Origin of the sequence: Paraburkholderia sp. J11-2, assembly GCF_905220185.1 — a bacterium.
Classification (GTDB): Bacteria; Pseudomonadota; Gammaproteobacteria; order Burkholderiales; family Burkholderiaceae; genus Paraburkholderia.
On record NZ_CAJMYY010000002.1, the window covers coordinates 403,701 to 458,810 of the forward strand.

The 55,110-nt window shown below is 64.7% G+C and carries 55 protein-coding genes and 1 riboswitch (2 of these 56 running past the window's edge); of the genes, 39 read left to right on the forward strand and 16 right to left on the reverse strand.

The genetic code is table 11. The features are described 5' to 3' along the window. On the forward strand, positions 1-119 hold the 3' portion of the coding sequence (locus tag U5A57_RS04015; RefSeq protein ID WP_321908385.1) for an adenylosuccinate synthase. The gene continues 1,165 nt to the left of window position 1, outside the view; 119 of the gene's 1,284 nt are visible here — the last part of the coding sequence; its start codon lies off the left edge, out of view; its stop codon occupies positions 117-119. Here U5A57_RS04015 and U5A57_RS04020 read toward each other — a convergent pair. After that, complete coding sequence (locus U5A57_RS04020; RefSeq protein ID WP_321908387.1) at positions 116-526, reverse strand: VOC family protein; 411 nt, start codon at positions 524-526, stop codon at positions 116-118. The genes U5A57_RS04015 and U5A57_RS04020 overlap by 4 nt on opposite strands. Before the next feature lie 58 nt (positions 527-584). Further along, complete coding sequence (locus U5A57_RS04025) at positions 585-800, reverse strand: DUF3820 family protein (RefSeq protein WP_158761255.1); 216 nt, start codon at positions 798-800, stop codon at positions 585-587. Between U5A57_RS04025 and U5A57_RS04030 the strand changes: the two genes are divergently transcribed. Together U5A57_RS04030 and U5A57_RS04035 are read left to right on the forward strand one after the other, a co-directional pair. Continuing rightward, positions 799-957 carry a helix-turn-helix domain-containing protein gene (locus tag U5A57_RS04030; protein ID WP_321908391.1) on the forward strand — a complete coding sequence of 53 codons (159 nt, stop codon included), beginning with the start codon at positions 799-801 and terminating at the stop codon, positions 955-957. The two genes, U5A57_RS04025 and U5A57_RS04030, sit on opposite strands and share 2 nt — an antisense overlap. 135 nt (positions 958-1,092) lie before the next feature. Further along, entirely contained in the window at positions 1,093-1,776 is a 684-nt protein-coding gene (locus U5A57_RS04035; RefSeq protein ID WP_321908394.1) for a type 1 glutamine amidotransferase domain-containing protein, read from the forward strand. Positions 1,777-1,809: 33 nt separating this feature from the next. Here U5A57_RS04035 and U5A57_RS04040 read toward each other — a convergent pair whose 3' ends face one another. From U5A57_RS04040 to U5A57_RS04050, 3 genes are all read right to left on the reverse strand, one after another. After that, on the reverse strand, positions 1,810-2,292 hold the full coding sequence (locus U5A57_RS04040) for a MerR family transcriptional regulator (RefSeq protein WP_321908396.1): 483 nt from the start codon (positions 2,290-2,292) through the stop codon (positions 1,810-1,812). Positions 2,293-2,373: 81 nt separating this feature from the next. After that, positions 2,374-3,618 (reverse strand): saccharopine dehydrogenase family protein, encoded by a 1,245-nt coding sequence (locus tag U5A57_RS04045; protein ID WP_321908398.1) that lies wholly within the window; start codon positions 3,616-3,618, stop codon positions 2,374-2,376. 61 nt (positions 3,619-3,679) lie between these two features. Then, entirely contained in the window at positions 3,680-4,585 is a 906-nt protein-coding gene (locus tag U5A57_RS04050; RefSeq protein WP_321908586.1) for an acetoacetate decarboxylase, read from the reverse strand. Between the two features lie 213 nt (positions 4,586-4,798). Here U5A57_RS04050 and U5A57_RS04055 point away from each other — a divergent pair, with 213 nt between their 5' ends. Then, positions 4,799-6,043 carry an NADH:flavin oxidoreductase/NADH oxidase family protein gene (locus U5A57_RS04055; RefSeq protein ID WP_321908400.1) on the forward strand — a complete coding sequence of 415 codons (1,245 nt, stop codon included), beginning with the start codon at positions 4,799-4,801 and terminating at the stop codon, positions 6,041-6,043. 33 nt (positions 6,044-6,076) lie between these two features. Here U5A57_RS04055 and U5A57_RS04060 read toward each other — a convergent pair whose 3' ends face one another. Continuing rightward, a complete protein-coding gene (locus U5A57_RS04060; protein WP_321908402.1) occupies positions 6,077-6,700 on the reverse strand; it encodes a glutathione S-transferase in 624 nt (207 codons plus the stop codon). Between the two features lie 176 nt (positions 6,701-6,876). On the opposite strand from U5A57_RS04060, the gene U5A57_RS04065 reads away from it, so the two are divergent. Further along, on the forward strand, positions 6,877-7,536 hold the full coding sequence (locus U5A57_RS04065; RefSeq protein WP_321908404.1) for a glutathione S-transferase family protein: 660 nt from the start codon (positions 6,877-6,879) through the stop codon (positions 7,534-7,536). A gap of 74 nt (positions 7,537-7,610) precedes the next feature. Here U5A57_RS04065 and U5A57_RS04070 read toward each other — a convergent pair whose 3' ends face one another. Then, positions 7,611-8,243, reverse strand: coding sequence for a CGNR zinc finger domain-containing protein (locus U5A57_RS04070; protein WP_321908407.1), 633 nt, complete (start codon positions 8,241-8,243; stop codon positions 7,611-7,613). A 172-nt stretch (positions 8,244-8,415) separates the two neighbouring features. Here U5A57_RS04070 and U5A57_RS04075 point away from each other — a divergent pair, with 172 nt between their 5' ends. The 15 genes from U5A57_RS04075 (at position 8,416) to U5A57_RS04145 (ending at position 21,960) form a co-directional block, all read left to right on the forward strand. Then, the gene (locus U5A57_RS04075) at positions 8,416-9,111 is read left to right on the forward strand and encodes an alpha/beta hydrolase (protein ID WP_321908409.1); all 696 of its coding nucleotides are present in this window, start codon (positions 8,416-8,418) and stop codon (positions 9,109-9,111) included. Between the two features lie 47 nt (positions 9,112-9,158). Then, a complete protein-coding gene (locus U5A57_RS04080; protein WP_321908411.1) occupies positions 9,159-10,010 on the forward strand; it encodes an alpha/beta hydrolase in 852 nt (283 codons plus the stop codon). Positions 10,011-10,045: 35 nt separating this feature from the next. After that, on the forward strand, positions 10,046-10,834 hold the full coding sequence (locus U5A57_RS04085; protein ID WP_321908412.1) for an SDR family oxidoreductase: 789 nt from the start codon (positions 10,046-10,048) through the stop codon (positions 10,832-10,834). A 356-nt stretch (positions 10,835-11,190) separates the two neighbouring features. Continuing rightward, positions 11,191-11,535 carry a DUF3649 domain-containing protein gene (locus tag U5A57_RS04090; RefSeq protein ID WP_321908414.1) on the forward strand — a complete coding sequence of 115 codons (345 nt, stop codon included), beginning with the start codon at positions 11,191-11,193 and terminating at the stop codon, positions 11,533-11,535. Beyond that, positions 11,532-13,145, forward strand: coding sequence for a PepSY-associated TM helix domain-containing protein (locus U5A57_RS04095; RefSeq protein ID WP_321908416.1), 1,614 nt, complete (start codon positions 11,532-11,534; stop codon positions 13,143-13,145). Before U5A57_RS04090 ends, U5A57_RS04095 begins: the two co-directional genes overlap by 4 nt. Beyond that, complete coding sequence (locus U5A57_RS04100; RefSeq protein WP_321908417.1) at positions 13,145-13,426, forward strand: DUF3325 domain-containing protein; 282 nt, start codon at positions 13,145-13,147, stop codon at positions 13,424-13,426. Before U5A57_RS04095 ends, U5A57_RS04100 begins: the two co-directional genes overlap by 1 nt. A gap of 197 nt (positions 13,427-13,623) precedes the next feature. Further along, a complete protein-coding gene (locus U5A57_RS04105; protein WP_321908418.1) occupies positions 13,624-14,790 on the forward strand; it encodes a porin in 1,167 nt (388 codons plus the stop codon). Between the two features lie 314 nt (positions 14,791-15,104). Then, a complete protein-coding gene (locus tag U5A57_RS04110; protein ID WP_321908419.1) occupies positions 15,105-15,578 on the forward strand; it encodes a glycine zipper family protein in 474 nt (157 codons plus the stop codon). Between the two features lie 190 nt (positions 15,579-15,768). Continuing rightward, positions 15,769-16,347, forward strand: coding sequence for a YSC84-related protein (locus U5A57_RS04115; RefSeq protein ID WP_321908421.1), 579 nt, complete (start codon positions 15,769-15,771; stop codon positions 16,345-16,347). 12 nt (positions 16,348-16,359) lie between these two features. Continuing rightward, positions 16,360-16,947, forward strand: a complete 588-nt coding sequence (locus U5A57_RS04120) for a copper-binding protein (RefSeq protein WP_321908423.1) — start codon at positions 16,360-16,362, stop codon at positions 16,945-16,947. A 96-nt stretch (positions 16,948-17,043) separates the two neighbouring features. Beyond that, positions 17,044-17,430, forward strand: a complete 387-nt coding sequence (locus U5A57_RS04125; RefSeq protein WP_321908425.1) for a response regulator transcription factor — start codon at positions 17,044-17,046, stop codon at positions 17,428-17,430. A gap of 83 nt (positions 17,431-17,513) precedes the next feature. After that, complete coding sequence (locus U5A57_RS04130) at positions 17,514-18,857, forward strand: paraquat-inducible protein A (RefSeq protein ID WP_321908427.1); 1,344 nt, start codon at positions 17,514-17,516, stop codon at positions 18,855-18,857. Next, positions 18,841-20,466 carry an intermembrane transport protein PqiB gene (locus tag U5A57_RS04135; protein ID WP_321908430.1) on the forward strand — a complete coding sequence of 542 codons (1,626 nt, stop codon included), beginning with the start codon at positions 18,841-18,843 and terminating at the stop codon, positions 20,464-20,466. The genes U5A57_RS04130 and U5A57_RS04135 overlap by 17 nt, the downstream gene beginning before the upstream one ends. Continuing rightward, entirely contained in the window at positions 20,463-21,098 is a 636-nt protein-coding gene (locus tag U5A57_RS04140; RefSeq protein ID WP_321908432.1) for a PqiC family protein, read from the forward strand. The genes U5A57_RS04135 and U5A57_RS04140 overlap by 4 nt, the downstream gene beginning before the upstream one ends. Before the next feature lie 19 nt (positions 21,099-21,117). Beyond that, on the forward strand, positions 21,118-21,960 hold the full coding sequence (locus tag U5A57_RS04145) for a hypothetical protein (RefSeq protein WP_321908434.1): 843 nt from the start codon (positions 21,118-21,120) through the stop codon (positions 21,958-21,960). An 18-nt stretch (positions 21,961-21,978) separates the two neighbouring features. On the opposite strand, the gene U5A57_RS04150 is transcribed toward U5A57_RS04145, so the two are convergent. After that, positions 21,979-22,896, reverse strand: a complete 918-nt coding sequence (locus U5A57_RS04150) for a DUF2950 domain-containing protein (RefSeq protein ID WP_415764042.1) — start codon at positions 22,894-22,896, stop codon at positions 21,979-21,981. 11 nt (positions 22,897-22,907) lie between these two features. Next, on the reverse strand, positions 22,908-24,395 hold the full coding sequence (locus U5A57_RS04155) for a DUF3300 domain-containing protein (protein ID WP_321908436.1): 1,488 nt from the start codon (positions 24,393-24,395) through the stop codon (positions 22,908-22,910). A 1,110-nt stretch (positions 24,396-25,505) separates the two neighbouring features. Here U5A57_RS04155 and U5A57_RS04160 point away from each other — a divergent pair. Both U5A57_RS04160 and U5A57_RS04165 read left to right on the forward strand, forming a co-directional pair. Beyond that, complete coding sequence (locus U5A57_RS04160; protein ID WP_321908437.1) at positions 25,506-26,789, forward strand: HAMP domain-containing sensor histidine kinase; 1,284 nt, start codon at positions 25,506-25,508, stop codon at positions 26,787-26,789. After that, a complete protein-coding gene (locus U5A57_RS04165; protein WP_321908439.1) occupies positions 26,786-27,421 on the forward strand; it encodes a response regulator transcription factor in 636 nt (211 codons plus the stop codon). Before U5A57_RS04160 ends, U5A57_RS04165 begins: the two co-directional genes overlap by 4 nt. 31 nt (positions 27,422-27,452) lie before the next feature. Here the strand turns inward: U5A57_RS04165 and U5A57_RS04170 are convergent, their stop codons facing one another. Next, a complete protein-coding gene (locus U5A57_RS04170; protein ID WP_321908441.1) occupies positions 27,453-28,454 on the reverse strand; it encodes an AraC family transcriptional regulator in 1,002 nt (333 codons plus the stop codon). Between the two features lie 245 nt (positions 28,455-28,699). On the opposite strand from U5A57_RS04170, the gene U5A57_RS04175 reads away from it, so the two are divergent. The 10 genes from U5A57_RS04175 (at position 28,700) to U5A57_RS04220 (ending at position 38,145) form a co-directional block, all read left to right on the forward strand. Beyond that, positions 28,700-29,755, forward strand: coding sequence for a 3-keto-5-aminohexanoate cleavage protein (locus tag U5A57_RS04175; RefSeq protein WP_321908442.1), 1,056 nt, complete (start codon positions 28,700-28,702; stop codon positions 29,753-29,755). Positions 29,756-29,890: 135 nt separating this feature from the next. After that, a complete protein-coding gene (locus U5A57_RS04180; RefSeq protein ID WP_321908443.1) occupies positions 29,891-31,222 on the forward strand; it encodes an MFS transporter in 1,332 nt (443 codons plus the stop codon). A gap of 74 nt (positions 31,223-31,296) precedes the next feature. Continuing rightward, the gene (locus U5A57_RS04185) at positions 31,297-32,277 is read left to right on the forward strand and encodes a quinone oxidoreductase (RefSeq protein WP_321908445.1); all 981 of its coding nucleotides are present in this window, start codon (positions 31,297-31,299) and stop codon (positions 32,275-32,277) included. Positions 32,278-32,287: 10 nt separating this feature from the next. After that, positions 32,288-33,136: a TauD/TfdA dioxygenase family protein gene (locus U5A57_RS04190; RefSeq protein WP_321908448.1), complete on the forward strand. Its 849-nt coding sequence runs from the start codon at positions 32,288-32,290 to the stop codon at positions 33,134-33,136. A 33-nt stretch (positions 33,137-33,169) separates the two neighbouring features. After that, entirely contained in the window at positions 33,170-33,730 is a 561-nt protein-coding gene (locus U5A57_RS04195; RefSeq protein WP_321908449.1) for an RBBP9/YdeN family alpha/beta hydrolase, read from the forward strand. Then, on the forward strand, positions 33,717-34,427 hold the full coding sequence (locus tag U5A57_RS04200; RefSeq protein WP_321908451.1) for a DsbA family oxidoreductase: 711 nt from the start codon (positions 33,717-33,719) through the stop codon (positions 34,425-34,427). Before U5A57_RS04195 ends, U5A57_RS04200 begins: the two co-directional genes overlap by 14 nt. A gap of 31 nt (positions 34,428-34,458) precedes the next feature. After that, a complete protein-coding gene (locus tag U5A57_RS04205) occupies positions 34,459-34,791 on the forward strand; it encodes a Rieske (2Fe-2S) protein (RefSeq protein WP_321908453.1) in 333 nt (110 codons plus the stop codon). A gap of 59 nt (positions 34,792-34,850) precedes the next feature. After that, positions 34,851-36,482, forward strand: a complete 1,632-nt coding sequence (locus U5A57_RS04210; protein WP_321908455.1) for a 3-(methylthio)propionyl-CoA ligase — start codon at positions 34,851-34,853, stop codon at positions 36,480-36,482. Positions 36,483-36,576: 94 nt separating this feature from the next. Next, a complete protein-coding gene (locus U5A57_RS04215; protein ID WP_321908457.1) occupies positions 36,577-37,728 on the forward strand; it encodes a porin in 1,152 nt (383 codons plus the stop codon). Between the two features lie 33 nt (positions 37,729-37,761). Then, complete coding sequence (locus U5A57_RS04220) at positions 37,762-38,145, forward strand: BON domain-containing protein (RefSeq protein WP_321908458.1); 384 nt, start codon at positions 37,762-37,764, stop codon at positions 38,143-38,145. Between the two features lie 234 nt (positions 38,146-38,379). Here the strand turns inward: U5A57_RS04220 and U5A57_RS04225 are convergent, their stop codons facing one another. Both U5A57_RS04225 and U5A57_RS04230 read right to left on the reverse strand, forming a co-directional pair. Further along, positions 38,380-39,177, reverse strand: coding sequence for a DUF2182 domain-containing protein (locus U5A57_RS04225; protein ID WP_321908460.1), 798 nt, complete (start codon positions 39,175-39,177; stop codon positions 38,380-38,382). A 23-nt stretch (positions 39,178-39,200) separates the two neighbouring features. Continuing rightward, complete coding sequence (locus U5A57_RS04230) at positions 39,201-39,962, reverse strand: DUF899 domain-containing protein (protein WP_321908462.1); 762 nt, start codon at positions 39,960-39,962, stop codon at positions 39,201-39,203. Between the two features lie 149 nt (positions 39,963-40,111). Between U5A57_RS04230 and U5A57_RS04235 the strand changes: the two genes are divergently transcribed. From U5A57_RS04235 to U5A57_RS04250, 4 genes are all read left to right on the forward strand, one after another. Then, positions 40,112-41,332 carry a helix-turn-helix domain-containing protein gene (locus U5A57_RS04235; protein ID WP_321908464.1) on the forward strand — a complete coding sequence of 407 codons (1,221 nt, stop codon included), beginning with the start codon at positions 40,112-40,114 and terminating at the stop codon, positions 41,330-41,332. Between the two features lie 35 nt (positions 41,333-41,367). Next, entirely contained in the window at positions 41,368-42,000 is a 633-nt protein-coding gene (locus tag U5A57_RS04240; RefSeq protein ID WP_321908466.1) for a PQQ-binding-like beta-propeller repeat protein, read from the forward strand. 245 nt (positions 42,001-42,245) lie between these two features. Beyond that, positions 42,246-43,952: a hypothetical protein gene (locus U5A57_RS04245; RefSeq protein ID WP_321908468.1), complete on the forward strand. Its 1,707-nt coding sequence runs from the start codon at positions 42,246-42,248 to the stop codon at positions 43,950-43,952. After that, positions 43,949-45,277: a hypothetical protein gene (locus U5A57_RS04250; protein WP_321908469.1), complete on the forward strand. Its 1,329-nt coding sequence runs from the start codon at positions 43,949-43,951 to the stop codon at positions 45,275-45,277. Before U5A57_RS04245 ends, U5A57_RS04250 begins: the two co-directional genes overlap by 4 nt. On the opposite strand, the gene U5A57_RS04255 is transcribed toward U5A57_RS04250, so the two are convergent. The 3 genes from U5A57_RS04255 to U5A57_RS04265 form a co-directional block, all read right to left on the reverse strand. Beyond that, on the reverse strand, positions 45,265-47,196 hold the full coding sequence (locus U5A57_RS04255) for a TonB-dependent receptor domain-containing protein (RefSeq protein WP_321908471.1): 1,932 nt from the start codon (positions 47,194-47,196) through the stop codon (positions 45,265-45,267). The two genes, U5A57_RS04250 and U5A57_RS04255, sit on opposite strands and share 13 nt — an antisense overlap. Positions 47,197-47,296: 100 nt before the next feature. Beyond that, positions 47,297-47,479, reverse strand: a riboswitch (cobalamin riboswitch). 244 nt (positions 47,480-47,723) lie between these two features. Next, a complete protein-coding gene (locus U5A57_RS04260; RefSeq protein ID WP_321908473.1) occupies positions 47,724-49,685 on the reverse strand; it encodes an acid phosphatase in 1,962 nt (653 codons plus the stop codon). Positions 49,686-49,844: 159 nt separating this feature from the next. Then, positions 49,845-51,428, reverse strand: coding sequence for an MFS transporter (locus tag U5A57_RS04265; RefSeq protein ID WP_321908475.1), 1,584 nt, complete (start codon positions 51,426-51,428; stop codon positions 49,845-49,847). A gap of 317 nt (positions 51,429-51,745) precedes the next feature. On the opposite strand from U5A57_RS04265, the gene U5A57_RS04270 reads away from it, so the two are divergent. From U5A57_RS04270 to U5A57_RS04280, 3 genes are all read left to right on the forward strand, one after another. Beyond that, a complete protein-coding gene (locus tag U5A57_RS04270; protein WP_321908477.1) occupies positions 51,746-52,141 on the forward strand; it encodes a DUF305 domain-containing protein in 396 nt (131 codons plus the stop codon). A gap of 47 nt (positions 52,142-52,188) precedes the next feature. Continuing rightward, a complete protein-coding gene (locus tag U5A57_RS04275) occupies positions 52,189-53,673 on the forward strand; it encodes a YncE family protein (RefSeq protein ID WP_415774578.1) in 1,485 nt (494 codons plus the stop codon). 158 nt (positions 53,674-53,831) lie between these two features. Beyond that, on the forward strand, positions 53,832-54,224 hold the full coding sequence (locus tag U5A57_RS04280; RefSeq protein WP_321908479.1) for a hypothetical protein: 393 nt from the start codon (positions 53,832-53,834) through the stop codon (positions 54,222-54,224). A 16-nt stretch (positions 54,225-54,240) separates the two neighbouring features. Here the strand turns inward: U5A57_RS04280 and U5A57_RS04285 are convergent, their stop codons facing one another. Further along, positions 54,241-55,110, reverse strand: partial view of a CHAD domain-containing protein gene (locus U5A57_RS04285; RefSeq protein ID WP_321908481.1) — the 3' portion only. Its footprint extends 42 nt past the window's final position; 870 of the gene's 912 nt are visible here — the last part of the coding sequence; its start codon lies off the right edge, out of view — the gene reads right to left on this strand; the stop codon is at positions 54,241-54,243.

A 55,110-nucleotide genomic window follows, 5' to 3' on the forward strand; every position in this document is an offset into this window, starting at 1 on the left:
CACCGCAGGCAGCGGCGCTGATCGAGGCGATCCACAACGAAGTGGGCGTTCCCGTGGCGATGGTCACCACCGGCCCTGAACGCGACGACGCCATTGTCCTGCAAGCGCCGTTCGCCTAACCTTCGTTGGCCAACCTTGATTGGATCTCGGCGGCGCTGAGGTCGCGCTGATGTGTGGCGATCTGCCAGGTGTTTCCCCACGGATCTCTAACCATCGCGCGCCGGTCGCCGTATGGCAGGTCGGTTGGCGGCTCGAGCGAGATCGCATGAGCCGCCACTGCCCGCTGGTACGTCGAGTCGGTATCCTCGACGTAGACATACAGGAATGCCGGCATTGGATCGCGCAGGCCGTCTGATCCGCTGACCATCACGACGGAATCGCCGATCCTGATTTCGGCAGGCAGCCCGTGGCGGAATTCGCCCTGCGCCAGAAACACCGTCTTGATGAACGCGATCAGGTTTTCCGCGTCCCGCACGACGATTCGCGGCGTGACGGTATGCCATCCATCGGGCTGGAATCTGGCCATGTTGCGCTGCCTCGCAAGAGATTCGCCAGCGCATTGTGCGCCGGGCGCCGGATTGGCGCTAGGCGCGTTTGCGCAGCGGCTCGAGCAATCCCTTCAGGCCGTTATGGTCCAACTCGTGCATCAGCGCGAGCAGCCGGCCGATCTCGCCCGGCGGAAAGCCTTCTCGGGCGAACCAGTTGAGGTAATGCCCGGGCAGGTCGGCGATGAGCCGGCCTTTGTATTTGCCGAAGGGCATGGCGAGGGTGACGAGGCGTTCGAGGTCTGGGGCTTGCATGGGCGTATTGTGCACGGTCTGGGAGCGGCTCGCGACCGGTCAGAGCATTCTGGATGTCGCGCTCAGTATGGGATACGACAGCCCTGGCGCATTCACATCGATGTTCAAAAAGCAGCTTGGGGTGGTGCCAAGCGAGTATTTCCGCGTCAGCGAATAACCGTGTCGCTCAGCTCGAAGTGTCGAAAGACCTTGACCTTCAACTTCACTTGAACGTTATGGTTGTGACTGCCCACCGTGACGTGCAACGCATCGGCGCCAGGTTCCGGTGGCAAAGCAAAAGGGAGTGGTGAGCATGACCAAACGCGTACTGCATGTTGTCAGCAACGTCGCCAGCTATGCCGACCAGGCCGAACCGACCGGCCTCTGGCTATCCGAGCTGACGCATGCGTGGCACGTCTTCGCCGGGAAAGGGTATGACCAGCGCCTGGTCAGCCCGAAGGGCGGCCTCTCGCCGCTGGAGCCGCGCTCGCTCAAATGGCCGCTGGCCGATGCGTCGGTAAAAGCGTGGCTAAGCGATAAGGATCGCCAGGCACTTCTCGCGACCACGGCGCGCCCCGACCAGATCGACGCGGCAGACTTCGACGCGATCTATTTCACGGGCGGCCACGCCGTCATGTGGGACTTTCCCGACGATGCCGGCCTGCAGCGCATCACCCGCGATATCTACGAACGCGGCGGGGTCGTTTCGTCCGTCTGCCACGGTTACTGCGGACTGCTCAATACAACGCTCTCCGACGGCACACGGCTCGTGGCGCAGCGCCGGGTTACCGGTTATTCATGGGCAGAAGAAGTGCTGGCGGGCGTCGCGAAAAAAGTACCCTACAACGCCGAAGAAGAGATGAAGCGGCGCGGCGCGCGCTACGAAAAAGCCCTGCTGCCGTTCGTCTCGAAGGTCGTTGCCGATGGCCGGCTGGTGACCGGGCAAAACCCGCAGTCGGCGAAGGCGACAGCCGAGCGGGTCGCTTCGTTACTGTGAGGCTCGGCAAGGGCAGGCCAAGCGGCACGCGTGCTAGCGGTCCTTGACCGGCCCGCGACGCTTCGCTTTGCGAAGCGTTGTGACATCCGCGGCCTGCAGAGCCGGCGCTTTCACCTCCCCCGAGCGCATCCGCGACAACACCCGCTTCGCATTGGCGGTGCAATCCATGTCGTGCGGTTTCGCTTCGATTTCCGCCAGAAGCGCGACGAGATGCGCCTTGCTCTGCGCGAGCCGCATTTCCAGTGCTTCGATATCCTGCACCTTGCCGCGCAGCGTTTCGACGAGCGAGCCGTGCTTCCACTGCGTCAGGTCGGGCGGTAGCAGCGTGCGAATCTCGTCCAGACTGAAACCGGCTTGCTGAGCCGACGCAATCAGATCGAGCACCAGCACGGCTTGAGTTGAATACGTCCGATAGCCGTTAGGCTCACGCTCGGCCTTCAGCAGGCCGAGACCCTCGTAGAAGCGAATACGCGAAGCCGCAAGTCCCGTGCGCTGCGCAAGTTCACCGATTTTCATGTTTCCGACACTCCCCCGGTCAGACCGAACCTGACCGTCAACTTAACGCTTCGCCCGAATCGCTTCAACCCTCGTCACACGTCATATCGGCTCGAAGCGCAAACCCGCATAGCGAGTCAGACGCTCGATGAAGCGTGCGTCGAATACCGTGGCCGGCGTCCAGAATCCGCCGGGTCGTCCGGCCTTGGCGCCGTCCTCGACGAGATCGCGCGCGAGGCTGATCGCCGCCTGCCCCAGCATCTTGCCGGTCGAGCCGTAACCCGGATCGCGATCTCCGGTCACTTTCACGCGCAGCACTTGCCCTTCGTCGGTTCGGCCGAAAAACCGCAAATCGTAGCGACCCGCCCGTTGAGCCTCGGGGCTTGGACCTTCACCCGGTTTGGGCAATAGAAAGCGTTGCATCAGGCTGCGAACCGGGCCGACGACGATGCCCGCCATGAACGCCCCGAGCCCTGCCACGACGGCCAGGGCGCTCAGGCGTCCCTTCAGGCCCGGCCCCGTCAAGACGGCTTCGTCATAGGTGAACTGAGTGCCATAGGCGTTGCCCGAGAGCGCATTCGAGCGGTGAACGACGCGCTCGTTCACGGCCGCCATTACGAAGGGCGCGATCCACGCATCGAACGCGGAATCGAACTGAGCGGACCTGATGAAATGCTGGCGCGCGTTGAAGCCGTGATCTTCCGGGCAGAGCACATAGGGATTCATCAGTGCCTTGCGCAAGGACCGATCGGCAGCCGCCTCCTGGACCACGTTGATCACGCTAGCGACCGTGCCGCCCGACGCGCCGCCCTTGAGGGTTCTGACGCGCATCTTGACATGCGTGGCTGGCACACCGAATTGGCGCATCGCGTGTTGCTGCAGAAACCACACGCCCATGTCCGAGGGAACCGAGTCGAAGCCGCAGCAATGCACGATGCGCGCCCCCGTCTTCTGTGCCACCGGTTCGTACTTCTCTATCATTGTTTTGATCCACGGGGTCTCGCCAGTGAGGTCGCAATAATCGGTGCCGCTTTCCGCACAAACCTTGATTAGCGGTTCGCCATAAAGCGCATAGGGGCCGACGGTGGACACGACCACCCTGGTTTGCGCGCACAGCGCTCGCAACTGGGTTTCGCTGGCGGCGTCCGCGACGATGACGGGCAGGGATTGCCCCGCCGCGCCCAGCGAGCGCCTGAGGTCGTCGAGCTTCGCTTGTGATCGGCCCGCAATGGCCCAGCGCAAAGTTTCATGCTGCTGTGCAAGGTGTTCGGCGAGGTATCGCGTCAGGATTTGACCAACGAAGCTAGTGGCCCCAAACACGACGATGTCACAGGCTGGAGCGGTCATAGGCGTTTCCTTGTGTGGCTGCGTGTTAGCGGCGGCGGAATACGCGCCTCCCTGCTCACGTTCACGCACAATCGAAGACCTTTAGCGGCGTTGGCAAATTCAGAACGACCTGCGCGTCCTTGACCACGTCCATACGAATGATGGTTGAGACGCCCAGTCCGTCGAGCAACTGGCTCAGTGGACCGCCACCGCGCGACAGGTTGACGTTGCGCGGGAAAAGGCGTTGAGCGAACGATAGCGTATTGGTCTGCACCGTGGCCTGATGCCATTGTCCATCGACCCGGTTGACCATGGTCGTCGTCCCCATATGGGATTGAGACACGACATCGCGCAAGGCCGGAAGCGGCGCATTCAAGGTCAGGTCCGGCGCGCCACCCGGGCCGGCAATATGAGCCCTCACATCGGCGCCGATACGCACATCGATCTGCGCGCGCCATTTGGGCAACTGATAGCCGTACACGCCACGCACCCGCGCGATTTCCGTGCTCACGGGCAGTGCCAGCACATGTGCGAAGAAACTTCGACGCCGCATGGAGTCGAGCAGTTCCAGCGCATGGGACCCGCTCGCGCCAGGCCGACGAATCACGATCGCAACGGAAACTTCGTCGTAGGGGTCGTTATCGCAAACGGCATACGCAAAGAAAGTCAGCGCGACTAGCCCGAAGCCCGGGAATGCCCGAAGCGGCTCCAGCGGGGTCGGCAACATCGCTCGCAGCCGGGACAAGGGAGCGAGAAAGAGCACCTGGACATTGTGCGTGCGATAGTAGAAGTTAGGCGCCCACGTCGGACCCACTCGCGAGTTAACCAGTTGCTTTGGAATCCTGCGGAAATAGTCGATATTGCCCGCAGCAGGGTCCCGCGCCACTTCGTCGAGGTTCGGGTTCATCCGGAAGCGGTCGTAGTAGCCGCCTGCCGGCACCTCGACCTTATGCAGTCCAAATTCGACCTGTGTGTAGCGCCTTTCCATGTTCGCTGACCTTTCCCGATGTTTAACCTGGCACGCGCCGGCATGCAGCGCGATATGCAGGACTTCAGCCAGCACTTTAAGGTTAAACTCAACTTGAAGGTCAAGCGTCCAGATGCGGCTAGTCCGGGCTGCCCTTGTTCGCCTCGCAAAAGGGGTTGACATTAAAGTTGACTTCAACCTTAAAGTCGAACCTCGATCCAACGAGGTGAACCGATGAACGTGTTCGACAAACTGCCATTGCCCAACGGGTCCATGATCCGGAACCGCATCGCCAAGGCCGCCATGGAAGAAAACATGGCTGACGCCGACCACGCCCCGTCCGGGCAACTGATGCGTCTGTATCAGGCGTGGGCGCAAGGCGGCGCCGGGTTGCTCATTACCGGCAACGTGATGGTCGACAGCCGCGCCATGACCGGACCGGGCGGGGTCGTGCTCGAGAATGACAAGCACCTCGAAGCATTCCGGCGTTGGGCGCAGATCGGCCGTTCGAAGGGCGCGCAATTCTGGCTGCAGATCAATCATCCGGGACGGCAGATGCGGGCCAATCTTGGCCAGCAGACATGGGCGCCTTCGGCTGTCCCGCTGGCGCTGGGCAAGATGTCGAAGCACTTCAATACGCCCCACGCGATGACGAGCGAAGTAATTGAAGACGTGATCCAGCGCTTTGCGCGCACGGCGCGGCTGGGCGAGCTGGCTGGCTTCACGGGCGTCGAGATCCACGCGGCGCACGGCTATTTGCTAAGCCAGTTTCTTTCCCCGCTCACTAACCTGCGAACGGATCAATGGGGCGGTTCGCTCGAGAACCGGGCTCGCCTGTTGCTGGAGATCGTCAAAGCCGTTCGTGCGGTGGTTTCCCCGCGGTTCGCCGTGGCCGTCAAGCTGAACTCCGCCGATTTCCAGCGCGGGGGGTTCAGTGCCGACGATGCCCGGCACGTCGTGACGTTGCTGAACGATCTGGCGGTCGACCTGGTGGAACTGTCCGGGGGCAGCTATGAAGCCCCGGCCATGCAAGGCGATGCTCGCGATGGACGCACCCTGGCCCGCGAAGCCTATTTCGTGGATTTCGCACGCGATATCCGGACGATCGCGAAGATGCCCGTGATGGTCACGGGCGGCATTCGCCGCCGCACCGTTGCCGAACAGGTCATTGCGAGCGGGGTGGACATGGTCGGCATTGGCACCGCCCTGGCGATCGATCCGGGTTTGCCCCGCGACTGGCGTGCCGGCAAAGACAACGCGCCGGCGCTTGCGCCAATCACATGGAAGAACAAACCGCTGGCCTCGCTGGCCAACATGGCTGCAGTCAAGTTTCAGTTGCGCAGATTGAGCCGGGGAAAGACGCCTGATCCGACAGTGTCGCCGTTGCGAGCGCTGATCGTGCAACAACTGGCGGACGTGGCGCGCACCCGCAAATACCGGCGCTGGATGACGCAGCGCCTGAACGTCAGCGTCGGATAGCGGCGCCTGATAGGCAAACCCGCGCGCCGTTCCTCACGGCACCCCGTTCGCGCAATGCAACGCAAACCCGGGGCGTTCGGCGAGCCGCTCGAAATACGCGGAAACGGCGGGCAAACGGGGATGCTCGAACGGCGTGCCGAACCAGCGGTTCACCGACAACCCAACGGGAATATCCGCAAGCGAAAATTGCGAGCCGGCAACGAACGCGCCGGTTGCCTGCAGCCGCGCGTCGAGAATGCGCATGTGGCGGGTCCAGGTGTCGACCGAAAGGGCAATGTCGTTCGTCGCCTGGTGAGCGGGCGACGCTCGGACCAGACCGAGAAATGCATAGCTCCACGAGCGGTTCAGATCGGTCGCCTGCCAGTCCATCCATTGATCGACGCGCGCACGCATCACGGCATCGGCAGGATAGAGATGCGCGCCGCCATAGCGCGACGCCAGATAGCGGATGATGGTGTTCGACTCCCACAGAACGAAATCGCCGTCCTTGATGACCGGCACGAGCGCATTGGGATTCAATGCGAGGAACTCGGGCTCATGTGTCGAGCGAAAGCCCGCGCCCCAATCCTCACGCTCGAAGGGAAGGTTCAATTCGACACAGGTCCAGAGCACCTTGCGAACGTTGATGGACGATGCTTTGCCAAGGATGTTGAGCATATCGAGAGGGCCGGGAAGGGAAACCGCACGCGTGCACGATACGTCACGCGTCGGGCCGGCGCCATGTACAGTTGCCCGAGCACACGCCGCTGCAGTGCCCGGCCGCGCTTGCAATCCGCACGCAACCGGCGCATGGTTCAACGACTTGCCCCCCGCTCGAATCAGGAGACTCGACGATGTCGCTCGCGCTATATGGTCACCCGTTTTCCTCGTACACGCAGAAAGTGCTCGTCGCGCTGTACGAGAACAACACACCGTTCGAATTTCGCGGCATCGGTCCGGATTCGCCCGAACATACGGCGCAGTGGCTGCAACGCTGGCCGCTGCGCAAGTTTCCGGTGCTCGTGGACGGCGAGCGCAACGTTGCGGAAACAAGCATCATCATCGAATACCTGCAGCTCGAGCATCCCGGGCCGGTACGCCTGCTGCCCGCCGATCCCATGGCCGCGCTCGACGTGCGCTTTCTCGACCGCTTTTTCGACTTGCATGTCATGACGCCCGTGCAACGCGCCGTGGACGGCGCGTTGACCGGCGACCCGGCGAGGCGCGACGAAGGGCGGGCCTTTGCGGCCGAAAAGCTCGAACTTGCTTATGCATGGCTCGAAGGCCATCTCGCGGGCAAAACCTGGGCGGCGGGCGAGGACTACACGATGGCGGATTGCGCCGCGTCTTCGTCGCTTTTCTACGCGGACTGGACGCATCGCATCGCCCCGGCGTATCCCGTGCTGCGCGCCTATCGCGAGCGCCTGCTCGCGCGGCCTTCGTATGCACGTGCCGTGAACGAGGCGCGGCCATACCGCCCGCTCTTTCCGCTCGGCGCACCGGATCGCGACTGACGTGATTCGGTAAGGTATCCGAATGACTGCGCGAAGAAAAAGTACAGAGAGACAAGCCTGCCCGCACCAACGCCTCAGGCGCTTTCGCGCTCCTTAAGCCGTTTGCGGTGCGCGGCAACTTTCGCCCGATTCCCGCAGATCGCCATGCTGCACCAGCGGCGCGCGTGGCCGCGCGTGTGGTCGGCGAAGAGCAGCGTGCATTTCGGCCCTTCGCACGCTTTCACGTGCGTGAAGTCTTGCTCGCACACCAGTTGCGCCAGCGCTTCGGCAATCGGCATCAACAGCGATTCCGGCGTTTTCCAGCGCCGGTTCACGCGGTACTCGAACGCCGCCGCGCCTTCGCGACCGGCTGCAACGACCTCGCCGTAGCGATCGTCGCGCGCGAGCAGGTCGTTCAGCAGCGCAAGTTCGCCCAGATCAGAGCCGGCTAGCGGCCGGCCTTTTCTTTCCCGCACGAAGCCCCGGAACCATTCGCGCAGGGCGCGCGCCTCGCCAGCAACCGTGTCGAACTCGGCGGCCGTGAACTGCGCGCGCAGGGCGGCGAGCGCCGATGCGGGGACCATGCCCGCCTGTTCGAGCCACGACAGCAAACCTTCACCGTCGGCGATCCAGTCGAAGGGCACGTCCACCGGTGTCGCGACCGAGTTCAGGAAGTCGAGTCCGGGCGCGTCGGCCACGAATATCGCAGGGATTGGACGGTAGTCCATGTTCTTGCCGCAAAAAGGGTAATCAGGGTGCATTCAGTGTAACCATCAAAATCGTTCTTGACAAGTTACATCACCGATGAGTAACCTCTAAAACGTCGTTTGTATGGTTACTCACGGTGACGGCGCAGCGCGATCGATGTCGCGGTCAGCGCCACTTTCCTGGGAGCAGGGCATGTCTCACGGCAATACGAGGGTGGTGCTGGCGCACGGCGCATGGGCGGACGGGTCGAGCTGGAGCAAGGTGATCGAACGGCTGAGCGGTCAGGGCATCGACGCGGTGGCCGCGCCGCTTCCGCTCACATCGCTCGGTGACGACGTGGCGGCGCTCGAGCGCACGCTCGAACGCGTCGACGGGCCGGTCGTGCTGGCCGGTCATGCGTACGCGGGCGCCGTAATCGGCGCGACGCGCGCCGCGAACGTCGCGGCGCTGGTGTACGTGGCCGCGCTCGCGCCCGACGAGGGCGAGACCGTGGCCGACGTGTTCTATCGCGGCAAGACGCACCCGCAGGCGCCGCAACTCGCGCCCGACCGCCACGGCTGGATCTGGCTGCCGCACGAGGCGTTCGCCAATGCGTTCGCACAACACGCCACGCCGCAGGAGGCGGCGGCGCTCGCCGCAATCCAGCGTCCCATTGCGGCGGCATGCATTGGCGAAGCGGTGGCGCGTCCGCGATGGAGAGACCGCCCGGCCTGGTTTCTCGTCGCCGGCGAGGACCGCATGATCGATCCCGGCACGCAGCGCTTCATGGCAAGCCGCATGAACGCCCAGATCCACGCCCACGAAGTCGACCACACGCCGAGCGTCACGGCGCCCGACGCCGTGGTGCAAGTCATTGCCGAAGCTGTTCGGTCCGTCTCTTCGCGCTGACCCGCGCGATTGTCCATTCATCTGTCCGTTCATCTCTGGAGGAACCCATGGCAGCCATTACCTACCGCCGCGCCGATGTCGACGGTTTCAACGTGTTCTACCGCGAAGCCGGGCGCACCGGCGCACCGAAGCTCCTGCTCCTGCACGGCTTTCCGAGCGCCGGCCACATGTTCCGCGACCTCATTCCGAAGCTCGCCGAACGCTTCCATATCGTCGCGCCGGACCTGCCGGGCTTCGGTCAATCGGACTTGCCGGACCGGGACCAATTCGCGTACACGTTCGAGAACATCGCGAACGTGATCGCGCGCTTTACCGAACGCATCGGCTTCGACCGGTTCGCGGTGTACGTATTCGACTACGGCGCGCCCACGGGCTTTCGTCTTGCGCTGGCGCATCCCGAGCGCATCACGGCGATCATTTCGCAAAACGGCAATGCCTACGAGGAAGGCCTCAGCGACGGCTGGAATCCGATTCGCGCTTACTGGCAGGACCCGTCGCCCACGAATCGCGACGCGCTGCGCGCCATGCTCACGCGCGAAGCGACGATCTGGCAATACACGCACGGTGTGCCCGATGCGTCGGCGGTGTCGCCGGACGGCTATTCGCTCGACGACTACTACATGAACCGACCCGGCGCGCGAGAGATCCAGCTCGACCTGTTCCGCGATTACCGGAGCAACGTGGCGCTGTACCCCGCGTTTCAAGCGTACTTCCGCAAGCACCAGCCGCGGTTTCTCGCCGTGTGGGGCAAGAACGATCCGTTCTTTCTGCCGCCAGGCGCAGAGGCATTCAAGCGCGACTTGCCGCAAGCAGTGGTGCGCTTTTTCGACACCGGGCACTTCGCACTGGAAACGCACGCCGACGAGATCGGCACGGCGATCACGCAGTTTCTCGAATGATGATTCGCCATACTGATCGAACGAGGAGTGGGAAGATGTTTGGAAAAGTCGCAATCGTAACGGGCGCAAGTCAGGTAACGGGCGCAAGTCAGGGCATTGGCCGATCGACGGCCGTGAGGCTGGCGCGCGACTTCGACGCTGTCGCCGTGGTGGCGCGCAACCGCGAGCAACTCGAGCAGACCGCCGCGCAGGTGAGGGAGGCAGGCGCCGAAGCGCTCGTCATCGACATCGACCTGTCGCGTGCCGAAGCTGCGCGACACGTGGTGGAGCAAACGCTCGCGGCGTTCGGGCGCATCGACGCGTTGCTCAACATTGCGGGCGCGGTGCCGCAGATCGATCTGTTCGAAATGACCGACGAGCAATGGGAGGCCGGCCTCGCGCTGAAACTGCACGGCGCGAGACGTTTGACGATCGAAGCCTGGCCGGCGCTGAAGGCGAGTTCCGGTGCGGTCGTGCTGATGTCGGGCAATTCGGCCGTGTTTCCGAAGGCGCCCTATGCGGCAGTCGGCACGATCAACGCGGCGATTGTCGCGCTCGCGAAGGCTTTTTCGGACCGCGGCATCGCAGACGGCGTGCAGGTCAACAGCGTGCTGCCCGGTCCCGTGATGACGGGCCGCCGCCAGTCGTATCTGGAGCACTGGGCGCCGCTGCACGACATGAGCGTGGCGGAAGCTACGGCGACATTCCCGGCCGAAGCGGGCATTGCGCGCTACGGCACGCCCGAGGAGATTGCCGAACTGATGGCGTTCATCGTCTCGCCCAGCGCGCACTGGATGACCGGCACGACGCTCAGAATGGACGGCGGCGAGGTCAAGTCGATCTGAGCGCCGAAGGCGCGCCGGGAGCTGTGCTGGCGCGCCTGGTCGTACGAGATGGATGCATGAACAACCAATGACGCAGGCGCTCGCCTGCGTTTTCGCATGGGTCCGCCATTTTGCCCACATGGCGCGTACCGGGTATCATCACGACCTCGTCGGTAATACATCAACGCCCCCCAATACGATCCGGACACCTCGCGTGAAGCGCAGGTGAGCATTGGCGCGCGCCTGCGCAGGCCGCCGCGCCCTGGTGCAGATCGACATCTCAAGCTTGCAGGAAGCGTCATGAAACGAGTTTTGGCGGGGTTATTGCTGTCTACGCGTTCGCCGGGGGGCGGCGCCGCAGCCGCGCGAGCGGCGGCATGAGCACAACGCTCGCATTCATGCGTCGCGCGGGCCCGCTTGCCGCGCGTATTGCCGGCGCGATTGTCGGCGGCTATGCGCTTGGCGCACTCGCGAGCGTGGCTGCGCTCGCGCTGCCCATGAGCGCACCGCAAGGCGTCATCACGGGCATGCTGGCGAGCTTCATTGTCTACACGGGCGCGGTGATCTGGGTATTTCTCGCGCGAAGCGCGCGGCGCGCGTGGGCCGGCTTGCTGCTCGCGGCGCTGCCGCTCGCATTGGCGGCGTGGTGGGCTTCGTCGTCGGTTGCGTCCGCAACGTCTACTGAACCCGGCGTAGCGGCGGCGGGAGGCACGCACACATGACGCAATCGGACAAACAACCGCAAGCCCGCGGCGTGCGTCAGAGCATGTCCGGTCTCCACACGTGGGCCGGCTTGCTCGTTGGCTGGATTCTCTACGCGATGTTCCTGACCGGCACGGTCAGCTACTTCAAGGAGGAGATATCGCAGTGGATGCGGCCTGAAATCGCGCACCAGCAGGTCGCGCCCGACCCCGCCGCCGTCGCGCAGCGCGTCAACGGCACGCTCGAAACGCTTGCGGCGGGCAGCCCGCAGTGGAGCATGCAGCTGCCGACCGAACGCAGCAATATCGCCAGCGCGTTCTGGCGCATGCCCGCTGCGGCGTCAGGCAAGCGCGCCTTCGGCGAAGCGACCTTCGATCCCGCGACGGGCGACAAGGTCAGCGCACGCGACACGCTGGGCGGCGAGTTCTTCTATCGTTTCCATTTCCAGTTCTACTACATGCCGGTGATGTGGGGACGCTGGCTGGCGGGGCTGTGCGCGATGTTCATGCTCGTGGCGATCGTGAGCGGCGTGATCACGCACAAGAAGATCTTCGTGGACTTCTTCACCTTCCGCTGGGGCAAGGGCCAGCGTTCCTGGCTGGACGCCCATAACGCGCTTTCGGTGTTCGGCCTGCCGTTCCACCTCATGATCACGTACACGGGTCTCGTCACGCTGATGACGATGTACATGCCATGGGGTGCGCAAATCGCGCTGAAGACGCCTGCGCAGCGCGAAGCGCTGGCCGCGCAGATGAGCGCGTATATCCAGCCCGGCAAGCCGCTCGGCGTGAAAGCGCCGCTCGCGCCGGTAGACGCGATGGTGCGCGAAGCACAGGCGCGCTGGGGACGAGACAACGTGCTGCGCGTGACGGTGACGAACCCCGGCGACGCGAGCGCGCGCGTGGCCGTTTCGCGGGGCGAGGCCGAACGCGTGTCGACGAGTCCGCAGTACCTGCTGTTCGACGGGGTGAGCGGCAAATTGCTCAGCGTGAACGACAGCGTGGGCGGGGCGGCCGAAACGCGCGGCGTGCTGTACGCGCTGCACATGGGGCGCTTCAGCGACCTGCAGTTGCGCTGGCTGTATTTCATCGTGAGCCTCGCGGGCACGGCGATGGTCGGCACCGGGCTCGTGATGTGGACGGTGAAGCGCCGCCAGAAGCTGCCCGATCCCGAACGGCCGTACTTCGGCTTTCGCGTGGTGGAGCGCCTCAATATCGCGAGCATCGCCGGACTCTCCATTGCGATGACAGGCTATGTGTGGGCCAACCGCCTGCTGCCGGTCTCGCTCGCGCATCGCGCGGACGCGGAAATCAACGCGTTCTTCGCGATCTGGGCGGCCGCTTTGTTTTACGCGCTTGCGCGCCCCGCGAAACGCGCGTGGATCGAGTTGCTGTGGCTCGCGGCTGCCTTGCTGGCGTTGTTGCCCGTGCTCAATGCATTGACCACCCAGCGCCCGCTTTGGCGCAGTCTCGCCGATGGCGACTGGGTTTATGCGGGCTTCGATCTGATGATGTGGGCGTTTGCCGCGCTGCACGCGGTGCTCGCGTTACGCACGGCGCGGCATCGGCCGCGCACGAAGGCGGTGGGCAAGCGCGGCGTGGACGCACTCGCGGCACAGGAGGACGTGTGATGCCGGTTTTCGCTTTGCTGCTGTGCGTGAGTGCTTTTACGTGTCTCGCGATGGCGATGGAGCGTCATCAGGAGGCGTTGTTCCGCGCGCGGTTGTCCGCCGCGCTTGCCCGTGTTCTGCGCTGTGCGGGTTGGTGCGCGCTATTCGTTGCGCTGTGGCTCGCGGTGGCGGGCAAGGGCTGGGCGCTTGGCCTCGTCTGGTATAGCGGATGCACGAGCCTCGCCGCAGGTATCGTGTATGGACTCCTGATTGTTTATGCGCAGCGGATTTCAGTGCGATAGGAGAAGGGTCTTTCGGCATTTGCAAACATGCCGGTATCAAGGCGTTATGTAAGTTGCGGTTACAGAGCGCCGGCCTTCAATCGTGCCGTATTCAGTGTCTTGCGCCGACAACGGAACCAATTTCACGCGCAGGTCGTTCCAAAGCAAGCGACTAATATAGGAATACCGATTACCCGGTGCGTGAAGGAGTTGCAAACATGAAAAAGCTTGCGCTTATGTTGCTTCCTGTTCCGCTTTCCATGCTGGCGCCGGTGGCACAAGCGCAAAGCAGCGTCACCCTGTATGGCGTGATCGACGAAGCCTTCCAGTTCGTCCACAACGCCGACGCCGAGGGAAACAACCTGTATCGGATGCAAGGTGGCAATCTGCAAGGGTCCCGCTGGGGAATGAAGGGAACGGAAGACCTGGGCGGCGGCTTGAAAGCGATCTTCCAGCTGGAAAGCGGATTCGATATCAATAGCGGCACTTCGGAACAGGGCGGACGCCTGTTCGGCCGCCAGGCATTCGTGGGTTTGACGCACTCGCAGTACGGCACGCTGACACTGGGCCGCCAGTACGATCCGGTCGTCGATATGGTCCAGCCGCTTACCGCAGACAATTACTGGGGCAGCACGTTCGCCACGCCTGGCGACGTCGACAACAACGACAACAGCTCTCGTACGAACAATGCGATCAAATATCTCTCGCCGCAATTTGCGGGCTTCCAGGTCGAAGGCATGTATGCGTTCGGCGGCGTCGCGGGCGCGACGGGTTCGCAGCAGACCTGGTCGGCGGCAGCGAGCTATGTGACTGGCCCGTTCAGCATCGCGGCAGGTTACTTGCGCATGTATAACGCAAACTCCACCATTCCACGGGCCAACTGGACCAGCACCTCGGACGGCACGTTCGATGGCGGTTTTCAGAACCTCGCATACGAAACGGCCAAGTGGGTCGGCATTGGCTCCGTTGCCCTGCAATACGTGGCCGGCCCCTTTACGTTCGGCGGCCGGTATAGCAACGCGCAGTACAAGGCCGACGCCCAGTCGCTGTTCCCATCGAACCAGCGCTACAACGTTGCTGGCGGTTTCGTGAACTATGCGCTCACGCCGGCGTCTCTCGTCGGGATTGGCTATACGTGGACGCACAGCGCGGGCGACACCTCGGCAACCTATAACCAGGTCTCGCTGGGCGGCGACTACAACCTCTCCAAACGTACCGACGTGTACCTTGTCGGCGCGTGGCAGCACGCCAACGGCACGCAGCGCGTGCCGACCGCTACGGGCTCCATCCTGACCACCGCGGTGGCTTCCGTGGCGGACTATGGGCTCAACGGCAGCTCGAGTTCGCAGTTCATGGTGAGTCTCGGCATCCGTCATAAGTTCTGATCATGCCGCGGCATCCGCCCCGGCACGCCTTCTGCGCCCGCCGCACCGCATGGCCGCTCCGGCCGTGCGCCGGCGGGCGCGCCATTTCGCCTTCGAGCCGCCTTTCAGCCGCGCCAGGTGGCGGTAGGACCATGGTCTGATTGTCTTCGCTGTACCGCTCCCACATCATTGAACGGACCACTGCGCCGGCCGCACGGTGCAGTGGTCGCCCTGGATTTGGGCGTTGTGCCGACAGCACGGCGCTCGCTTCCCAACCTCCCGCCGATAGCAGCAGGCGTAATCGGCGCGCTCTCGCACGCGCCCAAGGAGTTGATATGGATACCTATATAAATCGCCGGACAGGCGCTCTGTGCGCCGCCGTGCTGCTTTTGGCGAGCGCCGCGCAGGCAACGCCTATTGCTTATCCCGCGAAGGGGCAGAGCGCACAGCAACAGCATGCGGACGAATCGGCCTGCTACTCCTGGGCGAAGAGCAACACGGGAATCGACCCGAAACAGGTTGCGGCGACACCACCGCCGCCTTCGGGCCCTGCCGTGGGCGGTGGCCAACGTGTTCAGGGCGCGGCGCGCGGCGCGGCGGGCGGCGCGGTGATCGGCGCGATTACCGGCGACGCGGGTAGAGGCGCGGCGGTAGGCGCTGCGGCCGGAACGATGGTGGGCGGCTCGCGCGCGCGCCAGGACCGGCGCGCGCAGCAGGCCAACGCGCAGCAACAGCAGCAGGGCGCCATTGACACGTTCAACCGCGCGTTTGCCGCTTGCATGCAAGGGCGCGGCTACACGGTCCAGTAAGACTCGCCGTGCCTCGGGGCGGCGTAAGACCAAGGTCCGATTTGTCCGCTGCGATGCGTCTGCGACTATGTCACTGAACGATGAGCCACGCTTGGCAACGATGTGCGAGCAACGTCTCATTCAGGCGTGACGTTCGATCCGCATACGTGAGTGCTGTGTCCGGGCTGTAAAAACTCAATGGAGGACAACGATGAAGCGACGGATTTTTGTGCTTACGGCGGCTGCTGCGGCTGGGCTGGCCGTTGCGGGGTGCAGCACGACCACGAGCAGTGGAACGAGCGGCGCGACCGACGCGGCAAAACGCCAGGAAATCGATGCGTCCGTGGACGGGACGATGTCACGGCTGTTCTCAACGGTCCCAGGCTCGCAAGAACTGGTTTCCAAGGCGCAAGGCGTGCTGGTGTTTCCTTCGGTCGGGAAGGCGGCGTTCATTATCGGCGGGGCATATGGGCAGGGCGCGCTGCGCGTAGGTGGAGCGACAGTCGGGTACTACAGTACGGCGGCCGCTTCGTTCGGCTTGCAGGCAGGGGTGCAGTCGACCGCGGTGATTTTCCTCTTCATGACGCAGGACTCGCTCGACAAGTTCCGCAACTCCAAGGGCTGGTCGGTTGGCGGCGACGTTGCCGTTACGCTCGTCAAGGTCGGTGCGAATGGCCAGATCGACACGAGAACCGCAACGGCGCCGGTCCAGGCGATCGTGATGACCAATACGGGCATCATGGCCGACGCGTCGGTAGCCGGCACGAAGGTGACGAAGCTCGATCTGTAACAGGAGGTCGCGATGCCGTACCTCAAGTGGGTTGTTTCAGCGGCCATTGTCGCCGCGGCTCAGCTTGCCGCGGCGCAGGGGCAGACCACGGCCAACGTGACGCACGAGCCGGGCAAGGCAACCGTGACCGGCATGCATACGGTGACGGCGACCATCACGAAGATCGACGCCGATACGCGCACCGTCACGCTCAAGCGCCACGACGGCAAGCTGGTCGAAGCCGAGTTGGGGCCGGAAGTCAGAAACTTCGCTCAGCTAAAGGTTGGCGATGTCGTGACCATGACCTATAAGGAATCGCTTACGCTGAGCCTGAAAAAGGGAGGCGGCGAGGAGACCTCGATACAGGAAACGCCGCAAGTCGAGCGCGCGGCTGCCGGCGAAAAGCCCGGCGGCATGGTCGGGCGTCAGGTGAAGGTGACGGCGAATGTCGTGTCGGTCGACGCGAAGACGAAAACGGTCACGTTGATGGGACCCGAAGGCGGGACGATGGACCTGCACGTCGAGGATCCCCAGCAGCTCGCGAACGTGAAGGTCGGCGATCAGGTCGAGGCTGTGTATACGGAAGCGTTCGCCGTATCCGTCAAGCCTGCACACAAGTAGTCGCGCATGGGGCAGCCGCTTGTGCCCGGGACGCCGGTCGGCGCGTACGGCGGCGCGGGTCTGGCTGTCCCCATCGGTAACCGAGCGCACAGTCATATGAGCAACGTGACACGATCCGTGGCCGTCGTCGACGACGAGGTGTCGGTCGGGCGAGCCATCCAGCGCTTGCTGAAGTCGGTCGGCATCGACTCCGACGTGTACACCAGCGGCGAGGCATTTCTCAACGCGCTGGCGGCTGCGGCGCCTCATGCGCCGACGTGCGTGATCCTCGATATCCAGATGCCCGGCATCAACGGTATCGAAGTGCAGCGCCGGCTGGGCGGCACCGGCATACAGTGCATCGTTATTACGGCGCACGACGATGCGCGCGTGCGCGAGCAGGCGCAGGCAGCCGGGGCGGTCGCGTACCTGCGCAAGCCGTTCGACGACTCCGCGCTCATAGGTGCGGTCCACGCGGTGCTTGGCGTGGCGCCGCCAGGCTGACGCCACGCAGGCCGAACCGGTACAGCGACGATGCAGCGACCACGCCACGACCACGCCACGACCGGCGCCAGGGAGGCCCCGCGATGAAGCGCGCCGAGCTTCTTGTTTGCCACGACTGCGATCTCATGCAGCGCGGCGCGGCTTGTCCGCCTCGCGGCACGCTGCGATGCGTGCGCTGCAACGCCGAGCTGGAGCGGGATCTCCCGGAAAGCCTCGGACGTGCGCTCGCGTTCGCGCTCGGCGCGCTCGTGCTGTTCGTCATCTCCAACCTGTATCCGATCGTCGGGCTCGCGGTGAACGGCAATCTCGTGCTCACGACACTGTGGCATTCGGTCGAGATACTCTATCTCGACGGCATGTGGCCCATCGCGGCGCTGGTGTTCGCCACGACGATCCTCATGCCGGGCATGCAGGTCGCCTGTCTGCTCGCCCTTCTCGTGCCCCTTGCGCTCAACCGCGCGCCCTGGCGGGCGCCGGTCCTGTTTCGCGTGCTGTACATCGCACGGCCCTGGGGCATGACCGAGGTGCTGATACTCGGCCTGCTGGTCGCGCTCGTGAAGCTGTCTCATATCGCAACCGTCGTGACGGGCGTTGCATTGTGGTCGTTTGGCGCGTTGATGCTGGTGCTCGCGGGCGCGAGCGCGGCGTTCGACGCGCGCCAGTTCTGGGCGCGCGTGGCGCGCGCGAAGCAGCAGGCCAACGCAACCAGGGCGGCCGGCGTAGCCGCAGTGCCCGACGTGACAACGAGCTTCGCGCCTGGCGAGGCGGCCGGAGCACGAGGCGGCCGGATTGCAGGCACGCTCACGGGTGCTGCGTGCGGGATCGCGCGCTGCCACGCGTGCGGCATGCTCGCGCGCATGCCGGCGGCCGCGCATGCCGCAACGTGCCCGCGCTGCGGCAGCGCGCTGCATATGCGCAAGGTCGCGAGCCTCTCGCGCACGTGGGCGCTCCTGGTCGCGGCGGTGGTGCTGTACGTGCCTGCGAACGTGCTGCCCGTCATGGACACGAGTTCGCTGTTCGGCACGCAGAAGGACACGATCATGAGCGGCGTGGTGTATCTGTGGGTGTCGGGCTCGTGGCCGCTCGCGCTGCTCGTGTTCATTGCCAGCATCGCGGTGCCCATGCTGAAGATTCTCGGGCTTTCGTATTTGACGTGGTCCACGCAACGCCGCTGGACGTGGCTGCCCGAGCAGCGCACCCGCATCTACCGGCTGATCGAACTGGTCGGCCGCTGGTCGATGCTCGACATCTACGTCATCACGATGCTCGTTGCGCTGGTGCAGTTCAACGCGCTCGCCACGATCAAGGCGGGGCCCGCCGCGATCGCTTTCGGCGCGGTCGTGATCCTCACGATGTTTGCCGCGAACATGTTCGATCCGCGTCTGATCTGGGACGCTGTGGAGCGCGAGAATGGCAGCCCCAGGTAACGACAATTCCCTGCCGGATCTGCCCGAGGCGAAGCCGGTGCAGGGCTCGCGCTGGCGCATGCAGATCGTCTGGCTCGTGCCGATCGTCGCGGTGCTCATCGGCGGCTGGCTCGCCGTCAAGGCCATCGTCGAGGAGGGGCCGACCATCACGATCAGCTTCAAGACCGGCGACGGCCTCGAGGCCGGCAAAACGAAGATCAAGTACAAGGACGTCGATATCGGCGTGGTGAAGGCGGTCACGCTCTCGCCCGATCACAAGCGCGTGATTGCGACGGGCGAACTCGTGAAAGACGCCACGAGCATGCTCGTCGACAACACACGCTTCTGGGTCGTGCGCCCGCGCATTTCGGGCGGCACCGTGTCGGGCCTCGGCACACTGCTGTCGGGCTCCTTCGTCGGCATGGACGAAGGCAACTCCACCAAAACACGCCACGACTTCGTGGGACTCGAAGTGCCGCCGGTGATTCCGAGTGACATTCCGGGGCGCGAATTCGTGCTGCACAGCATGAACATGGGCTCGCTCGATGTCGGCTCGCCGGTGTTCTTCCGTCGTCTTCAGGTCGGGCAGATCGCTTCCTACGAGATGGACCCGAACGGCCGGGGCGTGACGCTGCGCGTGTTCGTGAACGCGCCTTACGACAGGTTCGTGCGCAGCGACACGCGCTTCTGGCACGCGAGCGGACTGGACGTGTCGCTGAGCCCCGACGGCGTGCAGATCAACACGCAGTCGGTGGTGTCCATGCTCATTGGCGGCGTGGCGTTCGAATCGCCCGATGCCGAGACCGGCGGCGAGTCGCCCGAGGCCGACGCCAACGCGAAGTTCGAACTCTACGCCACGCACGCCGACTCGATGAAGGTGCATGACCAGATTGTCGATACTTACGTCGTGACCTTCTACGATTCGGTGCGCGGGCTGACCGTGGGCGCGCCCGTCGACTTCCGCGGCGTCGTGATCGGCGAGGTGACACGCATCTACACGCGCTTCGACCCCGAGAAGAAACAGTTCAGCATTCCTGTTGAAATCAACCTGTATCCGGAGCGGTTTACGTCGCGCTACCAGGATGGCAAAGCGGGCGGACGGCTCAGTGCGCAGCCGCGCCAGCTTGCCGAGTTCCTGGTGGCCAACGGCTTCCGGTTCCAGCTGCGCTCGGGCAACCCGCTCACGGGACAGCTGTACGTTGCCTTCGATGTTTTCCCGGACACGCCGAAGGCGAAAATCGACTGGTCGAGAACGCCGCCCGAGTTGCCGACCGTGCCGCGCACGCTGCAGTCGCTGCAGGATTCGCTCACGCGGCTGCTCGCCAAGCTCAACGGCATTCCGTTCGACGCGATCGGCGCGAACGCCGAGCGCACGCTGCGAAACGCGAACGAGGTGATGGCGAAACTCGGCACCGACGTCGTGCCGCAGGCGCACGACACGCTTTCGGCCGCGCAGTCCACGCTCAACTCGGCCACCGACGCCTTGCAGCCCGACTCGCAGCTTCAGCAGAACACGAGCGACGCCATGCGCGAACTGGCCCGCACCGCCGCTTCCGTGCGCATGCTCACGGACTATCTCGAGCGCCATCCCGAGGCCGTGGTGCAAGGCAAACCAGGAGGCAAGCAGTGAACCGCCGCAACGTGACCTTGCATACCGCGCTCGGCGCTGCGCTGGTGTGGCTCGCCGGATGCTCCTCGCCGTCGCCTACCTTCTATGCGCTGCGCGCCGATGACGGGAGCGCCGCGACAGCGGCCGCAGCGCCCGCCGTCCCAACCGGCGCTGCCGCGCTCGACGTCGTCGTCGGTCCCGTGACCGTGCCCGACATGGTGGACCGGCCGCAGATCGTCACGCGCAATCCGGACAACACGATCGCGATGAACGAGTTCGCGCGCTGGGCCGCGCCGCTCAAGCTGGACATCGGGCGCGTGGTTGCCGCGGACCTCGCGCAGCGGCTCGGCGCGGCGCGCGTTTCGACGGTCGATGTGGGCGCAACGCCGCCGCCGGTCTGGCGCGTTCGCGTGGATATCACACGCATCGACAGCGTGCTGGGAGATTCGGTGACGATCGACGCGCAGTGGATCGTGAAGCCGCCCGGTCACGCGGCGCTGACGCTCGGGCACACGCTGGCGCACGAGAAGGTGACGAGCCAGGACTACGGCGCGCTCGTCGACGCGCATGATCGCGCACTCGCCGCCATCAGCGCCGACATAGCCGCGGCGATACGCGCCGACCACCCAACAGTTGGCAGTGCGACGGATTGAGCGCACCACGCGGGTTCTCATGAAGACGTTGTGTTGTGCGTTGCTGGCGCTGGGCACGACGCTGGCGTTGACGTTGGTGGCGGCCCACGATGCCCGGGCCAGCGTGCCGCGCAACGAGGACGCGCCGGCGGGACTCTTCGCGGTGCTCGATTACGTTGTCGCGCCCGCTGAGCCAACGTCCCCGCAAAGCGCGCCTGGCTTGAGCGAGGCCGGCGTGGAGCAGGAGACGATCAAGGCGCGCATTGTCGAAGCGTGGTTCTACAGACTGCGCGCGGACCCGGCCGTCGCGGTCGCCGTGCCCGGCGGCGTGGCGGGTCTCGAAGCGCGCTTGCGCGACGACGCGGCGCGCGAGCGCCTGATCCGCAGTGGCATTGCGCGCCTGACGCCGCCAGACCGGTTGGCGTACTTCACGCTGCTCGCGAAGTACATGAGCCGCGTGGCGCGCGGCAATTGCCAGGGGATCGCGAGCGTGCAGGACATCGCCGACCGTATTTCGATCGGCAGCATGAGCGATGCCGACACGGCCGAATACTTTTCGTTGCTCTACCGCGTGGTGATCCGTTCCGTGCTTGCCGCGCCGCTCACGCTGCCCGCGCCCGCGGCGTACGAGAGCGCGTTGCGGCATCTGGACGATGCGGTCAACGCGGCGCTTGCGGGCGATCCGCTCGCCGTGGCGCGGCTCGAACGCGTCACGAACGGCGGGCCCGGCGCCACGATGGCCGACATCTGCTGGGCGAGCGCGGTGCTCATGCGCTCGACGGCGGCGATGAGCGGACCCGATCGCGACGCGTTGCTGCTCTATATGCTCGGCGAAGGCGCAGCGGTGCGAACACCTGCCCGCGATTCCACGCATGCGCGTTGATCGGGCCGGCGTTGCGCGTCAGGGCGAAGCCTTCGACCAGCCCGGACCCGGATCGAATGACGTCATCGCTTCGGCTTTCGCCGCGCCATCGGGGCCGAGATCGCGCTCGTAGACCTGGCCGTCGTGGCTCACCATGAACGTCTTGATGCCCGTGTCGCCATAGCGCACCGGCCATGCGACGACGCCGAAGCCGCCGAACAGCTTGCCGTGGGCCATGTAGTTATACGCGCCGCCCGGCGCGTGCGGCCCCTGAGAGGTCAGCAGCTTGTAGTGGTAGCCGTAGTAGCCGGCGTTTTCGGTGTTGCGCGCGCCGGCTGTGGCAAATGCGACGCCTAGCGGACTTGGCGCCTGGTCGGCGTCGGTCGGCCAGTACAGGCCGTCCTGTTTGCCCGGCGAACTCGCGAGCTTGCTGGCGTAGACCAGCATGTCGCTGCCGTCGTGATACGCCTGCGCATATTCGCGTTGGGCGTCGTAGATCGCGAGCATCGTCTGCATCACGGCAAGCTCGTTGCGGCCGATGCGGCGCACGCGCATTTCCTCGACACCGGCCTGCGTGTCGAAGTGCCAGCCGTGAGCGGTCTTGACGAGCGGAATCGGAAAGGTCCACCCGTCGTCGCCAACGGCGATGGCCGCATGATTTGCATCGGTATCCTGAATGGTGTGCGAGACCTTCCATTCACTGAGGAATTTGTCGCGGAGCTCGGCGCCCACCGGCGGGATCAGCTGGCGGAAATCCGCGCCGAAGAGCGTGCGCAATTCCGCTTCGTCGTTGCCGGCCACAGCGTTGCCGAACGCCGCCATCGCCGCGTCGGGCGTGGAGAAGGTGCTTTGCCCGGCGGCGAAGCAAGGCCGTGGCGCGTACGCCATGAGCGCGATGGCGATAGCCGCTGCGGCTGCCGCGGTTGCCGCCGGACGGAGAATCTCATGTCTGTTCATCGCCGTTCTCCCTAGCGTCTGCCGCCGCCGCGTCCGCCGCCACCGCCGCGCATGCCGCCGCCGCCGCCGCTTGGGCGATTGAACCCCGAGGATTGCATGCTGGAGCGGCCGCGGCTCGCGTCGCGCTGCGTGGCGCCGCCGCCGCCAACCCCCTGGAAGGCGCTGTCACGTCCGCCGCCGCCGTAGCCTCTGCCACCGCCGGCACCGCCGCCATACCCGCCGCCCCCGCCGGCTGCGCCGGCGCCCGCGCGATTGCCTGCGCCGGCGTTGTTGCTCACGCCCGCGCGATTGCCGCCCGCGTTACCGCCGGGACCGTTACCGCCAGGACCGTTGCTGCCGAGATTGCCGCGATTGCCCGCGCCCCCGTTGTCGGCGATGTTGGCGCGGTTGCCGACACTTGCGTTATTGCCCGCGCCGCCGCGATTGCCGCGATCTCCGCGATCGCCGAGATTGCCCTGATTCGCTTGATTCCCGCGGTTGCCATTGCCGAGGCCCTGGCCGCCTGCACCGCCGCCCCCGCGGTTGCCCGCGCGATCGGCCACGTTCGCGCCGCCTGGGCCACTCTGGCCGTTGCGGCCGCGATAGTCGCGGCGTCCGTCGGCGCCCCCCACGTTGTTGCCGAATTTTTCGCGCGTGGCGTTGTCACGGTACGCAACGCCCTGGCGATGGCTCGAATCGTGCTTCCACTTGCCTCCCTGAACCTTCGTGCTGTCGAAATTGCGATTGACGTTGCGCGCCTTGTTGACGTTGACGTTGACGTCGCCGCCGCCCCAGTTGCAGTTGCTGAAAATCGCGCCCGCTGCGGCAATGCCCACGCCCCATGCGAAGCCGGTCGCCAGCGCGGCGCCGGGGTAGTAAGCGGGATATGGCGGCCAGGCGTACGGCGGGTAAGCCGGGGCGCTCCATGCGCCGTATACGACCGTGGGGTTGTACGCGGGCACGTAAATGACCTCGGGGTTGGTGGGTTCGATCTTCACGATGGTCTGGCCGCCCTGCGCGGGCGGCTGTTCGACCACGACTTGTTGCTGCTCGTTGCTCTTCAGGTTGCCCGAGTCCTGCGCGCGCGAGCGCAGGCGCTGCACGGCGGCGAGCACATCTTTTTCCTGGGCGAGAAACGCGTCGCCGAGCTTCTGGGTCCAGTCGAGCTTGTCGCTCATCGGTTCGAGCACCTGCGGGAACGCTACGAGCGATTTCACGCTCGTGTCCCACGACTGGTCCTGCACGGCCTTCACGGCGTCGTCGCCCTTCACCTTCGGGTGCTCCTTGACCCAGCGCGCCGCGTGCACGATTTCCAGCGGGTAGGTGGAGGCCATCAGGACCTGTGCCAGCACCGAATCGGGGTAGAGCGCAATCGGCGCGACGAGCGCTTCCAGCTCCTCGGGTTTGTAGGGGGCGGGCTGCGGCGCGTCTTGCGCGCGCAGCGTCTGGGCGCCTGCGAACAGCAACGCGAACACGAGCAGGCAGACCGTGTGCATGCGTTGTTTGATCCATGAAGTCATGGCCGATCCTTCCATTCGTTTGCTCAACCGGAGTACGGGACGGATAGCGACAACGAGACTGGGCGAGCGCGTGCGCGCGCATTCTTCCTTTTCGAGTGTGGCGAGGCGGGGCGGCCCACGCGTATAGTCCGGTAAGCTGCATCGTGATGGCAATCGGACCAGAGTCCTATTGACACCGCAACAGCTGCGCAACGATGCTATTCGTTCGTCGAAGCGAGCAGCGTGGATACCTGGAGGTCCAGAATGAAAATGCGTTTTGCTGCCCGGTGTGCGACGGTGCTCCTGCTTTGCGCGCCCGTTTTCATGTCCGAGGTATATGCGCAAGCGGGAACGATGGGGACGAGGCAGATGCGGGACGTGCAGCGCAAAGCGGAGCAAAAGGCCCGCTCGAACCAGTCTCAGCAGAATACTCAGAAGAACGCGACGCAGCATCATGCGGCGAGCGCACCGGCGCCGGCTTCGGCGCCTTGATCGACAACGACATCAAACGTGCCGCCGCGCGTGAAAAGTGTGACTGATCGCGCCAGTCATTGAAAGCGATTTCAGCCTGAAATAATGATCGCGGTTATTTCATTGTCGATAAACCAGATAATTAAGAATGCACAAAAAAAGATATTTATTCATATTGAATGGATATCAATATCGATTGTGCGGTCCAATATCGAATTCGAATAAAATGTTCGCAAATATCTCCCGTAAATAGTCAGTGTATATCGGCAATCATACGCACATTAAAGCCCTGCTGGGCTTGAGCGGCGGCGTGTACGGAAAAAATTATCGAAAACAATTGCACCGGGGATCAATCATCGGCAATTTCTTTCATATAATTAACGCGCGGCGAAAGCGTATGGACACGCTGTTCCGCAACGATGATTCCATCCAGTCTTTTCTTCAATGAATGACTCATTCTCCGCAACTGCCGGAGCGTTCTTCAAAATCTAAAGCAGGCAGTAGTCGGTATTGGGGCGCGCAACCTGGCCCCGCGAACGGCCGGAATTCTGGTGCTCGTCAAATCCGCCCCGCCTGGCGCCGAAGCGTTTGAAGCGATCGAAACGTTTCTCACGCCGCAGCGGGGCAGCGTAGTCGGAGGACACCGTGATCAGGGCAGACATGGGGAACGAAAAACTAAAACTGAACAGATCGAGAGCCGAGCATGCGGCGGCCAGCCTGCTGGCATGGCTCGATAGAATCAAGCCACACAGTCTCCCGAACTCGAAGGCATCGGCCGCGGCCAAAACCGGCCACGTATCGGCGCAGGCCACGCAAGCCATTGCGCAAAGTGTGCACAGCGTGCTCGAAGTCGTGCCTGCAGCGGCGCTGGTGATCGACGAAACGGGCAACGTTGCGTGGGCGAATGGCATGGCCACCCGCGTGCTCGGCTACGCCCTGGGCGAATTGATCGGCATGCGTGTCGAAACCGTGCTCGTGGCCTGGCGAAGAGACGCGCGCCCTGTATCGTTCGCCGCCCTGCAAGGCGCAGAAGGCATGCCGCACAGCACGACGCGTGTCGCTATCGCGCGCACGAAGAACGGCGCCGATCTCGACGTTCACGTGAGCGCTTCGGCGACGCTCGCCGCCGGACCGGCGGCGCGCATGGTGGTCGTCATCGAACCGGAACGTCGTGATGCGGCGCTCGCGGAACCCGGCAGCGAACCACGCCGGCTGCGCCGGGAACGGGCGTCCGAAGTGGGCGACATGGCCGCCGCGCTCGCGCACGAAGTCGACCAGCCGCTCACGGCCATTCTGAGCAACGCGCAGGCGGCGCAGCGGTTTCTCGCCCAGAACCCGCCGGCTTTGAGCGATCTGCGGGAACTGCTCGGCGAGGTCGTGTCCGATAGCACCCGTGCGCACGCGATCATCCGCAAGATGCGCCAGTCGGCGCGGTGCGAACCGTCCGAGATGTGTCCGGTCGATGTGGGCAGCCTCGTGCGCGACGTGGTTCGCCTGCTGCGCCGCGAGACGGAAACCTGTGGCGCGGCTGTGGGCGCACGCATCGAAGACGGGCTGCCGCAGGTGCATGGCGATGCGGTCCAACTGCAGCAGGTGCTCGTCAATCTGCTGTTGAACGCGTTCGACGCGGTGCACGACTGCCGCCCCGAAGATCGCAGGGTGTGCATCGTCGTCACGGCCAGCGAAGATCGCGGCAAGGTGCGCCTCGCCATTCGCGATCATGGGCCCGGTGTCGACGCCGACCGGCTCGTCACGCTGTTCAAGCCGTTCATGACGTCCAAGCCGCAAGGGCTGGGCCTTGGCCTCTCCATCAGCCGCACCATTGTGATGGCGCATGGCGGCCAGCTGTGGGCCGAGCGCAACGCCGATCGCGGCCTGACCTTCCATATCGAACTTCCTGCTCAGGGCGCGTACGTGCAGACGAATACGCGTTTTTCACCATGAACTCGCCAACCCCCATCGTGTTCGTCGTGGACGACGACGAACACGTTCGCAACGCGCTGAGCCGCTTGCTGCGATCCGGCGGCTACACGGTGGAGGCCTACGGCAGCGCGAGCGCGTTCCTGCACGGCGCGGATCTGACGAGCGCGCCGGCGTGCCTGCTGCTCGATCTCCAGTTGCCCGACTTGAGCGGCATTGAATTGCAGCAGCGGCTCGAGGGCAGGGTGCCGATCGTCTTCGTTTCGGCCCACGGCGACATGGGCACGGCGGTGCAGGCGATGAAGGCGGGCGCATCGGACTTCCTGACGAAGCCGATCGACGCGAGCGTGCTGTTCGAGGCCACGTCGCGTGCGCTCGAGCGCGGCTGCCAGCTGTTCGAACAACGCGAGCAGCACGCCGAGATCCAGCGCCGCGTCGAAAAGCTGACGCCGCGCGAGCGCGAGGTCATGGCGCTCGTGGTGATCGGCCGGCCGAACAAGCTCGTGGCCGACGAACTGGGCGCGGCGGAGAAAACGATCAAGATTCACCGGGCCCGCGTCATGGAGAAGATGAAAGCGAACTCGCTCGCCGATCTGGTGCGCCTCATGACCACGTTCGACGCCGACGAGCCGCATCCGCTTCGGCATACGGGCTGAGCGAGCTAAGGGGCAGGGCCCCATGGCCCTGTCACTTCAAATGGCTATTGCGCCAGTCGCGCGGCGTCATGCCAAAGCGCGCGCTGAACCAGTTCGTGAACGAGCCCTGCTGCGCATAGCCGAGCAGGTCGGAAACCCGCCCGATGGGGTAGCGCGGGTTGCTCATGTAGCGCACCGCGAGTTCGCCCCGCACTTCCTCCACGAGCCGCGTGAAGCTCGTACTGGCGGCCCCGAGCTGGCGCTGCATGGTGCGCACGCTCAGGCGCAGATACTCGGCCACGCCCTCGACACTGGCCCGCTCGAGCGGCAGCAGCAGGTAGATCGCCTTGCGCACCTCGAGCGCGGCGGAATCTTCACCTGTCACGTTGAGCGAATCAGCGAGGCTTTCCGCGTAGCGCACCAGCTCGGGGTCGGCGGCCGGGTTCGGGTAGTCGAGGTCGGCGGCCGCGCATACGAAGCCGTTGAAGTCGCTGCCGAATTCCAGCGGGCAGCCGAAAAAGCGCCGGTGATACGTGAGGCTGGGCGGCCCCCGATGAACGAAGTGCACCGCGCGCGGTTTCCAGTGCTCGCCCAGCAGCGCGCTGGAGTGGCGCGCGAGCACGCCCACCGCGAGTTCGATGGCCTGGTAGGTCGGCGTGCCGGGATCGACAACGAGTTCCTCGCGGATCGTGACGGTCGCGCCCGTATCTTCGACATACACCGCGAGCGCCTCGTTGAGCAGGTGCCGGTACTCGGCGGTGGCGAGCAGCACCTCGCGCAGCGTGCGCTTGTGCGCGAGCAGGATGTTGACCACGCCACTGCCGAACTTGTGGCGTGTCTCGGCCATTTGCAGCGCGAAGGTCGGGCACGACGCTTTTTCTGCCGAGCGCTCCAGCAAGCGGCACGCGGCGGCGGCGGGAATGCGGTGGTCCGGGTTCGCGAGCGCCGCGGCGTCCACGCCCGCCTCGTGCGCAAGCTCGACCGGGTTCAGCCCCACGCGCTTCGCCACGTCGAAATAGCCGCTCAGCGAGACCGAGCTCAGAGTCGTTTCCATGGTCGTGTCTCCTCGATGCCGCGCTCTCGCCGCGCCTTTTAGCCCGTAGAACATACGCGCGCGCTGATACTGGTGTTAACGCCTGGTGGCGCGAAAAGCTAAAACGATGGCGCGCGATCAGAAAAGTGTAGCGCAGGATTGCCGTATCGTGCATCTCAACGGATCAGCCAGTTCCGAGCGGTCTTTCAGGCTCCTGGCCACGTTGTCAAACGTTGAAATACCGTCACCCAATATTGGAGAACACGATGCAATTCCTCGACGATTCGCTGCACCCCGAGAACCAGGACAAGGTAGTGATCACCACCGCGCCGTATGGCCCGGAGTGGATGCCCGAAGACTTCCCGGAAGACATTCCGGTCACGATGGAAGAACAGATCCAGAAGGCCGTGGACTGCTACAACGCGGGCGCAACGGTGCTGCACCTGCACGTGCGCGAACTCGACGGCAAGGGTTCCAAGCGCCTGTCGAAGTTCAACGAGCTGATCGCGGGCGTGCGCGCCGCGGTGCCGGACATGATCATCCAGGTGGGCGGCTCGATCTCGTTCGCGCCGGAAGACGACGGCCAGGCCGCCAAGTGGCTCTCGGACGACACGCGCCACATGCTGGCCGACCTCGAACCGAAGCCGGACCAGGTGACCGTGGCGATCAACACCACGCAGATGAACATCATGGAGCTGCTCTACCCGGAATACCTGGAGGGCACGTCGCTGGCGCACCCGGCGCTGATGGCCGCGTATAGCGAGATGACGGTGCCGGCCGGCCCGGCATGGGTGGAGGAGCATCTGCGCCGCCTGCAGGCTTCGGGCATCCAGCCGCACTTCCAGCTCACGGGCATCCACGCGCTCGAAACGCTCGATCGCCTCGTGCGCAAGGGCGCATACAAGGGTCCGCTGAATCTCACGTGGATCGGTATCGGCGGCGGCTTCGACGGCCCGAACCCGTTCAACTTCTTCAACTTCGTGCACCGTGCGCCCGATGGCTGCACGCTCACGGCGGAATCGCTGCTCAAGAACGTGCTGCCGTTCAACATGATGGCGATGGCCATGGGCCTGCACCCGCGCTGCGGCATCGAAGATACGATCATTGACCAGCACGGCAACCGCATGACGTCTGTGCAGCAGATCGAGCAGTGCGTGCGCGTGGCGCGGGAACTGGGCCGCGAAATTGCCACCGGCAAGGAAGCGCGCGAGATCTACCGCATTGGCGTGCAGTACGACACCGTCGACGAAACGCTCGCGGCCAACGGCATGGCGCCGAACCGCGTGACCGGTGTGAAGAACCTGCCGCTGCGCGCGGCGTAATGAAAGTGGGGCCCGGCGCGCATGCGTGCCTGTGCCGGGTCCTGAAACGGGTGTTTGGCTTTTGCTTCGTGCGTGCCGGCAGACCTGAGAGAACAACGGAACCCGACGAAGAGCGGGTCACCCAGGAGACAACTCATGCTTACGCATGCTGAGCCCACTGCGGGCGAATTGACGACGACCCGATCGAGCGTGCCCGCCTATGCGTGGGTCGTGTTCGCCTTGACAGTCGGACTGCTGCTTTCGGACTACATGTCGCGCCAGGTTTTGAATGCCGTGTTTCCGCTGCTCAAGACCACGTGGAACCTCTCGGACACGCAGCTCGGCTCGCTGAGCAGTGTGGTCGCGCTGATGGTGGGCGTGCTCACGTTTCCGCTTTCGGTGCTCGCCGACCGCTGGGGCCGCGTGAAGAGCATCGTGCTGATGGCGGCGCTGTGGAGCATCGCGACGCTGGGCTGCGCGATCTCGACGAACTTTGGCGAAATGCTGCTCGCCCGTGCCTTCGTGGGTATCGGCGAAGCGGCGTATGGCAGCGTGGGTATTGCAGTTGTCCTGAGTATTTTTCCGGTCCGGCTGCGCTCCACGATCACGGGCGCCTTCATGGCGGGCGGCGCGTTCGGCTCGGTGCTCGGCATGGCGCTGGGCGGCGCGGTCGCGGCGCAGCTTGGCTGGCGCGCGGCATTTGGCGCGATGGCGGTCCTGGGTATCGTGCTGGTCGTGATCTATCGCATCGTCGTGACGGAAAAGCGCATTGCCCCGCTGCAGCCGGCAAACGTGAGCCGCGAGACGAATGGCCTTGGCATGCGCCTGAGCCTGCGCGCGCTGCTCAAGGGCCTCTTTTCCACGCGCTCCGTGGTGTGCGCGTATGTGGGCAGCGGCCTGCACCTGCTCGTGCCCGCGGCGGTGTGGAGCTGGCTGCCGAGCTTTTTGAACCGCTATTACGGCATGGCGACCGGCAAGGCGGCCGCGACCGCCGCGTTGTTCGTGCTCGTGACGGGCGTGGGCATGGTGGTGTGCGGCAACCTCGCGGACCGCTTCAGCAAGGACAACGGCGCGCGCAAATGGAGCATTGCGATCGCATACTGCCTGCTCTGCTTCGTGCTGCTCACGGTGGGCTTGCGCATGCCGGCTGGCCCGGCGCAACTCGTGCTGATCGGCGCGGCGATGTTCTTCTGCGCAGGCGCAGCGGGCCCCTCGGGCGCGATGGTGGCGAACCTCACGCCGCCCTCGATCCACGCTTCGGCGTTCGCCACGCTCACGCTGGCGAACAACCTGCTCGGTCTTGCGCCCGCCGCGGTGCTCACCGGCATGGCCGCGGATCACATCGGCCTGCTCGGCGCGCTGCAGCTCGTGCCGTTTGCGCCGCTCGTGGCGGCTGGTGTTTTCCTGATCGGCAAGCGCAACTACGCCGTCGATCTGGATCGTGTGAACACACTGCGCGAAGAAGCCGGTGGTCACGCACAACGATGAATCTGAATTTGCAGTCTGAGTCGGCTTGACTGAGTTCCAGTCAATGCGTTTGAGTAAAGAACAGGAGATTGAACATGGCGAAAGCAGTGCGCTTCCACGAAACCGGCGGTCCCGAAGTTTTGCGCTATGAGAGCGTTGAAGTGGGCGACCCCGGCCCCGGACAGGTTCGCCTGCGCCATGAGGCAGTCGGCCTGAATTTCGCGGACACCTACTTCCGCTCCGGCCTGTACCCCGTGCCGCTGCCTGCTGGCATGGGCGTGGAGGCCGCGGGCGTGGTCGAGGCCGTGGGCCCCGAGGTGAGCAACGTCGCCGTGGGCGACCGCGTGACCTACACCGGCTTCATCAACACGCTCGGTGCGTACAGCACGGAGCGTCTGATCCCGGCGGCGCCGCTCATCAAGCTGCCCGACGCGATTGCATGCGAAACGGCGGCCGGCATGACCATGCGGGGCCTCACTTCGTCGTACCTCATGCGCCGCATTCACGACTTCAAGGCCGGCGACACGATCCTGCTGCACGCCGCGGCGGGCGGGGTCGGCCTGATCGTCTCGCAGTGGGCGAAGCTGCTGGGCCTCACGGTGATCGGCACGGTGTCGAACGAGGCGAAGGGCGAAGTGGCGCGTGCACACGGTTGCGACCACATCGTTTACTACGGTCGCGAAGATGTCGCGAAGCGCGTGCGCGAACTGACGAACGGCGTGGGCGTGAACGTGGTGTTCGACAGCGTGGGCAAGGACACCTTCGAAGCGTCGCTCGATTCGCTCAAGCGCCGCGGCCTGATGGTGTGCGTCGGCACGGCTTCCGGCCCGATTCCGCCGTTCAATCCGCAGATCCTCGCGATGAAGGGCTCGCTCTATCTCACGCGCCCGGCGCTGGCGGACTATATCGCCGACCCCGCGGAGAAGAACGAACTGGCTTCGGAGCTGTTCGGGCACGTTGCGGCGGGCCGCATCAAGATCGAACTGAACCAGCGTTACGCGCTGGAAGACGCGGTGCAGGCGCACCGCGACCTTGAAGCGCGCAAGACGACGGGATCGTCGGTCTTCGTCATCTGAGGAGCGCAACATGAAAGTCGAACAACTGACCTATGCCATCGGGGCGGAACTGACTGGCGTGAATCTCGCCGATGCGGTTCACGACGACGGCCTCTTTGCCGAGATTCGCGCGGCGCTGCTCAAGCACCGCGTGCTGTTCCTGCGCGACCAGAACATCACGCGCACCGAGCATGTGGCGTTCGCGCGCCGTTTCGGCGAGCTGGAGGACCATCCGGTCGCGGGCAGCGACCCGGATCATCCGGGGCTCGTGCGCATCTACAAGAACCCCGAGCAGCCCAACGACCGCTACGAAAACGCCTGGCACGCGGACGCCACCTGGCGCGAGGCGCCGCAGTTCGGTGCCGTGCTGCGCTGCGTGGAATGCCCGCCCGTGGGCGGCGACACGATGTGGGCGAACATGGTGCTCGCCTACGAGAAGCTGCCCGAACACGTGAAGGCGCAGATCGACGGTCTGTATGCGCGCCACAGCATCGAAGCGAGCTTTGGTGCGGCCATGCCGATCGCAAAACGCCATGAACTCAAGGCGCAGTTTCCCGACGCGGAGCACCCGGTGGTGCGCACGCATCCGGAAACCGGCGAGAAGGTGCTGTTCGTGAGCGCGTTCACGACGCACATCACGAACTATCACACGCCCGAGCGCGTGCGCTTCGGTCAGGACGCCAATCCGGGCGCGGGCGACCTGCTGCGCTATCTCGTGAGCCAGGCCTATATTCCGGAGTACCAGGTACGCTGGCGCTGGAAGCCGAACAGCATCGCGATCTGGGACAACCGCAGCACCCAGCACTATGCCGTGATGGACTATCCGCCCTGCCACCGCAAGATGGAACGCGCCGGCATTATCGGCGACAAGCCGTACTGAAGCTGTAGTGATGCAGGCAGGAGACCCAAACCAATGACGCTGGACACCACACCGACCATCTTGATGGTCCCGGGGTTGCGCGACCATGTGCCGGAGCACTGGCAAACGCTGCTGGAAAGCAAGCTGCCCAAGGCCGCTTCGGTGCCGCCGCTCGAGCACGACAAACTGAGCTGCGCGGCGCGCGTGGCCGCGCTCGACGCGGCGCTCGCGAAGATCGACGGCCCCGTCATTCTCGTGGCGCACAGTGCGGGTGTGATGATCACCGCGCATTGGGCGCAGCAGCACAGCCGCAAGATTCATGGCGCGCTGCTCGCCGCGCCGGCGGACCTCGAAACGCCGCTGCCGGCCGGTTATCCGGCGTTTGATGCGCTCGTCGAGCACGGCTGGACGCCGATTCCGCGCAAGCCGCTGCCGTTCCCGAGCATCGTGGGCGCGAGCCGCAACGATCCGCTTGCGCGCTTCGAGCGCGTGGCGGCGATGGCGAAGGATTGGGGCAGCACCCTCGTGGACCTTGGGGAAGTCGGGCATCTGAATCCGGCGGCGGGATTTGGCGAATGGCCCATGGCCGAGATGTTGATTCATGAACTTGTCTGATCAAAAGTGGGCGGCGCAGGCGAGCCGCGACGCGGGTGAACCGGCCGTATTGACGATCGAGGCCTTCTTCGATTTCATCTGCCCGTGGTGCCTGATCGGCAAGCGCAATCTCGATGCGGCGCTCGCGCGTTTCGCGCGTTCGCGGCCCGATGTGCGCGTGCGGGTGCAGTGGCGCTCGCACCAGTTGCTGCCGTGGACGCCGCTCGAAGGTCTGCCGTATCAGGCGTTCTATCGCGACCGCCTTGGCAGCGCCGAAGCGGTGGCCGCGCGGCGCGCGCAGGTGCAGCGCGCGGGGCGCGATGCGGGTGTCGAGTTCGCGTTCGAGCGCATCGCGGTGCTGCCGAACACGGCCGCCGCGCACGACCTGGTCACGTTTGCCGCTAGCCGCGGCGCGCGCGAACAGAGCGCGGCGCTGATCGACCGCGTGCTCAAGGCTTACTTCATGGAAGGCCAGAACATCGGCGATTACGCGGTGCTCGAATGCCTGGGTCTTGAATGCGGCCTCGAACGCGAGAGCCTGGAGGCGCACCTGGTTGCATCGAAGCGCCTCGCAGACCCGACCGGACAGCGCGTACCCTACGCCGACCCGCGGGTGACCGGCGTGCCGTACTTCGTGTTCAACAAGGGTTATTCGCTCTCGGGCGTGTATTCGCCGGTGGCGATGGCCGGTGCGATGGCGCTGGCGGTCGGAAATTGATGCGAGTCGAGGGAAGTCGAGGGGAAAGGGAATGACACGTGAAGTACCGGTCGGCGCGGCCGACGAACTTGCGCCAGGCCAGCGCAAGCTGGTTTTCGTCGACGGCCGCAGCATCGTGCTGTTCAATATCGAAGGGCAGATGCACGCGGTCGACAATTCGTGCCCCCACAACGGCGCCTCGCTCGCGAGCGGCTCGCTCGAAGGGTGCATGTTGCGCTGCCCGGCGCACGGGCTGCGCTTCGACGTGCGCAGCGGCTGTATGCCGGGCGCGGGTGGACTGAAGCTCACGACATTTCCTGTGCGCGCCGTAGAAGGAAAGTTGCTGCTGAGCGTGCTGGCAACGCCGGCTTCGAGCCAGGCATAGCCGCGCAGCACGGCATTCGAATCTCGCACACGAACAAAAGTTACTTAGGATAGCAAACCATGAAAGGCCTGATGATGGAGCAACCGCTCCTGGTCGCTTCGCTGCTTAACCATGCAGAACGCCATCACGGCGCGCGCGAAATCGTCTCGCGCCGCGTGGAAGGCGACATTCACCGCTACCGCTACCAGGATCTCGCGCAGCGCGCGCGCCGCATGGCGAATGCGCTGTCGAGCCTCGTCATCGCGCCGGGCGAGCGCGTGGGGACGCTGGCCTGGAACGGCTACCGGCACATGGAGCTGTACTTCGCGGTTTCGGGTTCGGGGGCGGTGCTTCACACACTGAATCCGCGCCTGCATGCCGATCAGCTCGTCTACATCATCGAACATGCGCAGGATCGCATCATCTTCTTCGATCTCACGTTCCTGCCGCTCATCGAGAGCGTCGCGGCGCGCGTAACGAGCCCGATGTTCTTTGTCGCCATGACCGATCGCGCGCATATGCCGCGCAGCCATAGTCTTGGCTCGAGACTCCTCTGCTACGAGGACCTGATCGACAATCACACGGCCGATTTCGAATGGCCGCTGCTCGACGAAAACAGCGCGTCGTCGCTTTGCTATACGTCGGGCACGACCGGCAATCCGAAGGGCGTGCTCTACAGTCACCGCTCGACGCTGCTGCATACCTACGCGGCGGCGCTGCCCGACGCGCTGAACTGCTCGGCGCGCGACACGATCCTGCCGGTGGTGCCGATGTTCCATGTCAATGCATGGGGACTGCCGTACATTGCCTGCATGACGGGCGCGAAACTCGTGTTTCCGGGCCCGGCGCTCGATGGCAAGTCGCTGTATCAACTGATCGAAGAAGAGCAGGTCACGCTTTCGGCCGGTGTGCCGACGGTCTGGCAAGGCCTGCTTGCGCATGTCGAGTCGGTGGACGGTTCGTTCTCGTCCATGCGCCGCACGATCATCGGCGGCGCGCCGTGCCCGACCGCGATGACCCAGGCGTTCCAGAAGCGCCATCACGTCGACGTGATTCATGCATGGGGCATGACGGAACTGAGCCCGGTTGGCACGGTTTGCAGTTTCAAGGCGCATCAGAGCGCGCTGGACGAAGATGAGCGCTACGCGCTTCAGGCGAAGCAGGGGCGCTCGGTGTTCGGCATCGACATGAAGATCGTCGACGCTGCCGGCGAGGAACTGCCGTGGGACGGCCATGCCGCCGGCGACTTGCAGGTGCGCGGACACTGGGTCGCAAGCGAATACTTTGGCGGTGACTACGCCTCGCCGCTGCAGGACGGCTGGTTCCCGACCGGCGACGTGGCGAAGATCGATGCCGACGGTTTCATGCAGATCGTGGATCGCAGCAAGGACGTCATCAAGTCGGGCGGCGAGTGGATCAGTTCCGCCGACATTGAAAACGTCGCGAGCCTGCACCCCGAAGTCGCCACAGCGGTTTGCATTGCAGCACGCCACCCGAAGTGGGACGAGCGGCCGCTCTTGCTGATCGTGAGGAAGCCGGGCAGCGCGCTCGAAGCGGACGACCTGCTCATGTTCTTCGACGGCCGCGTGGCGAAGTGGTGGAAGCCCGACGCCGTGCTGTTCGTCGACGCCGTGCCAATTGGCGCGACGGGCAAGGTGCTCAAGAACCAGCTGCGCGATCAATACGGCGGGCACTACTTGCAAGCGTGTTAAGCCCTCTGGTCACAACGATTCATTCAGGTAATACCCTTTAAGGCAACTACAAAAGGCGCGGGGACCACCCGGCAGCCACACACGGAGATCGGCAATGAAATTGAAGTTCGGTAGCCTCGCAGCGTTGGCCTTGTTCGCCAGCGCAGCGCATGCGCAATCATCGGTCACGCTTTATGGCGTGGTTGACAGCGGCCTGCTGTATCAAAGCACTTCGGCCGCAAACTTTTCGGGGACCGCCAAGAATCTGGGGAGCACCTGGCAGCTCAAGGACGGCGGGATCTTTTCGAGCGTCTGGGGCATGAAGGGCACCGAGGACATTGGCGGCGGCTACAAGATCAACTTCAAGCTGCAAGGCTCGTTCACGTCGAACAACGGCAAGACGGGCCTGTCCGACACGCCGGGCGTGACCGCGGTCTTCAACCAGTACGCGACCATTGGCGGGTCGGGCTGGTTCGGTTCGATCGACGCGGGCCGCCAGATCATCCCGATGATCTACGCGATGGCGGACACCGACGTTCGCGGCGCACAGTACTTCGGCAGTATTTTGACCGCGTGGCTGGGCCTCAATCAGGCGGCCGGGTGGCCCGGCACGAGCACGAACGCGCCGATCGGCGCGCTCTATGACAGCAACGCGATCGTCTACCGATCGCCGAAGTTCTATGGCGCTTCGCTCGAGCTGGAGTACGCGCCGGGCGGCGTGCCGGGGCAGTTCCAGGGCGGCACGCGCGAATCGGCCGTGCTGAAGTACTCGAACTACGGCCTGAACCTGGCTGGGGTCTACTACAGCGGCCACGACACCAATCCGTACGCGGGCAATTTCCCCACGACGCCGGCTGCACCGGCCACGGGGCGCAACAACAACAACTTCTACTACGTCGGCGCGATGTACACGATCAGCGGATTCTCGATATCCGGCTCGTTCAGCTCGTCGAACTCGTCCAGCCTGTTCACCAAGGCGACCTATAACTTCGAAATGATCTCGGCCGGCCTCGGTTACCAGTTCAGCCCGGTCTTCAAGGTCACTTCGGGGTACTACTATTTGAAGGACCGCAATAACTCGGCGAATCATTCGAGCGAAGTCGCCGTAGGCGCCGAATACAACCTCTCGAAGGCGACCAAGGCGTATGCCCAGGTCGGCTATGTCAGCAACAAGGGGACCATGAACCAGACGATCGTCTACGGTGCGCCAGTCGCGCCGGGCCAGTCGACGACGGCGGCGATGGTCGGTATTCGTCACGCGTTCTGATCCTCATACACCCTAGAAAAGATGGAGCAATTTATGAAGAAAACCACGGTAGCCGGGTTGGCGGTCGCGACGCTCGTCGCGGTGGCTTCCATGAGTGCGTGGGCACAACCCCAAGGCGCTGCCAGCGCGCCCGCCGAATCGCAGGCGGCGTCCGCGACCGCGGCTCCCGCGGCGGTTCCGTCCGACCGGCAGGCGAATCGCGCCATGCGCCGCAAGGTGTATGCGGCCATCGGCAAGGACAAGTCGATCAACGCGGGCAACATCAGCGTGGGCGCGAAGGGCGGTGCGATTACGCTGAATGGGACCGTTTCGGACACGGCACAGATTGCCAGGGTCGAGGAAATCACCAAGGGTGTTCCCGGTGTGACGTCGGTCACCAACAAGCTGACGGTCAAGAAGTCTTTCGGCGGCATGTAAGCCGCCACACGAGGCGCGCAGTACGGTGCGGCCGGGAGTCCCCCCGGTTGCACCGGGCTTCGCCCGGCAGCGTAGAGGTTGAATCCAGTCGGCCTCTCGCTGTTTCTCCGGACTGCTAATAACAATCCGGAGCGTCGATCAGGCTCGTGTGCAGGCATGAGTCTGGAGGCGTGAGTTCGACGTTAGAGTCGGAGCGTTTTATCGCCGTTTCGCGCGTGCGGAACGGCGATTTTTTTATGCAGCCACCGCCCGAGCGACCATTGCCACGCCCACCGCAATCGCGGCCGCCCCAATCCCCCGCGCGACTCTTGCGCCGCCCGGCAGCCATCGCTCCGCGGCAATCGCCGCAGCGACCAGCGCCATCGCGGGCCGATCCATCACACCCGCTGCGAGAAGCACCGCCATCAGATTCCCGCAGCAGCACAGGCAGTGCCGACCGAGCCTCAAGCCGTGACGCAGCGCCGCCCGCACATCGAGCCGCGCGTGCCCGCATGACGGCGAGTACCCGCAGCACGCTAGCCAGCGCGCTTTCCACGCTGAGAACTGCAGCGCGCCCGCCAGCACGACGACAACCCCCGCCGCGGCCGGCGCCGTATGCGCCAGCGCAGGCGCCGCGACGGCTAGCGCTGTGAGTTGCGCACCCGCCGCGAATACGAGCACGCCGACCGCGAGCCACACGAAGAAGTACCCCACGCCAGCCATCGCCGTCATCCCGCCCGCCCGCGCCGTGCGTTCATCGCTCATCGCCTCGAAATACCGCCACAAAGCCGGCGTGAGCGCAGGCAACATCATCGCGACCATCATGACATTCCACATGCCGGCAAACGATACGGCGGCGTCGAACCACGTGCGCCCGCACATGGGTGCCCAGAGCGCGGACATCGTCCAGCCGCCGGGCATGGGCGTGCCGCCCATCGCCTCCATCGACGCACACCAGACGAACGTCACCGCGGTGCTCGCCGCAAAGACCAGCGACGAAACGCCAAAGAAAATCGCACGCGGAGCCGGACCGCCGTGCCGCCGTACCGTCATGCCGACGTTATCCATAATGCGCCTCAGCTTTGCGTGTACTCGTCATGCCGGTGCCACCAGATGCCGGTCTCGTTGCGACCCTTCGGCGCGCGGTCGAGCCACTGGTACATGCCCCATACGCCATCCAGGCCGCGCGCATAGGTCGAGTACGTGTGATAGACCACGCCGTCTTCCAGCACGAATGCGCTGAGGCCCGGGCGGTCGCGCGTGTAGGTTGCCGCGTCGGTGCCGCAGCTCGCCGCGAATTCGGCGACGGGCGCGGGCGGCGGATTCATGTCCATCGCGTGGCCGCTGCGCGCATAGTTGTATTCGATGTCGCCCGCGCGCTGCTGCGCCGTGGTGAACGACACGTTGAAATCGAAGTTGAAGTCGTTGCCGCTCGATGAGGCCCACGGAAAGTGCCAGCCCATGCGCTTGCGATAGTCCAGCAGCTTGGGCAGCGGCGCGCGCGACACGGCCATGAGCCGAACGTCGTGATTCGCGAGATGCACGGCGATGCCCTCGAAGCCATCGGCAATCGACGAGCACGACGGACAGCCCGCCGCGTAATCCGGCCCGAACATGAAGTGATAAACGAGCAGTTGCGAGCGGCCCTTGAAGAGATCGGCGAGTGTCGCGCCGCCATCTTCGGTTTCGAATCGATAGGTCTTGTCGACACGCACCCACGGCAGCGCCTGGCGCTGCTGCGCCAGTGCGTCGCCGCGCCGTGTGTGTTCCTTTTCTGCCGCGAGCAGTTCGATACGCGCCGCAAGCCAGTCTTCGCGTGTTCCTGTGGTATGGGACATTGCCTGGTGCTCCTATGAATTCACTGGGGTGACGGCGCGCTGTGCGCGCCGCCGCGTCGTTCGATCGATGATTCGTTTGATCGCCGTGTTAGATTAGGCGCGGACCGAGGAGCCGGGGGAGTGACAAGTGTGGCGGGATTCGCATGACGATGGATTCGCTGATAACGGCTGCGGCGCGCGCGCTCGCAGCCGGTGATCCGCTCGGCGCGCTGAACCGGGTCGCCTTGCGCGACGATGCGCCCGCGCTCGCGTTGCGCGGCATCGCCATGGCGCAGCTCGGCGACTTCGCGCGTGCGAAAACGCTGTTGCGCAGCGCGGCGCGCGGCTTCGGCGCGCGCGAGGCCGTGGCGCAGGCGCGCTGCGTGGTCGCCGAGGCCGAGATTGCGCTTGCCTCGCGCGATCTCGGCTGGCCCACCGACACGCTCGCTGCGGCGCGGCAAACGCTCGAAACCCATGGCGACCGTCTCAATGCCGCGCACGCGCGCTACCTGGAAATTCGCCGTTTGCTGCTCATTGGCCGGCTCGACGAGGCCGGGGGCATGCTCGCACAAACCGATCCCGCGCCACTGCCGCCCGCCTTGCGCGCGGCGCACGAGTTGATCGCCGCGGGCATTGCCATGCGGCGCATTCAAACGCAGGTCGCGCGGCGCTCGCTTGCTGAAGCCGCGCGCGCGGCGCGTGCAGCGGGCATCGCGGCGCTGAGCGCCGAGATCGAGAGCGCCGCGCGGCTGTTGACCTCGCCGGCCGCGCGCCTCATCGCGCGTGGCGAAGAGCGGGTGCTGCTGCTGGAAGACGTCGAGGCGCTGCTCGCCTCGAAGGCGCTCGTCGTGGATGCGTGCCGCTACGTTGTGCGCGAGGGCGCGACGATCGTCGAACTGGCAAGGCGGCCGGTGCTGTTCGTGCTCGCGCGCGCGCTCGCGGAGGCGTGGCCTGCCGATGTGCCGCGCGACGCGCTGATCGCCCGCGCCTTTCGCACGAAGCACGCCGACGAAACGCACCGCGCGCGGCTGCGCGTGGAAATTGGCCGCTTGCGCACGCTGTTGCGCGACGTGGCCGAGATCGGCTCGACGCAGCAAGGCTTCGCGCTGGCGCCGCGCACTGCGAGCGAAGTGGTGGTGCTGGCGCGGCCTGTGGAAGAAAAGCACGCAGCGGTACTCGCATTTCTTGCCGACGGCGAATCGTGGTCGAGTTCGGCGCTGGCGCTCGCGCTCGGCGCGAGCCAGCGCACCGTGCAACGCGCGCTCGATTCGCTCGCCGCGGCGGACAAGGTGCAGTCGTTCGGCTACGGCCGCGCGCGCCGCTGGACCACGCCGCCTGTTCCCGGATTCGCGACGACCTTGTTACTCCCCGCGCCGCTGCCGGGCGATTAGGATGAACGCCTGCCCTTTCATTGAAGGAGGAAGTCATGAAACGAACGACTGCCGAAATCGTCCGCGAGTACGGCCCTTTTCCCGGCATCGACAAGGTGGGCGGGGTCACCTACGACGGTAAGCAGGTCTGGTTCGCCGTGGGCGAGCGCATTGCGTCGCTCGACCCCGAGAGTGGCCAGACACAGCGCTCGATCGACATCGCGGCGCACGCGGGCACGGCGTTCGACGGGCGGCACCTGTTCCAGATTTCCGAAGACCGCATCCACAAGATCGACCCCGAAACGGGCCGCGTGCTCGCCACGATTCCCGCGCCCGGCGGTGGCGGCGACTCGGGGCTTGCGTGGGCGGACGGCACGCTCTGGGTCGGGGTGTATCGCGAGCGCAAGATCCACCAAATCGATCCGCAGACGGGCGCGATTCTGCGCACGCTCGAATCGAGCCGCTTCGTCACGGGCGTGACGTGGGTGGACGGCGAGTTGTGGCACGGCACCTGGGAAGGCGACGAGAGCGACTTGCGGCACATCGATCCGGGCACGGGCGAAGTGCTGGAACAACTCGACATGCCGCCTGGAACCGCCGTTTCGGGACTGGAGTCCGATGGCGGCGAGCAGTTCTTCTGCGGCGGCGGGAACAGCGGGAAGATTCGCGCGGTGCGGCGGCCGAGATAGCGACCGGCGGCGATTTGTTATGTGAAGGCATCGCCACTGTCTGTGCGCCAGCGCACGTGCCGGCGCCGCTTTTTGTCATCCCGATGGAGGTGTGCAGAGCAGGTGTTCGTCATCAATAGTTAGCGATCCATATCGATGGGTGCAGCGCCGACCCTGACGCGCTGCCTTGAATGTCACCGTACTGTCGCCTATGCTCATTCGGCGGATTGCGTCGCGATATCCGGAGCAGCCCTTGGGGAAGCGCCATGGCCGAGGAAGGTGGAAACAATACGCCCGGCAACGGTGCTGTCATTCAAACCGGGAACGACCAGCCGTTGCGCAATGGTATCGACCGCGTTGGCGAGGAAAATGCCAACGGCTTAGGCTGGCGACGCTTTTTGACGTGGGTGCTTTATTGCGCGTGCGTTATCGCTGCCGTCCTTTACCTGTTCTTCTGGCCGTCCTTCAACGCAGCGCCACACGTTGCGGCGTCTGCGGGAGTGCACGCGGGCGCGCCAGGCCAGACTGCGCCATCCTCGCTCCATCCCCCCAAGGCCGCGTCCGCCAGCCAGTCCGAGCGGCCGCTTGACACCGTCAGGAAGGTGATGAGCGATCTGCTGACTGACGAACAGGAGGAAACGAGCTTCCAGGGGGTATTCGTATTGGCGCTCACGTTCCTCGCCTTTCTGATGCACGGGCTCGAGAGCGCGGGCAAGAAAGAGGGACATGGCGAGGCTGCAACGGCCTGGACCTCGAGATTGCGCCGCTGGGCAGGCAATCCCCACGTTCGTTTTGCCGTGCCGACACTGATCTTCTTCGCGGCAATGATCCGCCGCAGTCACGACGATGCGGCCGTTTTCCTGATGGCGGTCCTCGCCATCTACGTTGCGGCCGAGCATTTCGTGGCGCTGCAACAGCAGCACGCGACGGCGCGCTCGATACTGTGGGAAATGAGCCAGCAGGCCGAGGAGATCAAGAAACATACGAGTGGTTTAGGCGCGTTGCAGACCGATCTGAAGCGACGCGCGACGGAAGTCGGCGACGTCATCGCGGAACTGAACCGGCAGGTTGGCAGCATCAGAAATTCACTGGGTACACCTTATAGTCAGAGGCAGCTCTACAAGGCCTATGGTGTTCCGGTGGACCCGCGCCGTGCAACGACGCCGAAGGGCTACGGGGCGGGAATCTATGCCGTCTACCGCTTGCTCGATATCGACGGGGAATGGCTGGATGCCCCGCGCAAGCAGAAGTGGCCGCTCTACTTCGACAAGAACCCGCCCCGCGAAACCTTGTACTCCGCGTTGATGCGGGGGCGCCGCGACAGGGTGCTGATCATCACCGACATGCCGCTCAGGCTCGTGAAGCCATGGAGCGATGCCAGCGAGCCGGATAGGGACCGTGCAACGGACTTTCTCCGTTTTATCGGACTCGTGTGGCATACGGTGGTGCTGGAGCAGGCGGCGCGCGACCTTCAGGCGGAACACGGGGTGCGTGCGAATTACGACGTGAGGGTTGGCGATTCGTCGAACTGGATGCATGTTGTCGACGGCACCGTTTATCAATTGCTCGGAAAGCCGCCGGGTCAGGTCTATCTTCGCGATCTCACGCTCGACATCACGCGCGAGGGCGAGCGCACGGGGATGAATCTCGTGAGCTGGGCCGTGGAGGACATCATGCGCTCGGCTTCGCGCGCGGCCAGTGCGTGCGACTATATTTGCGCTGTGTTCTCCCAGGTATTGATGATCAGGCGCTTGTACCAGATGGATCTTCCCTTGCTGCCTGGCATCGTCGACCAGATCCTGCTCGATATCGGTTTCGGCGACTGGCTGCAGTTCCAGGACGGCTTTGTCGAGAAGTGGAGCGAAACGGATGCGAAGACCGTGTTTCGCGGGCTGATCGAGAAGTTTCTTGTCGGTCTCGCCGACGACAAGGGCACGCTTACCGCCAGCCTCATTTACCGGGAGCTGCAATGAACGACGCCGCAAGGCCCGAACCGGTACCGGTTTCGCAGCTTTCAGTGATGGCAAGGCACATCGACGACCTTGCCGAGCGCGTCTACGCGAAGCTGGTGACCCGCCAGCCCGACGGCAAGTGGACGTTGCACGACCCGGAACTGGTCGCGCAGCGCGTGGCGCGCGAACTGGCCGGGGAAGACCATGAAGAGAGCGCAGCAAAGCGCGAGGCGGCGCAGCCGTCCGACCTGCCGCTTCAGACGCTGGCCGAAGTGTTCCTGCAGTCGGTTGAATTGCTGATGGCCTCGCCGCACGAGCCCGACAGCAAGAGCGCGCTCCTGACGTGGTGCGGAAAATCGCCGGACACTTCGATAGGCGAGTCGGAGCAGATCCGCGTCGACTTGCTGACGACGAGCTGGCTCGGCCTGCATTTCGTGGGGATTCCGTTCAGCATTCCATGGGAGCGGGTGCGCCGCTGGGCCGACGAAGAGGGCGGCGGTTTGCCGAATGGGGCCTGTATTGGCAAGGCGATTGGCGATATCGTACGCGACGCTCGCAAGCACAACGAACGAATGAAGCGCGAGGAAAGCAGTGCCGCTCGCGCCGTGCGGCCAACCGGCGCCGCGCAAACGCCTGCCGAAAACGCGGCTGCGGCCAAGGTTGCCGCGGGGGCGGGCGGCGTAGTGCAGTCGGCGCGCAACCCCGCGCTGATCGTGTTTTCCGGGTTGCCGCTTCTATTGTTTCCCGAATTGCTGCGCGGTGAGCCTCGCGAGGGGTGCACGCCCAACGGGGCGCATATCCTGGGCCGATGCTATGAGCTTCTGCAACTGGTGCTTTATTTGCGGGCCGGGTTCCAGATTCTGTATTGCGTAAAGGAGGACATCGTTGTCGAATGCCTGCGCTTCGTCCATGCGCAACACAACGCTACGCCGACAAAAGAGAGCGCGTGGAAGATATGGCAGCACGCGCTGGAGTGGCTGCAGAATCTGGTTCCTGCGCCAGTGCTCGAACGCCAATACGTGTGCGTGATGGAAGATCCGCTCATGCCTGCGTGCTTCATCAATCACGAGCGCGGGCTCTATACGGTCGAAACGCCGATGGCGAACGAAGACCGGAGCCGCCAGGGCCGCCGGCAGGGCGAAATGCCGCTGCCTGCGAGCTATATGCGTGAGATCCGGCGCTTGCTGTACATCGAACACCTGACGGCAGGTGGCGGGCTGAGCAAGGCGACCAACCTGTTGAGCAAGGACGCCAATTACCACGAAGCGGTCTTCAGGAATATCTGGAGCCGGTGCCAGGCGGAGAACCGCCGTCCAGCCGCTGGCTCCGATCCTCAAAACGTATAAGTGACCTTCCCAAACGCCGTGCGCCCGAGCGTGTTGTACCCGTACGCGGTCACATATTGCCGGTTGAACACGTTCGCGAGCGTGGCCGAAAGCGCGAGATGCGCATTGACCTTGTACGACGCGCGCAGGCTCACCGTCGTCCACGAAGGCAGGTAGATCGTGTTGAGCTGGTCGTCGAACGTCGAGCCGTTATACAGCAGCGAAACGCCGGTGCTGAGCGCGTGGAGCTGGAACTCGTCCCACGTGTGATCCACGCTCAGGCTCACCGTCTGGCGCGGGCGGCGATTGAGCCAGGTCTGGTCGGTCACGTCCTGCGGATTCAGAATCCCCACCGTGAGGCTCACCGGCGTGGACTTGCCGAGCGCGCCCTTGTACGAGAGGTCGAGACCCTGAATGTGCGCGCGGCCCACGTTCACAGGCAGGAAGGTCTGCGAGTTGTACGTGATGAGGTCGTGTACGCGCGTGTCATACACCGCGGCCGTGAACGTGCCGATCGACGTGGTCGCATCGAGCGCCGCCTCGACCGAGTCGCTGCGCTCGGGCAGCAGGTTGGGGTTCGAGTAGCCTGGATAGTACAGGTCGTTGAACGTGGGCAGACGGAACGCATTGCCATACGAAACGCGCGCCGTGTAGACCGGCGTGATCGCCCACGAGAGCGCGACGTTGCCCGTATTGACCGACTCCCCCTGCACGATCTCGTGCCGCCCCGCGAGGAACAGCGTGACGGGCCCGAGCGTCGTGGACTGATGCATCGACACGGCGGAATCGTTGCGTGCGGGCAGGCCGCCCGGCACATCCACAGGCAGAAACGCCAGTTCGCGCGTGTAGTCGTAGGCGAGCTTGGTCTCGCCGTCGAGCGGCATGCCGAAGAGCGTGTGGCCCCTTTCCTGATGCGTGAGCGACGTGGAGGTGGCAAAGCGCGTCGAATCGATCTCGTCGGTCGGGATCGTCGGGTCGTTCGAATAGAGGAACTGACGGTCGGTGGCGTACCCCACCGACTGATCGAACTGCGTGGTCGGCGTGATGTCGAGGTGGAACGCGAGGCCGGTCGTGAGCTGGTTGTCGCGCTGGCGGTCGTTGCCACCCGCGTTGTCGTAGGAGAGATCGGAGCGGTGATAAAGCGCGAAGGTCGAGATCGACCAGTTGTCGTGCGCGTAGCCAAGGCGCGCGTCCAGGTTCTGCGCGTGGTAAGGGTTGCGGCCGGCTTCGTGGCCGTAGGCCCAGGGCTGCGTCGCGTCGATGCCGGCCGTGTTGTAGTCGTGCAGACCCAGCGAATACGTGAGTCCGCTCAACGCGGCAAGCGGCCCGGTCGAGCCGATCGTGCCCGAGGTGCGCACCTGCGTGTCGAAGGTCTTGTTCGAGCCGCCGCCGAACGACACGGTGGTCTGGTTCGGCTGGTTCGACGCATGGCGCGTGAAGAGCTGCACGACGCCGCCCACGGCGTCCGCGCCGAACGAGGCGGCCGCGGGGCCCGAGATCACCTCCACGCGGTCGAACGAGTCCGTCGCAAGATCGCCCCATTCGGCCGTGCCGGTGGTGACGGAGCCCACGCGTATGCCGTCGATGAACACAGCCACCTGGTCCGCCGACGACCCGCGGATGCTCACGCCCGTGTACGACCCAGGCCCGCCGGTCTGCGAGACGGTGACGCCGGGCAGCGTGGCGAGCGCCTGCGCGATACCGGGGTCGATGGGGGAGACGCGGTCGAGGTCGGCGCGCGTGAGCACCTGGGTGGTCGCGTAGCGCTGGTCGAACGATTGCGGCAGATGCTGCGTGTCGCCCACGACGAGGATATTGGGCAGCGTGGTGTCGTCGGTGGTTTGCTGCTGGGCCTGGGCGGGCGATGCGTCGGCGGCATGCGCGGTTTGCCACGCACAGGCGAGCGCGGCGGAAGTCAAAACGAACTGGCGAAACTTCATGATGCGGTGGCTGGAAACAGCGCTTGTTCAGGGCTGTCCTTGCAACGGGCGGCCGCCGCACGGGCGGTGCTTGCGCATTGGGGATCCCCGCCCGCTGCGGCTGCTGGACTCGGCTGATGGCAGGTCTCCTGGCTCGCGGGTCGACGTCCGTTGCCGGCCTTCCCGGTTTCCCAGTGGCCCGCTCTGGCATGGACTCGCCGCTGACAGTTGCGGGGGCAGCCGCAGTCTTGCACTGCGTTCCCTTTTGATCCCGTCGCCGGGAACCATCAGCGCGCAAGGGTAATGGCCGCGCATTGCGCGCGTCAACCTTTGCCGGGTGCGGTGTGGCGAAAACACCCGGTTTGGTCTGCCCCCTGGCGCCACGCGTTGACCGATGGACGTGCGCTGTTATGCGGGTGTCTCACGGCACGCGATCTCGTGCCGTTGACGGAGGGGCGAGAGAGGCGCTTGCGCAAGCCCCGGTGTTCAGTGCATAAAGCACGGCCCCGAACCATTGTGATCCGGGGCCGCTTTCCAGTGTGGCTACATCACGAAGCCGAGAGCTTCACCGCCACGCCGGTCGAAGAATAAACGGGCGTGGCCTTGAAGCCATCCACAGTGACGGTCGCGAACTTGACCGACGCGCCGCTGCCGTCGATCAGGTCGATCGTGTCGCCTGCCTTCGGCGCATAGCCGTTCACGAACTTCACGTGCAGCGTGCCGCCCGCCACCGTGAGCTGGCCGCCCACGCGCAGGCGTCCGCCGCCGTTGCCGTCGATGTCGAGTTCGAGCGTCGTGCTGTCGAGCTGCGTGTACTTGCCCGCTACCGTCAACGGCGCGGCCGCCGCGACGGTCACGCTGCCGCCGGAGCCCACGTACACATCGCCGTTGCCGAACGCCGTGGCCGACGCGGCCGCGAGCACGCCGCCGCTCACCTGCGAGCCGCCCGTGTAACTGTTGTTGCCCGCGAGCGTGAGCGTGCCGCTGCCCTGCAGCGTGAGCTTGCCCGAGCCGGCAATGTCGTTGCGCCAGGTGTCGGCGGCGTTGAAGCCGCCCTGGCTTGCGTCCATTGCGACGATCACGTTGCCGTTGAATGCGCCATAACCATCGGCAGCACTAAACATGTTCAGACGGCCCCAGCCTTCGGAGTCGTCCATGACCGGATAGCCCGAGACGACTTCGGTCGTCTTCAGCACGACGCGGCGCTGGTTGGCGCTCAGATACGGGAAGCGCGTTTCGAGCAGCACCTCGGCGCCCTTGGGTACGACAGGCGGCGCTTCGGTCGATTCGATCTGGCTGAAGCCGAACGTCATGCGGCGCGCGAATTCCGTCTTGTTGGTCGCATAGTCGGCGAAGCGGTCAGTCGCGCTCGTGCCCGAATGCGCGAAGGTCGAGAAGGTCGTGGTGCTCGTGCCGGTTGCCTGTTCGAGCGCGCTGTGCGCTTGCGCGTAGGCCGTGTTCTTGAGCGTGGCGTTCGCGGGGTCGTAGAGATTCGCGGCCGTGGCGGCCAGCGCGAACATGCGTCCGCCGATCACGTCGAGCGGCGAATGCATGCCCGCAAGAATGCGGTTCTCGCCGAGTTCGAGGCCGCGGCTCGCCATTTCCTGGTAACGCTCGGGCACGAGGTAGGCCATCGTCATCGCGTCGCGCATGGCTTCGGCTTCATGGCCGCTGATGAAGCCGCCGTCGGTCGAAGGCGTCGTGCTGATCGCCGGCACGAGCGTGGGGTCGACCACGACGCTCGTGCTCCAGCGGAATGGCCGCGCGTATTTGTAGAAGCGCTTGGCGGGTTCGGTCGAGGCGTTGTTGCCCATGGTGTTGAGCAGGTCCACCACCTTGCCGAACGTCGCGTTGCTCGTGCTGCCCACGCCCGTGTTGTTGCCCGAGTCGTTGTAGAGCGTGGTGGTTGCGTCAGCGGGAATCGACGTGATGCTCGTGGTTTGCTGCGCGGCCGCGCGCCAGGCGGCGGTGAGCGGGCCCATGCCGTCGGTCACGCTGTAGCCCTTGCCGCGGCGGTCGTCGTAGTAGGCGGCGTCCGCTTGCGCCTGGGTGCGCTGTGTCGTTGCGCTCACAACGTACTGGATGTTCGCGTTCAACACGGTGCTGTTGAGAATCGTGCCGTTGGGCGTGCCGTCGGTGGGCACGCCCGTCCATGTGGACTGCACGACTGCGGGGAACGTGCCGTTGGCGGGGGCGGAAACGCCTGCGTCCACGAGCAGCGTGAGCGGCTGCCACAGATCGAGAAAGCGCGCCACCACGCGCACGCCCGCGTTGGTCGCGAGCGTGGCGTAGCGCGCGTCGCCGCGCTGGTTGGTCGCGATGTTGTCGACGAAGGCGGGCACGTCGGGAATCGGTGCGTTGTCCACGAAGCCGGGGTCGGCGGGCGGCGCGGGGATGACGGCGGTGCTGGCGGGGTCGCTATTGCCGCCGCCGCAGGCGGTTAGTGCAGCAATGCTGGTAAGCACTGCCAGGTAGAGTGGCAGCGCAATTCGGTGGTGTGATGCGGACATGCTGAGGGCTCCGTCGTCGTGGTTGATGCTGTGTGGTGATGGCAGACTGACGGCGGCGAATTATGCTTACCCTCGATTACTCCCTAATTACCAAATTATTACGTCTATGTTAAACGGTAATTGAAATGAAATGCGGGTGAAATAATGTTCGGGGTTCATTTACGGCCGCGCCTCGAGATACCCCACCTGTACCGGCGGCACGAACCACGCGAGACACAGGCCGGCGAGCGCGGCGATGGCGGCAACAACGAGGCCCATGTGGATCGAATCCACGAGCGCGCTGCGCGCCGAGCTCATCATCGCGTCGCCGGCGTGCCCGGCGCTCACGAGGCGACTGATCAGCGCGGCCTGGTCGGCGCGGTCCACGAGCAGTTCGGGACTCGCAAACGACTTGAACCACTGCGTTGCCTGGTACGAGTCCAGCGAGCGATTCACGCCCATGGTGTAGAGGTGCCCGAGCAGTGCGCCGGTCATCGCCGTGCCCAGCATGCCGCCGAAAGTGCGCAGCGATTGCAGCATCGCCGTGGCGGCGCCGAGATGGTCGCGCGACACGATTTGCTGCGAGCAGACCGTGAGGCTCGTACCCACGAGGCCCAGGCCGAGGCCGCTCGCGCCCATGCACGCCATCCACACGAGATGCGGCTCGTTGCCTCGCAGCACGACCACCGCGAGGCTCGCGAAGGCGGACAGTGCGAAGCCGATGTAGAGGATCGCGTTGGCGCGCCGGATACGCGTGACCACGCGGTTGTTCACGAAACTGCCCACTGTCGTGCCGAGCAGGAGCGGCGTGATCAGCATGCCCGAGGCGCGCGGTGACATCGCGTAGCCGCCCTGGAACAGCAGCGGCACGTAGAAAACGAGCGAGAACAACGCGAACCCGCCAAGCACCGACATCGCAAAGAGCGGACCGAGCTTGCGATCGAGCAGCATGTCCACGGGGATGATCGGGTAGCCCATGCGCTTTTCCCAGAAGAAAAGCGTTAGCGAAAAGACCAGCACGATCACTGCGAGCACGATCGTCGTCGTCGTCCATCCTTGTTTCGGCCAGAGCTCGATCACGAGTTGCAGCGCGCCAAATGTAACAGCGACGACGCAAGCGCCGAGCCAGTCGAGGCGCAGCCTCGCCCCTTCGCGCGCATGGTGCAGATGCGGCAGGAAAGCATGCACGAAGAACAGCGCCAGCAGACCCACCGGCACGTTGACGAAGAACACGAGCCGCCAGCTTCCGTGCTGGGTCAGCATGCCCCCGAGCGTGGGTCCGACCATGTTCGCAATGCCAAACGCGGACGTGACGAATACCAGCCAGCGCAGGCGTAGCCTCGGATCGGGGAACAGGTCGGCGACGGTCGCAAAGACTGTCCCCATCATGATGCCGCCGCCAATACCTTGCAGGCCGCGCGCGAGCACGAGAAACAGCATGTTGGTCGCCATGCCGCAGAGCACCGACGCGACGGTGAAAAGAAGAATGGCGGCGAGCATGAAGGGCTTGCGGCCGAACAGATCGCCCAGACGCCCGAAGATCGGAATGGTGATGACGGAGGCAAGCATGTAGGCCGTCGCGACCCATGCATAGAGTTCGAAGCCCTTGAGTTCCGCAACGATGCGCGGCAACGCGGTGCCGACAATGGTCTGGTCGAGCGCGATCAGCATCGACACCGACGCGACGCCGAGCATCGCCAACACCGACTCGCGAAACGGCAGCAGTTGCCGTCCTTGATCTTGAAGCCCGATGCCTGCGGCCATGGAATGCTCCTCGCCGCTCTGAAGCGGCCAATCTGCTGTGCGGTGCCCGGCAAAAAGCGAGTGAGTCGGGCCTGCGCGTGCGACCTTCATTCGATGTGCATTGATGGTACGCCCGCCTACGCGAACTTGACGGTACGAACACGCGTTTGGCGGCGGTTATTCCACTCGGCCGGCCAGGGCCTGGAAGCCGCAAAGCGTTTGACAACGTTTCGCGGCGCGACAATCTGCAGTGCAAATTTGGTCCGCATGGAGTAAATCGGCTAGTGCGCTGTTTGCCTTCACGTCGAATACGATTCGACCGATACGGAGGGGACGTCATGAACGCTGCAATTCGACTCGTTTTACGAGCAACGGTGTGCGGTGCGGCCGTGCTTTCCCTGGCCGGTCTATGCGCGGCGCCCTCGAGTGACGCGGGACCTTCCCGCAACCGCGAAGAAGGCCTGTTTTTATCAGAGAACGACGCGGCCATGACGAAGATGATGGCCGGGATGGCGGCGAAGCCCACAGGCGATATCGACCGCGATTTCGTCGCAACGATGATTCCACACCACCAGGGCGCGATCGACATGGCCATGGCGGAACTGCGGCACGGACACAACGAACAGCTGCGCAGGATCGCTCAGGAGATCGTGGTCGAGCAACAGCAGGAGATCGTCGCCATGCGCCTCGCGGTGCATGACTCGATCGCTGCGTCCGCTCCGATGTCCCACTGACCCACGCGCGTCACGACGCAGGAGACAACGCCATGAAATACATCACCATGAAGTACAACCTCGTTGTTGGCGCGGGCATGGTCGCCGCATCGCTTGTTGCATCAACGCTCGCCGAAGCGGGGCAGGTGCCCGGATCGCTCGCAGCTGCCGATATTCCAGTCAGCCATCGGGACCGCGTCTATTCGTCTGATCAGTTTTCGAACACCGTATCGGTCATCGATCCCGCCGCCAATCGTCTGATCGGTGTCATTCGGCTCGGGGAGCCGACTCCGGCCAACTTCAGCCCGCTGTATCACGGTCAGTTGCTCGTGCACGGTATGGGCTTTTCTCCCGATCACCGCACACTCGCCATTGTTTCCATCGGCTCGAATTCGGTGACGTTCATCGATACGCAAACCAATTCGGTCAGGCACGTGACCTATGTGGGCCGTTCGCCGCACGAGGCTTTTTTCACGCCAGACGGCAATGAGGTGTGGGTGACCGTGCGCGGCGAGAATTACGTCGATGTGCTCGATGGCAAGACCTTCGAAGAGAAGACGCGCATCGTCGTGCCAGCCGGGCCGGGCATGCAGATCTTCTCGCCGGACGGAAAGTACGGGTATATCTGTTCGTCGTTCAACCCGGAGACCGATGTCGTTTCGGTTGCCGATCACCAGATCGTGGCGAAGGTCACGCAGGCGAGCCCGTTCTGCCCGAACATCGCGGCTACACCGGATGGCAGGCAGGTCTGGTTCACGCTCAAGGATGTGGGCAAGACCCAGGTGTTCGACGCGCGCCCGCCGTTTGCGCCGCTGAAAACGCTCGACACGGGACCGATCACCAATCATGTGAACATCGTGCAGAACGCTCACGGCATGTTTGCGTACGTCACGGTGGGCGGCCTGAACCAGATCAAGGTGTTCCGTACCGACGACTTTTCGCAGGTGGCGACCATCGCCGTTGGCAGCCTGCCGCATGGCATCTGGCCGTCCGGCGATGGCACGCGTGTCTACGTGGGCCTCGAAAACGGCGATGCGATGACGGCAATCGACACGCTGACCAACAAGGTCATCGCCACGGTGCCGGTCGGCCAGGCGCCACAAGCCGTGGCGTATGTGCCCGACGCCGTGCCGCAGGGCGATGGCACGGCCAACACACAGCCGCTTGGCGCGGCGGGCGAGGCGACGCACGTGTCGCTGATTCCGGTGGGTGGCGCGCCCGCCGGACAGGGCGGTGCGCCCACTTCGGTGGCGTTGTTCGATCAGGGCTTGCTGCAGGTGCTGCAGGCGGCGGTCACCGGGCTGCAGGCAGGGCAGCCGTATTTCCTCGGTCTCTCCGACCACGCCGACGGCAGTGGCAGCATTGACGTGCTCGCGAGCTTCAAGACCAATCCGGCCGGCTCGGCCATCGTCAACACGCTGGGCCAGATTCGGCAAGTCGTTACGCCCGGTACGCCGGGCACAGCGGGCGTTGCCGATCACCGCCGATACCTTGTGATTGCGCCCAATGTGGGCGGCGCTCCCGGACCCGCAGTGCAGGTGCAGGCCTTGTGAGTGTTACGTGGGTATCGCGCCAGTCATTTCGAATTCCTTACTAAAAAGGTGGCGAACACTGTCTGTTTGCCCACGTAAGGCGCCTCCTGGCCCTTGACGCCTGGTTCTGCGGGAAGCTAACTGACGGTGATCGACACCCAAAAAAACGAGGTGAAGAAATGACAGCTTCCCGCAAACTGGCGCACAGCCAACTTGCCGTCCTTCTCCTGATGCTTCTCGCGCACGGCGCAGCGAGTGCCGCCGGCGACCGCGCGGCGCCGCCGGCTTCGCCGCGCTTCGAGCCGAGCGAGCTTTCGACAGACTGCATCGACCGGGAATATCGCGGGAAAAACGCCAAGCTGGGACTCGACTACACCGACCTGATCAACAATTGCGGCGCGTCGGTCGTCATCACATGGCAGTCGTTCAATAACGGCGCGCCGCAAATGGAAGGTGGCGGGATGGGGCAATCGGCATGCCTGCCGCCGGGCGGTTCGATCACCACGGCATCGCGCGAGAGACTCGGCACGGCGAGCGAGAACTTGCCTGTGAGCGTCGTGACCTGCCAGTAATGGCGGTGGCACTGGCTCAGCCGGATATGGCCTTTACGCTTTGCGCCGCCACTTCGATTCGTTGGCACTTGATCCTTTCCAGCCATTGCAGTGATTTCTCGACGACGTCGGCTGGAACCTCGTCGAATGTCGTGTTGCGGATCAAGGTCTCGCTTGCGGCAATGTCGTTGAATTCGCCCAACATCTTTTGCACGGACGTCAGTTCCTTAAGGGTGCGTTGGTGCTCGCCCTTGATTACCGGCTGAAAAAATTCGAGCAGATAGCGCAGCTTTTTACCGGCCTTGCGCACGTCATGGAGACTCTCCTCGTGGCCAGCCTCGCTTTGCACGGCGCGCCGGCTGCGCTTTCGAAGCGTGCGCTGCGCCATCCGGACTCGCTTTTTTGCGAACGCGCGTATCGGAAGATCACTGCAACACGACTGCAGCGTGGTTTGCGCGCGAAGCAGCGCGTCGTTCAGAAATGCCTCGACAGCGTCGCTGTTGATCATCGCCTGGCTATGCGCCACCGCCTGTGAGCGCTTTTCACGCGCGGCGCTCACGAGCAGCTCGATGGAGGCGTCCGACTTCTGCGCGGTTCTCAGGAGCTCGCCTGCGATGTCCCAGTCGCGCGTTCCGCCTGCCACCGCAGCGAGCCGCTTGAATTCGTCGCTCGCTTGCGCGGTGGCTTCCTCGCCAAGCCACGGGGAGTATGCCCAATACAAGGCACGAAGTTTTCTGAACGCGACCCGAAGCTGATGAAATGCTTCGGGGTCGGCTTCTGTCGCCAGGGCTTTCGCTCGTTGCACCGCCTCGTTGACCACTGGCATGGCCAATGACGAAAAGGTGCTGGCGATAGAGGTCTTGCTGGTGAGTGATGCAGCGGAGCGCCGCCGATCGATTCTGAAGAG

What these genes read in the sequence shown, in the direction of transcription:
- U5A57_RS04020 (WP_321908387.1), bottom strand. Translation starts at nt 526, where the DNA reads ATGGCCAGATTCCAGCCCGATGGATGGCATACCGTCACGCCGCGAATC.
- U5A57_RS04030 (WP_321908391.1), top strand. Translation starts at nt 799, where the DNA reads ATGGGCGTATTGTGCACGGTCTGGGAGCGGCTCGCGACCGGTCAGAGC.
- U5A57_RS04025 (WP_158761255.1), bottom strand. Translation starts at nt 800, where the DNA reads ATGCAAGCCCCAGACCTCGAACGCCTCGTCACCCTCGCCATGCCCTTC.
- U5A57_RS04035 (WP_321908394.1), top strand. Translation starts at nt 1,093, where the DNA reads ATGACCAAACGCGTACTGCATGTTGTCAGCAACGTCGCCAGCTATGCC.
- U5A57_RS04040 (WP_321908396.1), bottom strand. Translation starts at nt 2,292, where the DNA reads ATGAAAATCGGTGAACTTGCGCAGCGCACGGGACTTGCGGCTTCGCGT.
- U5A57_RS04045 (WP_321908398.1), bottom strand. Translation starts at nt 3,618, where the DNA reads ATGACCGCTCCAGCCTGTGACATCGTCGTGTTTGGGGCCACTAGCTTC.
- U5A57_RS04050 (WP_321908586.1), bottom strand. Translation starts at nt 4,585, where the DNA reads ATGGAAAGGCGCTACACACAGGTCGAATTTGGACTGCATAAGGTCGAG.
- U5A57_RS04055 (WP_321908400.1), top strand. Translation starts at nt 4,799, where the DNA reads ATGAACGTGTTCGACAAACTGCCATTGCCCAACGGGTCCATGATCCGG.
- U5A57_RS04060 (WP_321908402.1), bottom strand. Translation starts at nt 6,700, where the DNA reads ATGCTCAACATCCTTGGCAAAGCATCGTCCATCAACGTTCGCAAGGTG.
- U5A57_RS04065 (WP_321908404.1), top strand. Translation starts at nt 6,877, where the DNA reads ATGTCGCTCGCGCTATATGGTCACCCGTTTTCCTCGTACACGCAGAAA.
- U5A57_RS04070 (WP_321908407.1), bottom strand. Translation starts at nt 8,243, where the DNA reads ATGGACTACCGTCCAATCCCTGCGATATTCGTGGCCGACGCGCCCGGA.
- U5A57_RS04075 (WP_321908409.1), top strand. Translation starts at nt 8,416, where the DNA reads ATGTCTCACGGCAATACGAGGGTGGTGCTGGCGCACGGCGCATGGGCG.
- U5A57_RS04080 (WP_321908411.1), top strand. Translation starts at nt 9,159, where the DNA reads ATGGCAGCCATTACCTACCGCCGCGCCGATGTCGACGGTTTCAACGTG.
- U5A57_RS04085 (WP_321908412.1), top strand. Translation starts at nt 10,046, where the DNA reads ATGTTTGGAAAAGTCGCAATCGTAACGGGCGCAAGTCAGGTAACGGGC.
- U5A57_RS04090 (WP_321908414.1), top strand. Translation starts at nt 11,191, where the DNA reads ATGAGCACAACGCTCGCATTCATGCGTCGCGCGGGCCCGCTTGCCGCG.
- U5A57_RS04095 (WP_321908416.1), top strand. Translation starts at nt 11,532, where the DNA reads ATGACGCAATCGGACAAACAACCGCAAGCCCGCGGCGTGCGTCAGAGC.
- U5A57_RS04100 (WP_321908417.1), top strand. Translation starts at nt 13,145, where the DNA reads ATGCCGGTTTTCGCTTTGCTGCTGTGCGTGAGTGCTTTTACGTGTCTC.
- U5A57_RS04105 (WP_321908418.1), top strand. Translation starts at nt 13,624, where the DNA reads ATGAAAAAGCTTGCGCTTATGTTGCTTCCTGTTCCGCTTTCCATGCTG.
- U5A57_RS04110 (WP_321908419.1), top strand. Translation starts at nt 15,105, where the DNA reads ATGGATACCTATATAAATCGCCGGACAGGCGCTCTGTGCGCCGCCGTG.
- U5A57_RS04115 (WP_321908421.1), top strand. Translation starts at nt 15,769, where the DNA reads ATGAAGCGACGGATTTTTGTGCTTACGGCGGCTGCTGCGGCTGGGCTG.
- U5A57_RS04120 (WP_321908423.1), top strand. Translation starts at nt 16,360, where the DNA reads ATGCCGTACCTCAAGTGGGTTGTTTCAGCGGCCATTGTCGCCGCGGCT.
- U5A57_RS04125 (WP_321908425.1), top strand. Translation starts at nt 17,044, where the DNA reads ATGAGCAACGTGACACGATCCGTGGCCGTCGTCGACGACGAGGTGTCG.
- U5A57_RS04130 (WP_321908427.1), top strand. Translation starts at nt 17,514, where the DNA reads ATGAAGCGCGCCGAGCTTCTTGTTTGCCACGACTGCGATCTCATGCAG.
- U5A57_RS04135 (WP_321908430.1), top strand. Translation starts at nt 18,841, where the DNA reads ATGGCAGCCCCAGGTAACGACAATTCCCTGCCGGATCTGCCCGAGGCG.
- U5A57_RS04145 (WP_321908434.1), top strand. Translation starts at nt 21,118, where the DNA reads ATGAAGACGTTGTGTTGTGCGTTGCTGGCGCTGGGCACGACGCTGGCG.
- U5A57_RS04150 (WP_415764042.1), bottom strand. Translation starts at nt 22,896, where the DNA reads ATGAACAGACATGAGATTCTCCGTCCGGCGGCAACCGCGGCAGCCGCA.
- U5A57_RS04155 (WP_321908436.1), bottom strand. Translation starts at nt 24,395, where the DNA reads ATGACTTCATGGATCAAACAACGCATGCACACGGTCTGCCTGCTCGTG.
- U5A57_RS04160 (WP_321908437.1), top strand. Translation starts at nt 25,506, where the DNA reads ATGGGGAACGAAAAACTAAAACTGAACAGATCGAGAGCCGAGCATGCG.
- U5A57_RS04165 (WP_321908439.1), top strand. Translation starts at nt 26,786, where the DNA reads ATGAACTCGCCAACCCCCATCGTGTTCGTCGTGGACGACGACGAACAC.
- U5A57_RS04170 (WP_321908441.1), bottom strand. Translation starts at nt 28,454, where the DNA reads ATGGAAACGACTCTGAGCTCGGTCTCGCTGAGCGGCTATTTCGACGTG.
- U5A57_RS04175 (WP_321908442.1), top strand. Translation starts at nt 28,700, where the DNA reads ATGCAATTCCTCGACGATTCGCTGCACCCCGAGAACCAGGACAAGGTA.
- U5A57_RS04180 (WP_321908443.1), top strand. Translation starts at nt 29,891, where the DNA reads ATGCTTACGCATGCTGAGCCCACTGCGGGCGAATTGACGACGACCCGA.
- U5A57_RS04185 (WP_321908445.1), top strand. Translation starts at nt 31,297, where the DNA reads ATGGCGAAAGCAGTGCGCTTCCACGAAACCGGCGGTCCCGAAGTTTTG.
- U5A57_RS04190 (WP_321908448.1), top strand. Translation starts at nt 32,288, where the DNA reads ATGAAAGTCGAACAACTGACCTATGCCATCGGGGCGGAACTGACTGGC.
- U5A57_RS04195 (WP_321908449.1), top strand. Translation starts at nt 33,170, where the DNA reads ATGACGCTGGACACCACACCGACCATCTTGATGGTCCCGGGGTTGCGC.
- U5A57_RS04200 (WP_321908451.1), top strand. Translation starts at nt 33,717, where the DNA reads ATGAACTTGTCTGATCAAAAGTGGGCGGCGCAGGCGAGCCGCGACGCG.
- U5A57_RS04205 (WP_321908453.1), top strand. Translation starts at nt 34,459, where the DNA reads ATGACACGTGAAGTACCGGTCGGCGCGGCCGACGAACTTGCGCCAGGC.
- U5A57_RS04210 (WP_321908455.1), top strand. Translation starts at nt 34,851, where the DNA reads ATGAAAGGCCTGATGATGGAGCAACCGCTCCTGGTCGCTTCGCTGCTT.
- U5A57_RS04215 (WP_321908457.1), top strand. Translation starts at nt 36,577, where the DNA reads ATGAAATTGAAGTTCGGTAGCCTCGCAGCGTTGGCCTTGTTCGCCAGC.
- U5A57_RS04220 (WP_321908458.1), top strand. Translation starts at nt 37,762, where the DNA reads ATGAAGAAAACCACGGTAGCCGGGTTGGCGGTCGCGACGCTCGTCGCG.
- U5A57_RS04225 (WP_321908460.1), bottom strand. Translation starts at nt 39,177, where the DNA reads ATGACGGTACGGCGGCACGGCGGTCCGGCTCCGCGTGCGATTTTCTTT.
- U5A57_RS04230 (WP_321908462.1), bottom strand. Translation starts at nt 39,962, where the DNA reads ATGTCCCATACCACAGGAACACGCGAAGACTGGCTTGCGGCGCGTATC.
- U5A57_RS04235 (WP_321908464.1), top strand. Translation starts at nt 40,112, where the DNA reads ATGGATTCGCTGATAACGGCTGCGGCGCGCGCGCTCGCAGCCGGTGAT.
- U5A57_RS04240 (WP_321908466.1), top strand. Translation starts at nt 41,368, where the DNA reads ATGAAACGAACGACTGCCGAAATCGTCCGCGAGTACGGCCCTTTTCCC.
- U5A57_RS04245 (WP_321908468.1), top strand. Translation starts at nt 42,246, where the DNA reads ATGGCCGAGGAAGGTGGAAACAATACGCCCGGCAACGGTGCTGTCATT.
- U5A57_RS04250 (WP_321908469.1), top strand. Translation starts at nt 43,949, where the DNA reads ATGAACGACGCCGCAAGGCCCGAACCGGTACCGGTTTCGCAGCTTTCA.
- U5A57_RS04255 (WP_321908471.1), bottom strand. Translation starts at nt 47,196, where the DNA reads ATGAAGTTTCGCCAGTTCGTTTTGACTTCCGCCGCGCTCGCCTGTGCG.
- U5A57_RS04260 (WP_321908473.1), bottom strand. Translation starts at nt 49,685, where the DNA reads ATGTCCGCATCACACCACCGAATTGCGCTGCCACTCTACCTGGCAGTG.
- U5A57_RS04265 (WP_321908475.1), bottom strand. Translation starts at nt 51,428, where the DNA reads ATGGCCGCAGGCATCGGGCTTCAAGATCAAGGACGGCAACTGCTGCCG.
- U5A57_RS04270 (WP_321908477.1), top strand. Translation starts at nt 51,746, where the DNA reads ATGAACGCTGCAATTCGACTCGTTTTACGAGCAACGGTGTGCGGTGCG.
- U5A57_RS04275 (WP_415774578.1), top strand. Translation starts at nt 52,189, where the DNA reads ATGAAGTACAACCTCGTTGTTGGCGCGGGCATGGTCGCCGCATCGCTT.
- U5A57_RS04280 (WP_321908479.1), top strand. Translation starts at nt 53,832, where the DNA reads ATGACAGCTTCCCGCAAACTGGCGCACAGCCAACTTGCCGTCCTTCTC.